The 55,966-nt window shown below is 62.8% G+C and carries 52 protein-coding genes and 1 tRNA gene; 24 read left to right on the top strand and 29 right to left on the bottom strand.

Going from position 1 to position 55,966, the window contains the following annotated elements; all coding sequences use genetic code 11:
- Window positions 1-94: 94 nt before the first annotated feature.
- Window positions 95-751 carry a DUF1120 domain-containing protein gene (locus IFT75_RS09600; RefSeq protein ID WP_122475011.1) on the top strand — a complete coding sequence of 219 codons (657 nt, stop codon included), beginning with the start codon at window positions 95-97 and terminating at the stop codon, window positions 749-751.
- Window positions 752-933: 182 nt separating this feature from the next.
- Window positions 934-1,584 (top strand): DUF1120 domain-containing protein, encoded by a 651-nt coding sequence (locus IFT75_RS09595; protein ID WP_122475009.1) that lies wholly within the window; start codon window positions 934-936, stop codon window positions 1,582-1,584.
- 7 nt (window positions 1,585-1,591) lie between these two features.
- On the opposite strand, the gene IFT75_RS09590 is transcribed toward IFT75_RS09595, so the two are convergent.
- The 5 genes from IFT75_RS09590 to IFT75_RS09570 all read right to left on the bottom strand — a co-directional run bounded on the left by IFT75_RS09590 (window position 1,592) and on the right by IFT75_RS09570 (window position 7,618).
- A complete protein-coding gene (locus IFT75_RS09590; RefSeq protein ID WP_192054578.1) occupies window positions 1,592-2,716 on the bottom strand; it encodes a DUF1120 domain-containing protein in 1,125 nt (374 codons plus the stop codon).
- Window positions 2,713-5,085, bottom strand: coding sequence for a fimbria/pilus outer membrane usher protein (locus IFT75_RS09585; protein WP_192054576.1), 2,373 nt, complete (start codon window positions 5,083-5,085; stop codon window positions 2,713-2,715). Before IFT75_RS09585 ends, IFT75_RS09590 begins: the two co-directional genes overlap by 4 nt.
- The gene (locus tag IFT75_RS09580; protein ID WP_192054574.1) at window positions 5,085-5,807 is read right to left on the bottom strand and encodes a fimbria/pilus chaperone family protein; all 723 of its coding nucleotides are present in this window, start codon (window positions 5,805-5,807) and stop codon (window positions 5,085-5,087) included. The genes IFT75_RS09585 and IFT75_RS09580 overlap by 1 nt, the downstream gene beginning before the upstream one ends.
- Window positions 5,808-6,033: 226 nt before the next feature.
- On the bottom strand, window positions 6,034-6,690 hold the full coding sequence (locus IFT75_RS09575) for a DUF1120 domain-containing protein (RefSeq protein ID WP_122475001.1): 657 nt from the start codon (window positions 6,688-6,690) through the stop codon (window positions 6,034-6,036).
- Between the two features lie 247 nt (window positions 6,691-6,937).
- Window positions 6,938-7,618, bottom strand: coding sequence for a spermidine synthase (locus tag IFT75_RS09570; protein ID WP_122474999.1), 681 nt, complete (start codon window positions 7,616-7,618; stop codon window positions 6,938-6,940).
- Window positions 7,619-7,852: 234 nt separating this feature from the next.
- Here IFT75_RS09570 and IFT75_RS21635 point away from each other — a divergent pair, with 234 nt between their 5' ends.
- On the top strand, window positions 7,853-7,981 hold the full coding sequence (locus tag IFT75_RS21635) for a hypothetical protein (RefSeq protein WP_446731064.1): 129 nt from the start codon (window positions 7,853-7,855) through the stop codon (window positions 7,979-7,981).
- 221 nt (window positions 7,982-8,202) lie between these two features.
- Here IFT75_RS21635 and IFT75_RS09560 read toward each other — a convergent pair whose 3' ends face one another.
- Entirely contained in the window at window positions 8,203-10,257 is a 2,055-nt protein-coding gene (locus IFT75_RS09560; protein WP_192054571.1) for a S9 family peptidase, read from the bottom strand.
- Between the two features lie 33 nt (window positions 10,258-10,290).
- Here IFT75_RS09560 and IFT75_RS09555 point away from each other — a divergent pair, with 33 nt between their 5' ends.
- The 3 genes from IFT75_RS09555 to IFT75_RS09545 are packed head-to-tail and all read left to right on the top strand — an operon-like array spanning window position 10,291 to window position 12,252.
- Window positions 10,291-10,857, top strand: a complete 567-nt coding sequence (locus IFT75_RS09555; RefSeq protein WP_192054569.1) for an MFS transporter — start codon at window positions 10,291-10,293, stop codon at window positions 10,855-10,857.
- A gap of 30 nt (window positions 10,858-10,887) precedes the next feature.
- The gene (locus IFT75_RS09550) at window positions 10,888-11,670 is read left to right on the top strand and encodes a class II glutamine amidotransferase (RefSeq protein ID WP_122474991.1); all 783 of its coding nucleotides are present in this window, start codon (window positions 10,888-10,890) and stop codon (window positions 11,668-11,670) included.
- Between the two features lie 42 nt (window positions 11,671-11,712).
- Window positions 11,713-12,252 carry a DUF2937 family protein gene (locus IFT75_RS09545; protein WP_192054568.1) on the top strand — a complete coding sequence of 180 codons (540 nt, stop codon included), beginning with the start codon at window positions 11,713-11,715 and terminating at the stop codon, window positions 12,250-12,252.
- Window positions 12,253-12,315: 63 nt separating this feature from the next.
- Here IFT75_RS09545 and IFT75_RS09540 read toward each other — a convergent pair whose 3' ends face one another.
- The 3 genes from IFT75_RS09540 to IFT75_RS09530 form a co-directional block, all read right to left on the bottom strand.
- The gene (locus IFT75_RS09540; protein ID WP_192054566.1) at window positions 12,316-13,494 is read right to left on the bottom strand and encodes a vWA domain-containing protein; all 1,179 of its coding nucleotides are present in this window, start codon (window positions 13,492-13,494) and stop codon (window positions 12,316-12,318) included.
- Between the two features lie 31 nt (window positions 13,495-13,525).
- Window positions 13,526-14,371, bottom strand: a complete 846-nt coding sequence (locus IFT75_RS09535) for an AAA family ATPase (protein ID WP_192054564.1) — start codon at window positions 14,369-14,371, stop codon at window positions 13,526-13,528.
- A gap of 236 nt (window positions 14,372-14,607) precedes the next feature.
- The gene (locus IFT75_RS09530) at window positions 14,608-15,684 is read right to left on the bottom strand and encodes a DUF748 domain-containing protein (RefSeq protein ID WP_192054562.1); all 1,077 of its coding nucleotides are present in this window, start codon (window positions 15,682-15,684) and stop codon (window positions 14,608-14,610) included.
- A 123-nt stretch (window positions 15,685-15,807) separates the two neighbouring features.
- Here IFT75_RS09530 and cysK point away from each other — a divergent pair, with 123 nt between their 5' ends.
- From cysK to IFT75_RS09515, 3 genes are all read left to right on the top strand, one after another.
- Window positions 15,808-16,782: a cysteine synthase A gene (gene cysK / locus IFT75_RS09525; RefSeq protein WP_192054560.1), complete on the top strand. Its 975-nt coding sequence runs from the start codon at window positions 15,808-15,810 to the stop codon at window positions 16,780-16,782.
- Window positions 16,783-17,415: 633 nt separating this feature from the next.
- Window positions 17,416-18,354 (top strand): aspartyl/asparaginyl beta-hydroxylase domain-containing protein, encoded by a 939-nt coding sequence (locus tag IFT75_RS09520; RefSeq protein ID WP_122474982.1) that lies wholly within the window; start codon window positions 17,416-17,418, stop codon window positions 18,352-18,354.
- Between the two features lie 111 nt (window positions 18,355-18,465).
- A complete protein-coding gene (locus IFT75_RS09515; protein WP_192054558.1) occupies window positions 18,466-20,415 on the top strand; it encodes a TonB-dependent receptor domain-containing protein in 1,950 nt (649 codons plus the stop codon).
- A gap of 13 nt (window positions 20,416-20,428) precedes the next feature.
- Here the strand turns inward: IFT75_RS09515 and IFT75_RS09510 are convergent, their stop codons facing one another.
- The 7 genes from IFT75_RS09510 to glcD form a co-directional block, all read right to left on the bottom strand.
- On the bottom strand, window positions 20,429-21,757 hold the full coding sequence (locus tag IFT75_RS09510) for an ATP-binding protein (RefSeq protein ID WP_185795095.1): 1,329 nt from the start codon (window positions 21,755-21,757) through the stop codon (window positions 20,429-20,431).
- A 29-nt stretch (window positions 21,758-21,786) separates the two neighbouring features.
- Window positions 21,787-22,533 carry a response regulator transcription factor gene (locus IFT75_RS09505; protein ID WP_192054556.1) on the bottom strand — a complete coding sequence of 249 codons (747 nt, stop codon included), beginning with the start codon at window positions 22,531-22,533 and terminating at the stop codon, window positions 21,787-21,789.
- Between the two features lie 112 nt (window positions 22,534-22,645).
- Window positions 22,646-24,826, bottom strand: coding sequence for a malate synthase G (locus tag IFT75_RS09500; protein WP_192054554.1), 2,181 nt, complete (start codon window positions 24,824-24,826; stop codon window positions 22,646-22,648).
- A gap of 30 nt (window positions 24,827-24,856) precedes the next feature.
- Window positions 24,857-25,258, bottom strand: coding sequence for a heme-binding protein (locus IFT75_RS09495; protein WP_122714292.1), 402 nt, complete (start codon window positions 25,256-25,258; stop codon window positions 24,857-24,859).
- 60 nt (window positions 25,259-25,318) lie between these two features.
- On the bottom strand, window positions 25,319-26,539 hold the full coding sequence (glcF, locus tag IFT75_RS09490; RefSeq protein WP_122474972.1) for a glycolate oxidase subunit GlcF: 1,221 nt from the start codon (window positions 26,537-26,539) through the stop codon (window positions 25,319-25,321).
- Between the two features lie 18 nt (window positions 26,540-26,557).
- The gene (glcE, locus tag IFT75_RS09485; RefSeq protein WP_192054552.1) at window positions 26,558-27,619 is read right to left on the bottom strand and encodes a glycolate oxidase subunit GlcE; all 1,062 of its coding nucleotides are present in this window, start codon (window positions 27,617-27,619) and stop codon (window positions 26,558-26,560) included.
- Entirely contained in the window at window positions 27,619-29,118 is a 1,500-nt protein-coding gene (gene glcD / locus IFT75_RS09480; RefSeq protein ID WP_122474968.1) for a glycolate oxidase subunit GlcD, read from the bottom strand. The genes glcE and glcD overlap by 1 nt, the downstream gene beginning before the upstream one ends.
- Window positions 29,119-29,316: 198 nt before the next feature.
- Here glcD and glcC point away from each other — a divergent pair, with 198 nt between their 5' ends.
- Window positions 29,317-30,069: a transcriptional regulator GlcC gene (gene glcC / locus IFT75_RS09475; RefSeq protein WP_122474967.1), complete on the top strand. Its 753-nt coding sequence runs from the start codon at window positions 29,317-29,319 to the stop codon at window positions 30,067-30,069.
- A gap of 9 nt (window positions 30,070-30,078) precedes the next feature.
- Here the strand turns inward: glcC and IFT75_RS09470 are convergent, their stop codons facing one another.
- The 3 genes from IFT75_RS09470 to IFT75_RS09460 all read right to left on the bottom strand — a co-directional run bounded on the left by IFT75_RS09470 (window position 30,079) and on the right by IFT75_RS09460 (window position 32,075).
- On the bottom strand, window positions 30,079-30,939 hold the full coding sequence (locus tag IFT75_RS09470; protein WP_192054922.1) for a DUF6279 family lipoprotein: 861 nt from the start codon (window positions 30,937-30,939) through the stop codon (window positions 30,079-30,081).
- A 67-nt stretch (window positions 30,940-31,006) separates the two neighbouring features.
- Entirely contained in the window at window positions 31,007-31,726 is a 720-nt protein-coding gene (locus IFT75_RS09465) for a TorF family putative porin (protein ID WP_122474965.1), read from the bottom strand.
- Between the two features lie 160 nt (window positions 31,727-31,886).
- On the bottom strand, window positions 31,887-32,075 hold the full coding sequence (locus IFT75_RS09460; protein WP_177327984.1) for a hypothetical protein: 189 nt from the start codon (window positions 32,073-32,075) through the stop codon (window positions 31,887-31,889).
- 215 nt (window positions 32,076-32,290) lie between these two features.
- On the opposite strand from IFT75_RS09460, the gene IFT75_RS09455 reads away from it, so the two are divergent.
- Window positions 32,291-33,127 carry a CvfB family protein gene (locus IFT75_RS09455; protein ID WP_192054550.1) on the top strand — a complete coding sequence of 279 codons (837 nt, stop codon included), beginning with the start codon at window positions 32,291-32,293 and terminating at the stop codon, window positions 33,125-33,127.
- A gap of 21 nt (window positions 33,128-33,148) precedes the next feature.
- Here the strand turns inward: IFT75_RS09455 and IFT75_RS09450 are convergent, their stop codons facing one another.
- Entirely contained in the window at window positions 33,149-33,529 is a 381-nt protein-coding gene (locus tag IFT75_RS09450; RefSeq protein WP_122474961.1) for a hypothetical protein, read from the bottom strand.
- 217 nt (window positions 33,530-33,746) lie between these two features.
- Between IFT75_RS09450 and IFT75_RS09445 the strand changes: the two genes are divergently transcribed.
- The gene (locus tag IFT75_RS09445; protein ID WP_192054548.1) at window positions 33,747-33,938 is read left to right on the top strand and encodes a CsbD family protein; all 192 of its coding nucleotides are present in this window, start codon (window positions 33,747-33,749) and stop codon (window positions 33,936-33,938) included.
- Between the two features lie 221 nt (window positions 33,939-34,159).
- On the top strand, window positions 34,160-35,137 hold the full coding sequence (locus tag IFT75_RS09440) for a YihY/virulence factor BrkB family protein (RefSeq protein WP_185795101.1): 978 nt from the start codon (window positions 34,160-34,162) through the stop codon (window positions 35,135-35,137).
- Between the two features lie 16 nt (window positions 35,138-35,153).
- Here IFT75_RS09440 and IFT75_RS09435 read toward each other — a convergent pair whose 3' ends face one another.
- Window positions 35,154-35,561 carry a GNAT family N-acetyltransferase gene (locus tag IFT75_RS09435; RefSeq protein WP_342214375.1) on the bottom strand — a complete coding sequence of 136 codons (408 nt, stop codon included), beginning with the start codon at window positions 35,559-35,561 and terminating at the stop codon, window positions 35,154-35,156.
- Between the two features lie 118 nt (window positions 35,562-35,679).
- Between IFT75_RS09435 and IFT75_RS09430 the strand changes: the two genes are divergently transcribed.
- On the top strand, window positions 35,680-36,315 hold the full coding sequence (locus tag IFT75_RS09430; protein WP_192054546.1) for a DUF998 domain-containing protein: 636 nt from the start codon (window positions 35,680-35,682) through the stop codon (window positions 36,313-36,315).
- Window positions 36,316-36,319: 4 nt separating this feature from the next.
- Here the strand turns inward: IFT75_RS09430 and IFT75_RS09425 are convergent, their stop codons facing one another.
- From IFT75_RS09425 to IFT75_RS09410, 4 genes are all read right to left on the bottom strand, one after another.
- The gene (locus tag IFT75_RS09425) at window positions 36,320-36,649 is read right to left on the bottom strand and encodes a DUF202 domain-containing protein (protein WP_192054544.1); all 330 of its coding nucleotides are present in this window, start codon (window positions 36,647-36,649) and stop codon (window positions 36,320-36,322) included.
- The gene (locus IFT75_RS09420; protein WP_122474951.1) at window positions 36,646-37,047 is read right to left on the bottom strand and encodes a YidH family protein; all 402 of its coding nucleotides are present in this window, start codon (window positions 37,045-37,047) and stop codon (window positions 36,646-36,648) included. The genes IFT75_RS09425 and IFT75_RS09420 overlap by 4 nt, the downstream gene beginning before the upstream one ends.
- A gap of 87 nt (window positions 37,048-37,134) precedes the next feature.
- Window positions 37,135-38,325 carry a sensor histidine kinase gene (locus IFT75_RS09415; protein ID WP_192054919.1) on the bottom strand — a complete coding sequence of 397 codons (1,191 nt, stop codon included), beginning with the start codon at window positions 38,323-38,325 and terminating at the stop codon, window positions 37,135-37,137.
- 118 nt (window positions 38,326-38,443) lie between these two features.
- Window positions 38,444-40,576 (bottom strand): putative bifunctional diguanylate cyclase/phosphodiesterase, encoded by a 2,133-nt coding sequence (locus IFT75_RS09410; protein ID WP_192054542.1) that lies wholly within the window; start codon window positions 40,574-40,576, stop codon window positions 38,444-38,446.
- Window positions 40,577-40,797: 221 nt separating this feature from the next.
- Here IFT75_RS09410 and IFT75_RS09405 point away from each other — a divergent pair, with 221 nt between their 5' ends.
- Window positions 40,798-41,841 (top strand): MBL fold metallo-hydrolase, encoded by a 1,044-nt coding sequence (locus tag IFT75_RS09405; protein ID WP_244652737.1) that lies wholly within the window; start codon window positions 40,798-40,800, stop codon window positions 41,839-41,841.
- A gap of 12 nt (window positions 41,842-41,853) precedes the next feature.
- Here the strand turns inward: IFT75_RS09405 and IFT75_RS09400 are convergent, their stop codons facing one another.
- Window positions 41,854-42,765, bottom strand: coding sequence for a formate/nitrite transporter family protein (locus tag IFT75_RS09400; protein ID WP_192054538.1), 912 nt, complete (start codon window positions 42,763-42,765; stop codon window positions 41,854-41,856).
- 104 nt (window positions 42,766-42,869) lie between these two features.
- Window positions 42,870-43,751, bottom strand: a complete 882-nt coding sequence (locus IFT75_RS09395) for an alpha/beta hydrolase (RefSeq protein ID WP_192054536.1) — start codon at window positions 43,749-43,751, stop codon at window positions 42,870-42,872.
- A 219-nt stretch (window positions 43,752-43,970) separates the two neighbouring features.
- Between IFT75_RS09395 and IFT75_RS09390 the strand changes: the two genes are divergently transcribed.
- The 8 genes from IFT75_RS09390 (at window position 43,971) to IFT75_RS09355 (ending at window position 52,693) form a co-directional block, all read left to right on the top strand.
- A complete protein-coding gene (locus IFT75_RS09390; protein WP_192054534.1) occupies window positions 43,971-44,954 on the top strand; it encodes a 2-hydroxyacid dehydrogenase in 984 nt (327 codons plus the stop codon).
- A 206-nt stretch (window positions 44,955-45,160) separates the two neighbouring features.
- The gene (locus IFT75_RS09385) at window positions 45,161-47,098 is read left to right on the top strand and encodes a flavin monoamine oxidase family protein (protein ID WP_192054532.1); all 1,938 of its coding nucleotides are present in this window, start codon (window positions 45,161-45,163) and stop codon (window positions 47,096-47,098) included.
- A 129-nt stretch (window positions 47,099-47,227) separates the two neighbouring features.
- Window positions 47,228-48,121 carry a nitrilase family protein gene (locus IFT75_RS09380; RefSeq protein ID WP_192054530.1) on the top strand — a complete coding sequence of 298 codons (894 nt, stop codon included), beginning with the start codon at window positions 47,228-47,230 and terminating at the stop codon, window positions 48,119-48,121.
- Window positions 48,122-48,133: 12 nt separating this feature from the next.
- Window positions 48,134-49,324 (top strand): hypothetical protein, encoded by a 1,191-nt coding sequence (locus tag IFT75_RS09375; RefSeq protein ID WP_192054528.1) that lies wholly within the window; start codon window positions 48,134-48,136, stop codon window positions 49,322-49,324.
- Between the two features lie 13 nt (window positions 49,325-49,337).
- Window positions 49,338-50,324: an asparaginase gene (locus IFT75_RS09370; RefSeq protein WP_192054526.1), complete on the top strand. Its 987-nt coding sequence runs from the start codon at window positions 49,338-49,340 to the stop codon at window positions 50,322-50,324.
- A gap of 80 nt (window positions 50,325-50,404) precedes the next feature.
- Entirely contained in the window at window positions 50,405-51,073 is a 669-nt protein-coding gene (locus tag IFT75_RS09365; protein ID WP_185795112.1) for a UPF0149 family protein, read from the top strand.
- A gap of 104 nt (window positions 51,074-51,177) precedes the next feature.
- A tRNA-Val gene (locus tag IFT75_RS09360) sits at window positions 51,178-51,254 on the top strand.
- Between the two features lie 146 nt (window positions 51,255-51,400).
- Window positions 51,401-52,693, top strand: a complete 1,293-nt coding sequence (locus IFT75_RS09355) for a sensor histidine kinase (RefSeq protein ID WP_192054524.1) — start codon at window positions 51,401-51,403, stop codon at window positions 52,691-52,693.
- A gap of 250 nt (window positions 52,694-52,943) precedes the next feature.
- Here IFT75_RS09355 and IFT75_RS09350 read toward each other — a convergent pair whose 3' ends face one another.
- Window positions 52,944-53,504: a hypothetical protein gene (locus tag IFT75_RS09350; RefSeq protein ID WP_122474916.1), complete on the bottom strand. Its 561-nt coding sequence runs from the start codon at window positions 53,502-53,504 to the stop codon at window positions 52,944-52,946.
- Window positions 53,505-53,577: 73 nt separating this feature from the next.
- On the bottom strand, window positions 53,578-54,717 hold the full coding sequence (ampC, locus tag IFT75_RS09345; protein ID WP_446731068.1) for a class C beta-lactamase: 1,140 nt from the start codon (window positions 54,715-54,717) through the stop codon (window positions 53,578-53,580).
- Window positions 54,718-54,850: 133 nt separating this feature from the next.
- On the opposite strand from ampC, the gene IFT75_RS09340 reads away from it, so the two are divergent.
- On the top strand, window positions 54,851-55,225 hold the full coding sequence (locus IFT75_RS09340; protein ID WP_185795116.1) for a c-type cytochrome: 375 nt from the start codon (window positions 54,851-54,853) through the stop codon (window positions 55,223-55,225).
- Window positions 55,226-55,966 lie beyond the last annotated feature (741 nt).

Raw genomic sequence — 55,966 nt, 5'->3', positions numbered from 1 at the left:
AGTGGCCGATCTCTCATGTCTTGACCCGCGCGTGGCTATCACCATGCCGCACGCGCCACCTCCTTCACGCGAGCGCATAGCCTGAGACAACGACATGAACGCCGTTACCCGCATTACCCTGCTTGCCACGCTGCTCACCTCCATCGCCACGGCCGTCGCCGCGCCGTCGGTGGACATTACCGTCACCGGTTCGATCGTGCCGGGTGGCTGCACACCTACCCTGAGCAACGCGCTTTTCGATCATGGGCGGTTGTATACCCGCGACCTGCTTGCTTCAGCGCCCACCGTCCTGCTCGATCGTGCCCGTACCTCAACGTTGAACATAAATTGCGAAGCCGCTACCGCTTACGCGCTTCGTGCGGTGGACAATCGCGCCGATTCAGTCCTGGAAAACATCGACGGCAGCCGTTTCGGGCTGGGCTTGACCAGCAAGAACGAGAAAATCGGCTCCTACAGGCTACGCATCGATCCTGAAGGCTCGAGCCTGGATGGCGAACCGCTTCTGCTGCTGATAGGCAGCCCCACGGGCAATGCCTGGTCTGCCGCCGAACGCCGTGCGCGCAGCTTGCGCAACGATGGTCAGCTCATTGGTCTGGCCAGCCGAAAAAACGATGGCGGCGGACCCATGCCGGCAAAGGACGCAGTGCTGACCCTGGTGTCCTACCTGACCATCGCGCCGACCGACAGTTTGACGTTGGACGCTGAAGTGCCCTTGGCCGGTGCCGCTACCCTTGAGTTGTTCTACTTGTAGGAAGAACTACGTGAAGGAAGAACTAGGTGCAGTCAGATCTACCTGTACCAAGATCTTTCGTAGGAACAGATTTACCTTTCTTCAGAAATTTCCTCTTTCAAAGGGGAAACTTCCCCTTCAGCCTGAAGAACGTGACCGGTTTCCCGTGCCGGTCAGCTCATCGGACAGTGAGGGACAACATCATGCATCCTGGCTTTCGGACGCTGACCGCCATGCTGGCGCTCGGCTTCACCACGCCTGCTTTCTGCGCTTCCACTGTGGATATTCAAGTCACCGGAACGCTCGTTCCCAGCGCTTGCACGCCCATCCTGAGTGTCAGCACGCTGCACTTCGGCACCGTGAGTTCGGCCGACCTGCACCCCGAGCGGCCTACCGCGATGATCGAGCACACGCCGAACCTGACGATTCAGTGCGGCACACCGACCTTGTATGGTCTGCGCCTGGTGGACAACCGCGCCGGTTCAGCCTATGACTCCGGCATTGCTGGTCGACTGGGTATGGGCCGCACGGCGGCGGATGAGCAGATTGGCGCGTATCATCTGCAAGTCGATCCAGCACGTTCGACCGTCGATGGCCGTCGTGTATTTCTCAGCCTCGGCGATCGTACCGGCAGCCTGTGGAGCACTTCTACCGCCCAGCCGATGGCGCTGCCTACCGACGGCAGTTTATTGGGGCTGGTCGACCGTGTCGGCGTAGACACCGGTGCCGTAGTGGTACGAATGGCCCAGCTGGGCATCCGCGCCCATGGCGTTATCGCTCCTGCGCGCAGCCTGACCTTGACCGATGCCGTGCCCTTGGACGGACACGTCACCGTGGAGCTGGTCTACCTGTAAGCATGCGCTACAGGTAGATGATCTCCAGTGTGGCCGAGCCGTCGATCGGGGTTTCCTGGCGCACGTCCAGCCCTCGGGCTGGAGCCAGGTGCAGTTCGACGGTCAGCGGCAATGACAGTCCAGACCAGGCGCCGGGGGCGACGCCGGGTGTCGCTTGTCGCCCGAGCGCGGTGGGCGGGCCGTCACTGCGCAGCCATCCATCGGGGTGCGGTCGCCAGGTTTGCGCAGAAGCGTCTCCGAGCAAGGGATAAGCACTGCTGCCGTCACGACCGATCCCCGTGCCCAGCCGAGCAGTGAAACCGCCCAAGGCCTGACCGTCCGCCGTGCGGCCGATTCCGAACAACGTCGGAGCGGCAGCCAGGAGCTGGTCGCTGACGGAGCCGGCCCGGTTATCCAGCGCGCGGATAGCGAAGCGCGTCGGTGCGTCGCAGTCCACTTCCAGCACCGTTTGCCGGCTGAACGTGGTGACCGATTCGCGCCGCAGATCGGCCATGCCAATGCGACCGAAGTTCACGTTCGCGTTGCCCGCCAGCGAGGGCCGACACGCCGCTGGAGCGAACCCGGCCTTCACCAGCAATGGCTTTTGCTGACCGACAATGTCGAAACTGCCGCTGGCCGACAGCTCATGGGCGTCACTGACGGCGAGCACGGTGGGGGCAAGCGTGGCCTGCAGTTCGATCTGCGCCTGCAGGCGTTTGCCCCTGACCGCGTGGCCGGCCCGCAGCGGTTGCAGTGGCTGGTCACCTTCCAGCGCCGCTGCGCCGGTGCGGGTTGCAACCTGTGGCGCAGCGGCCGCCACCTGGCCCCACTGTACGGGCTGATCGTCCACCGATGCCTGCAGCACGCGCAGACGGTAGGCGCCTTGCGAACCCAAGGCATAGCCCTGGTTCGAGAACTGGCCGGCCCGATAGGCAAGCGTCAGATCCTGTTCGGTTTCACACAGTACGCTCAGGCTGAGTCGACGCGGCGGCAAAGGCACCTCGCCGGACGCCAACTGCACGGTCGTGCGATTGAATTGACCCAGGTCGATGTCGGCCGGGCTGAGCGACAGGCTGCATCCCTGCGCAAATGCCTGCAACGGTGTGGCCAATGCGGTGGCCACCAGCGCCGTCAGGAAGGTGCAACGGCTCATGATTCGCTCTCCTCGACCCGGCACTGCGCCGCGGTCTGCTCGTAATACGCCTCGGCATCGGCGCTGGCCGGCAGTTCGAACTGCAATCGGCACGGCTGCTCGTCTACCGTGCGGCTCCACAACTGCGGACTCGCATGGATATTGGGCACGAAGACCGCGCCGTCTTCCTGTACCAATGTCACCAGTTGGCCCTGCGCATCGGTGACGCCCGTGCTACGGTTGAGGCGCCGCCCGGCCTCGTCCTGCACCTGAAGCAGCAAGCGCCGCGTGACCTCCACACCGAACATGATGCGCGGCACTGCGCCACGCGCGGCCTGGAGGGTGGCTGCGCCTTGATGCACGTCGACGTTGCGCGGTAACGATGCAGTGGCCACCTGCACGTTGCTGCGACCGAACGGAGCCAGTTGCGGCAGCACGGCGCGGCCCTTGCGGTCGGTCCACACGCTGCCGCCGGGGGTATCGATCTGCACGTTTGCGACATTTTCCAGGGTCAACAGGCCGAAGGTGTCCTGCAACGGGTAGGGCGACAAGGTGAAGCCATCTTCGTGGAGCACCACGGCGCCTCGTGCAGCGCCACTGTAGCCATGGCTGTCGCTGCCGTAGTTGGCATAGCCGACGTCCAGTTGACTGGCTTGGGTCAGCCGCGATACGCCGCCGTTGTAGCTCACCGCGCCAGTGCGACTGGCGCGCTCGGCGGCGACTCGGTACTGAGTGCGCTCGTCCCAGCGGCCTTGCACACCGCTGCCCAGGCGGATGCCGGTGCTGTCGTTGCGGGCGGTCGAACGCCAGTTCAAACCGTCACCCAGGGGCAGGCTGGCGCTGAAATACAAGGCATTACCCAGGCCACCGTCGCCGGCCAGCTGCCATTGCCCGGTAGCGGTCAGGGACACGGGGCCGAGCCGTCGCCCCCAATTGACCTGGGCTCGACTGGAGCGTTGCCCGTCGAACGCCGTGGCGGTGGACCACGTGCCGCTCAGGCTGCCCGTCCAGGGATGGGTCCAGCCCAGGCCGAAGGCGTACTGATCACGCACTCGGCTTCGCTGGCCAGCGGGCTGATTCCACCCATTGTCGATCAACTCTCGATAGCCGACTGTCTGCCGACCGGCACTGAGCAAGGCTGACCAGCGATCGCCGAGCTGCTGATTGAGACTGATGCTGCCCTGCACCCCCTGGTCGTCCGATTCGCTGGCATGCGCGGCCTGTAACAGGCTCTGCGCTCGCGAGCCGGGCCACGGTTCCAGGTTGAGCCCGGCGCCGCCGGCGTTGTAGCCTTGGCCGATGAGGGCACCGCCACTGATACTGGCGGCCGGCGCCAGTGGGTAGCTGCCTCCGGCGCTCAACACCCAGGGTTCCCGAGCGCTGCGCCCACTGTTGCGCAGCTGTCCGATGCCCACAGCAAAGCCCTGTGAGGGCAACTCCAGGCCCAAGGTGGCGGCCAGGACGGTAAAGGTGCGACGTTCGCCATCGGCCTCGATCACCGTGACCTTCAGGTCTCTGCGCCGGTCAAGTTGGGGAATATCGCTCAACTCGAAAGGTCCGGCCGGCACCACGGTTGAATAGATCAGCACGCCGCTCTGGCGAACGTCCACCCGCGCCTGGGTAGCCGCAATGCCCTGCACCCGAGCGCCACGGCCGCTGCCGCCGAGCGCCGGTTCGCTCATCCACTGCGCGCCGGTGACGCGCGCGCCGGCGAGCACCGGGTTGCTCAGGTTGATCTGGCCCAACTGCAGCATCGCCTGCTGGTCGCTGAAGGTGCGCTGCGCATAGGCTTCCATGTGCTGCAGGCTCGCCTTGCCCTGCACCGAGCTATAGAACTGACGGCTGCGCAGGATCCAATCGCCTGCATTGACGCCAGCCTCGGTGTTGGCCGAAAGAAACCGGCTGCGTTGACCATTGAACTGGTTGTACAGGCCCTGCACGTCATAGTTGAGCAGGCCGGCAACCCCACCTCGGGTAAAGGCCGATTGGTCGGCCGATGCAGTGCGCAAGGCAGGTGCAGGTACCAACAGCCGCACTTCACCGGCTTGGGGTAGCAGTTCGATCAGGGTCTGCGGAAATTGCTCGATGAACTCGCCGCAGCCTGACCCGGTATCGACCAGTTCCCCGGCGTCGCGCACGGCCTGGTCGATACACAGGGCACCTGCGGTGTCGAAGGCGGCTTGGACAACGCCTCTGGGCTGACCGTTGACCCACAGTCGCACAGCGTGCACGCCTTCCGTGAAGCGCGCGGTCTGGCTCAAGTAGGCGGCCAAGTCAGGATCGATACCACGCAGGCGCAGGGTTTCGCTGTCGAAACTTGTTGCGCTTGCAGTCTGGGTGTACAGCGCCAACGTCACTGCGGACAATGTGCTACCAATGAGCGCCTTCATCAAGGCGCGCCCTGATTCAGCGTTGCCTGATGCGTACCTACGGCAAAACCGTACACCGTGGCAGGGGTAAACAGGACCTGCCCATCGGCGACGGCCAGCGCCTTGCCGGGCAGAGTCAGCCGATCACCGGGCAATACGTAGCTGCGGGGCAGCTGCCAAGGGGTCTTGCTTGGCAGGCTGTGCACTTCCTGTGACAGACGCACGACATAGGGAGTGGGGTTGGATACCGTAAGCTGGCTGTCCTGCAGCGACCAGTGCAGGCCCTTCCAAGGCTCGGCGTTCCTCACCAGGCCTTTGGGGTGCAGGATCACCGGCAGATTCTGTCGTACGTTTACCGATACTCGTGCCTCGCCGGGTTTACCTGGCTGGTCGTTCTGCGCCAGTCCCTCGAAGATGACCCTTTTCAAGCGTTGAGTGGTGAGCGGTTCGGAGTTCGACAGGATGAAGCGCACCAGCTGCGATTCACCCGCCTCGACGCGCGCGATGGGGGGTGTGACGAACAACAGCGACGCCTTGTCTTCGGGGATGTGATCCAGCGTGACGTGCAGCAGCGCAGGATGCTGGTCGCTGTTGGTCACTTTTATGGCGGTTTCGGCATCGCCTTCGTAGACGATGACCACCGAGGTTTCCGGGATCATGCCGTCGGCATGGATTTCAGTACTGCAGATCAGCAACGCTGTGATGCCCAGGTACGCATACAAAACGTGGTTGCAGCGGTTCATCGGTTTCTCCAGACAGGGAACGCAACAGGCAGGTACGACCACGCCTTCCTCGACACCGCAGTGCCGGGAAGATCGTGTGAGGGGGAAGGGCAGCAGTACTCTAAAAGCAATCCGCGCGTTCTCGGCTCGGACCCTTCAGCAAGTGCAGGACGAAAAGATTGCAAGCGACGTAGGACGTATCTGCGCCAGGCTTTGCCGACAAAGAAACTACCGCAACGCGGTGTCGTTACAGGTACACGAGTTCGATGGTGGCGGCACCGTCGAGGGCGACTTCGTCGGTCAGGGTCAGCCCTTTGGCCGCAGCGATGACCAGATAGGATTTGAGTGCGAAAGTGGCATCCTTGATCGGCAGCGGTTGCGCCAAAGCCCCTGCTGTATCGGTGAAACCCAACAGCTCGCCGTAGTTGCGAATACCTTTCTCGCCCTGGGTCGCACTGGTCCATACGGTGCCCGCCGCATTACCTACGCCTACGAAAGCAGGTTTGCCGTCAATCAGTGATTCGCGTGGGTAGATTTCCAGAAAATGCGCACCGATTTTCTCTCCTTTGGGCGTCAAGCCCAGCCCGTAGGGTGTCACGTACCAGTTATTTCCGACGGTATCTGCACGATTGTCGATCCCACGGATTCCGTACACCGTAGCAGCCGTGCAATTGACGCTCAGGGTGGCGACCTTCTTGTTCTCGGTGAAACCTGTTGGCCCATCCACGTTGAGGTCGCTCTTCGATATCTTGCCGTGGTGGAAATCGCTGGCAGAGAGCGATGGGGTGCAAGCGGCCGGTACGATCGAGCCGGTGACACTCAAATCAACGGTTGAAGCCGCCATCGCGGTCGGGAGTGCTGCCAGCAGCGTGGTGCCGATAAGCAGACGGGATATAAGGGTCATGTTGATTTCCAGATTGGTTAATGGTGGTTGCACATCGCAACACCGCCAACTCTAGAAGCCGCTGAACAGCCCGTAAGTGAGCCGATTCAGAAGTTTGCCGTGAAACCTCCTAGCCGATTTCCACAGCCGAACAGGAATGCTCCTCACCGTAGGAGCGGTCATTGGCCGCGAAGCAGACGCTGCGGTGCATCTAGCGGACCGTGCTGCGCCCTTCGCGGCCACGGACCGCTCCTGCGGCGCAGTGGGTTCAGATTTTCTGGGCGATCCAGATGGTATGGCGGGTGCCCTTGTTGCCGTGGGCGAACACCTGCACTTCTTCGGCCTTGAAGCCGGCCTTGCGCAGTTTGTCGCTGAACTGGCGGTCGGCGCTGGCCGACCACACGGCGAGTACACCCTTGGACCTCAAGGCTTTCGCGCAGGCCGCCAGGCCACCGCTCGAATACAGCCAGCTATTGGCCTTCTGGGTCAGACCTTCGGGGCCATTGTCCACATCCAGCATGATCGCGTCGAAACCGGCCGGCTCGGCCTGCAGCACCTTGGCCACGTCCTCCAGGCGGATGACGGTGCGCGGATCGGCCAGGGGGTTGCCGGCTTTTTCGCCCAACGGGCCACGGTTCCACTCGACCACGCCGGGCACCAGTTCGGCGACCACCACTTGCGCGGTCTTGCCCAGATGCTTGAGCGCCGAAGCCAGGGTGAAGCCCATGCCCAAACCGCCGATCAGCACCCGCGAGTTCGGTCGCCCGGCCACCTTGCGGCAGGGTATCTCGGCCAGGGCGTCTTCGGAACCGTGCATGCGGGTGTTCATCAGTTGTCCGCCATCGCCTCCCTGGATCTTGATGACGAAGTCTTCGCCGTACTCGAACAGGCAGAGCGCACCGCCGTTGTCGGGGATCGGTGTGGTGTCGAGCAGTACGAAGCGTTTCATCGGTCAATCTCGGAAGGAGGACAAGGTAGTGCCATGGTAGTAGCCTGTGTCATCGGAACAGGCAGTCAGGCCTTGGGGTGTTCAATGAAGTTGCGCAGTGTATCGGTCTTTGCATGTGTTGCCCTGTGTGCCGGTGTCGCATCGGCCTCGTCGCTGCCCCCGGGATCGCCGGGTACACCCACGCCAACCCCCTATCCACAGGTTACCGTGCCCTCGACCCATGGCGGCGAGGGCATGAGCGGTTCACTGCCGCTGCTGCCGCCCATACCGTTGCCTGCGCCACCCAAGGCCGAGAACGTCCCCGAACCGGAGCGTCAGGACACGCCGCCAACCCCGGTCAAGCCCAAATCCCCCGGCGGTTGATCGCGTTTTCCCTGGCATACCGCATTCTCCGCCGACGCGGCTCGCGCCGCTGCTACAGGGGATACAGGTCGCCTGCAACGCCACGCCCCTTGTAGCAGCGGCGCAAGCCGCGTCCAGGTTCACCGCGTTCCTTCAGGCCCACCGCATCCGATGCGCCACGCCCCTTGTAGCAGCGGCGCAAGCCGCGTCCGGGCTCACCGCGTTCCTTCAGGCACGCCACATCAAGATTGTTTGGGTGTGCCCAGGGCCTTGAGCACGAACGCATATTCCAGGGCCACATCGCGCAGGCCCTGGTAACGGCCGCTCATGCCGCCGTGACCGGCACCCAGTTCGGTCTTCAGCAGCAGCAGGTTGTCGTCGGTCTTGCACGCGCGCAGGCGCGCTACCCACTTGGCGGCTTCCCAGTACTGCACACGGCTGTCGTTGTAGCCGGCGACAACCAGCAGGTGCGGATACGCCTGCGCGGTGACGTTCTCGTACGGCGCGTAAGCCTTGAGGCGCGCATGCACCTCGGGGTCCTGAGGGTTGCCCCACTCGTCATATTCGGTCACGGTCAGCGGCAGGTCGGGGTCGAGCATGGTGTTGAGCACATCGACGAACGGCACCTCCGCTACCGCCGCCTGGAACAGCTCCGGACGCTGGTTCAACACTGCGCCGATCAACAAACCGCCCGCGCTGCCGCCACTGATGACCAGCTGCTCGGCGCGCGTCAGCCCTTGCTCGATCAAGTATTCGGCACAGGCGATGAAATCGCTGAAGGTATTGCCTTTGTGTTCCTGCTTGCCAGCCCGATACCACGCCTCGCCCAACTCGCCGCCGCCGCGCACATGGGCGATGGCAAAGGCAATGCCGCGGTCCAGCAAACTCAACCGCGCATGGGAAAACCACGGATCCAGGCTCTCGCCGTAAGCGCCGTAGCCGTACAGGTACAGCGGCGTGGCCTGGTCGGCGAAGGCCTTCTTCACCACCCGGCTGATCGGCACCTGGGTACCGTCTGCGGCGGTGGCCCAGAGGCGCTGGCTGACATAGTCGTCGGCGTCGAACCGACCCAGCACCGGGGTCTGCTTGAGCACCACCTGGGCGCCGTCGCTCAGGTTCAGTTGGCGAACCTGGCCAGGCCGGTTCAAGGCTTCGTAGCGCAAGCGAATCTGCTCGCTGGCAAACTCCAGGCTGTCGGAGACATACAGGCTGTATGCGGCATCCGGCAGTTGCACCGGGTAGGGCGCCAGGCCCTGGGCATGGACTTCGATGATCGGCAGGCCGCGCGCGCGCAGGCTCAAGGTGAAGGCAGCGGCATTGAGGGTCACCCCTTCGAGCATCACATCGTCACGGTGTGTGATCAGCGTTCGCCACTGCTCGCGAGTCGGCGCCGCGCCCGTGTCGGCGGACTGGTACAAGGCGAAGTTGATGCCCGACTGGTTGCTGCGGATGAACCAGGTCCAGGCACCGTCGAGTTGGCCGTGATCCGGATAGTACTCATGGTCCTCGACCCTTGGCGCCAGGCAGGTGAAATCCCCTGCAGGCTGGTCGGCATCCAGCACCCAGGCTTCGCTGGTGGTCTTGCTGTTGAGCAGCAGGATCAGCTGGCGCTCGGAACTGGAACGGTAGCAGTGCAGGAAGAAGCGCCCGTCGTTCTCCTCGAATACCTGCTCGGCGCCGTCGCTGCCCAAGGTGTGGCGGTGCAGCCGGTGAGGGCGGTGGGTTTCGTCCAGTTCACCGAAGAACAGGGTCTGGCTGTCATTGGCCCAGGTCATGCTGCCGTCGCAATCCTCGAAAGGCAGCTCGACCACCGCATCGTTGCCCAGCTCCTTGACGAACAGGCGGTAGATCTCGTCGCCACTGGTGTCCAGGCTGTAGGCCAGGCGCTGGTGGTCAGGGCTGATGTTGAACGCGCCCATCGACAGGAAGCCACCGTCGGCCAGCACGTTAGGGTCCAGCAGCAACTGCTCGGAGTGCTCGTCGACCTGGGTCGAGCCGTCGTCCGGGCGTGCGCAGCGATAGTGCCGCGGGTACTCGTCGCCAGCCGTGGTGCGGGTGTAGTACAACCACGGCCCCCACGGCGAGGCGAGGGACAGGTCGGTTTCGCGGATGCGCCCCTTGATCTCCTCGAACAATTGCTCGCGCAGCTCGGCCTGGTCGGCCAGTTGTGCCTCCTGCCAGGCGTTCTCGGCCTTGAGGTAGTCGAGCACGTCGGCGCGGTCGCGCACCTGCAGCCAGGCGTAGGGGTCGTCACCGGGGGCGACATGGGCGATGGGGGCGACGATAGGCTGGGACATGAGCGGCTCTCTTGGCGCGGGTGCTGGCGGTGCATGCCTCGGGGGCACGACAACAGCAGCGCCGGGCAGGCGAAAAGCCGTTATCATAAGCGCCTATTTGCCTGCCATGCCACGGACACCATGACCGAGAACGACTATTTCCTCGCCTGGGGTATCTACGCCTTCGCCGCCTTGGGCTGCATTCTGGTGTGGTTTCGTATCACCCGCTGGATGTGGCGCTACCTGCGCGAGCCCTTGCGCCTGCTCGGCGTGGTGCTGCTGCTGACGCCCACCGTGGTCGACCCGGCCCGCGACCTGCTGGCCCCGGCCGTGGCGATCAGCGCCCTGGAGCTGTTGTTCAAGATGGGCGGCAGTGCCTGGGGCGCGATTTCCGACCTGACCATGGCCGCAGTGATTGCCCTGGGCGTGTACGTGATTTTCGCGCTGGTGCGCCTGCCGTTCCTGCGCAAGGCCCAGGCCCGGCACCTGGCGCAGGCTGAAGCAGACGCCGCTCGGCACGATGGCGATGCCGCCGCGGCTGCGCGGTCCATCGAGCCGCGCGAAGAGCGTCCGGTGCCCACGCCGCCACGGGACAACCTGCGGGTCGAACCGCGCATCTGAATCCACGTTCCATCGTCTCGAGTACCGTGCATGTGTGAACTTCTGGGCATGAGTGCCAACGTACCGACCGATATCGTTTTCAGCTTCACGGGCCTCATGCAGCGCGGCGGCCGCACCGGTCCGCACCGCGACGGCTGGGGCATCGCTTTCTATGAAGGCCGTGGCCTGCGCCTGTTCCAGGACCCGACCGCGAGCAGCGAGTCGGAAGTGGCGCAGCTGGTGCAGCGCTATCCGATCAAGAGCGAAGTGGTCATCGGCCACATTCGCCAGGCCAACGTCGGCAAGGTCTGCCTGGCCAATACCCATCCCTTCGTGCGTGAGCTGTGGGGACGCAACTGGTGCTTCGCCCACAATGGCCAATTGGCCGAGTTCAACCCGCGCGCCGATTTCTACCGCCCCGTGGGTGATACCGACAGCGAAGCGGCGTTCTGCGACCTGCTCAACCGCGTCCGCGAATGCTTTCCCGAGCCGGTCGAGTTCGAGCGCCTGTTGCCCATCCTCGTGCAGGCCTGCGAGCAGTACCGTGGCCAGGGTGTGTTCAATTGCCTGCTCAGTGACGGCGACTGGCTGTTCTGCTTCTGCTCGACCAAGTTGGTGCACATTACCCGGCGGGCACCTTTCGGTCCGGCCCGGCTCAAAGACGTGGACGTGATCGTGGATTTCCAGGCCGAGACCACGCCCGACGATGTGGTCACGGTGATCGCCACCGAGCCGCTGACCGAGAACGAAACCTGGAACCGCTATGCGCCCGGCAACTGGGGCCTGTGGCGCCAGGGTGAGTGTGTGGCCACCGGACAGGCGCAGCCTGCCTGATACCCCACCGTGGCGCTGCCACCTTTGACTGAGAGGACGTTCATGCTGCGAAGCTACCTGCGACTTGTGCTGTTTGCCGTCGGCTTGCTGGTGGGTGTGCAAGTGCCCGGCGTGATCAACGACTACAGCCAGCGGGTCGAGGCCCATCGGCTCGAAGCGCAGCAGAGCCTGCGTGGTTTCAGCGAGACCGCGCAGCGCTTCTTCAATGGCGACCTGCAGGCGCTGGTGGCGCACTACCGTGCCAGTGAAGACCCGGTGTTCCGCAGCGACGCCGCCAGCATCGGCGCGCTGCTGGCCCGCAACCAGTTGCTGGAACGCGAGTGGCAAGCGCTGCAAGGGCCCTGGTATGCGAAAGCCTGGCATGTGGTGGCCGAGGCCGATCCGCAATTGCGCCAGGAAACCTTGAATGGCTACAGCTATCAGGTGCTGCTGTCGCCTGAGGCAATTGCCTGGGGCATCGCCTGTGCCCTGCTGCTGGCCTGGGTGGTGGAATGCATCATCCTGTTCATCGGCTGGACCCTGTGGTTCGGCCGCCGCCGTGCCAAACCCGTGGCCGAGCCCCTGGTACGCCGCGAACGCTAGAGCGTGCTCCTACCTTCACCGTAGGAGCGGTCAGCGGCCGCGAACAACCTCACGCAATACCTCTCACTTGGCCAGGTAGCGCATCCCGTCTTCCAGGCCACTCAGGGTCAGCGGGTACATTCGCTGCTCCACCAGATCGCGAATGATGTGCGTCGACGCCGTGTACCCCCAGGTGTTCTCGGGGTAGGGATTGATCCAGATCAGCTTGCGGTAGGTCTGCATGAACCGCTGCAACCACACCAGCCCAGCCTCCTCGTTCCAGTGCTCGACGCTGCCGCCCGGATGAGTGATCTCGTAAGGTGCCATCGCCGCATCGCCGATGAACACCACCTTGTAGTCGGAGCCGTACTTGTGCAGCAGGTCGTGGGTGCTGATGCGCTCGGCGTTGCGCCGCTGGTTGTCTTTCCAGACCGTCTCGTAGACACAGTTGTGAAAGTAGAAATACTCGAGGTGCTTGAACTCGGTACGGCAGGCCGAGAACAACTCTTCGCAGACCTTGACGTGGGCGTCCATCGAACCGCCGATATCGAACAGCAACAACAGCTTCACGTTGTTGCGCCGCTCGGGACGCAACTGGATGTTGAGCAGCCCGCCATCGCGTGCGGTGTGATCGATGGTGCCATCGATGTCCAGCTCATCGGCCGCCCCTTGCCGAGCGAACTGGCGCAATCGACGCAGTGCCACCTTGATGTTGCGGGTACCCAGTTCCACGCTGTCGTCCAGGTTGCGGTACTCGCGCTGATCCCAGACCTTCACCGCCTTGCCCTGGCGCTCGCCGGCATCGCCCACGCGAATGCCCTCGGGGTGATAGCCACCCGAGCCGAACGGACTGGTGCCGCCGGTGCCGATCCACTTGCTGCCGCCGGCATGCCGGCCTTTCTGTTCCTCCAGGCGTTGCTTGAAGGCTTCGATCAGCTTGTCCAGCCCGCCCAGGGACTGGATCTGCGCACGTTCTTCGGCGCTCAACGAGCGCTCGAACTCCTTGCGCAGCCATTCCTCCGGGATCAACGCTTCGAGGTGTTGATCGAGGTGCTGCAGGCCATTGAAATAGGCTGAAAACGCCCGGTCGAATTTGTCGAAGTGACGTTCGTCCTTGACCAGTATCGCCCGCGCCAGAAAGTAGAATTCGTCCATGTCGGCGAACGTCACGCGCTGCTCCAGGGCATTGATCAGGTCGAGCAGTTCACGCACCGACACCGGCACTTTGGCCGCGCGCATTTCATTGAACAGGTTGAGCAGCATGGCGCACGCCCTCGCAGTCGAAAAAGGGGGATCAGCGATTGCCGCGCCGGCTCATGAACGCCAGGCGTTCGAGCAATTGCACGTCCTGTTCGTTCTTGACCAGTGCACCGGCCAGCGGTGGGATGGCCTTGGTCGGATCACGCTCGCGCAGCACGGCTTCGCCGATGTTGTCGGCCATCAGCAGTTTGAGCCAGTCGACCAGCTCGGAGGTAGAGGGCTTCTTTTTCAGGCCGGGCACCTTGCGCACGTCGAAGAACACGTCCAGGGCTTCGGCCACCAGGGTTTTCTTGATGTCGGGGTAGTGTACGTCGACGATGCGTTGCAGGGTCGGGCGGTCGGGAAAGGCGATGTAGTGGAAGAAGCAGCGACGCAGGAATGCGTCGGGCAGCTCCTTTTCGTTGTTGGAGGTAATGATGATGATCGGGCGGTGACGGGCCTTGATGGTTTCGTTGGTCTCGTAGACATAGAACTCCATCTTGTCGAGTTCCTGCAGCAGGTCGTTGGGGAACTCGATGTCGGCCTTGTCGATTTCATCGATCAGCAGGATGACCCGCTCGTCCGCCTCGAACGTCTCCCACAGCTTGCCTTTCTTCAGGTAGTTGCGCACATCGTGGACCTTGTCCACGCCCAGTTGCGAGTCGCGCAGGCGGCTGACCGCATCGTACTCGTACAGCCCCTGGTGGGCCTTGGTGGTGGACTTGATGTGCCAGGTGATCAGGCGCGCGCCGAAGGACTCGGCCAGTTGTTCGGCCAGCATGGTTTTGCCAGTGCCCGGCTCGCCCTTGACCAGCAGGGGTCGTTGCAGGGTGATCGCGGCATTGACCGCCAGCTTGAGGTCGTCGGTGGCGACATAGGCGGGAGTGCCTTCGAACTTCATGGGGCTGTCCTTGGTGATCAAATGTGGGGTCGACTATATAGCGCAACGAGCTGCTTGTGGTGTGCCAGAAGGCTTGGCGCAACCCCCGTAGGAGCGGTCAGTGGCCGCGAACGGTGCCACGCGGTGCGCCAGATACACTGCAGCGCCTGGTTCGCGGCCAAAGACCGCTCCTACGAGAAAACCCAAGGAGAGCGGCTGGCCCTCTGCCCGCGAAGGGGCCAGGCCTGTCAATCACCTCATTGCTGCTTGGGCGGCGCCTGTTCGTAGCGTGCATTGAAAGCCTGCACGAACCCGTTGCGCAAGATCTGCCAGAAAGCCTGCAACGGGCTGATGTCCTGACGATGCACATTGCCGCTGAGTTCGACCCGGGTCGCGAACTGGTTCTGCGACTGGTTTTTCAATACCGTCTCGGTCCCGCCTACCACGGCCTCCCAGATGGATCGCAAGATGCCCTTGTCCTTGTTCTCGACGTCCTGTTGCCAGTTGAATACATCGACATTGTGCAACAGCGGTTTGATGTAACCGCTCAGGCGGGCGTTGTCGGCGTCGGCTTCGATCACGATGTCGCCACTGCCGGCGTTGAAATCGAACTTGCCATAGGCACCCGAGAAATCGTTGAGCCGACGCAGCTCGATGCCGGTGGCGCGCAAGCGGAATTCGAAGTCTTCGAAGTTGCTGAACGGATCGAACGTGGCGGTGCTTTCAATGGGGGCCTGGCCGAACAGCTTGGCGTGGCCTTCGAAACGCGCATCGCGCTTGCCTTCGAGGTCCTCGACATTGGTCAGGTTGTACAGGCTGGCGTTGACCTGGGTGGCGCTGAGGTTGACCTGGGGTTTGGACGAGAAATTGCGGAAGCTGATCTTGCCATCGTTGACCCGCACCTCGTTCAAGGTGATCGGCAGCAGCTTGTTCATCTGGTCGCGCCAGTCGGTGCCGGCACCGGTCTGGGTGGCCTGCTTGTTGGCGCCGCCGTCGACGAAGTTCAGCTCAGGGCGCAGGAATTCCACGTGTGCGACCACCGCATGCTTGTTCCACAAGGCGTGCCAGCTCACCGCGATGTCGATCACCGGCGCATCGAGCAGCGGCACGGGCACTTTGCCGGAGGTCTTGACGATCTGCAGGCCGTTGATCTGATAGGCGCCGCGCCACCAGGCCAGGTCCACATCGCTGACACGGCCTTTGTAGTCGCCCATGTCGGCCAGCTTGTCGTTCAGGTAGTCGCGCACCAGATAGGGCAGGGCGATGTGCAGCCCCAGCACCAATACGACCAGGCCGGTCACGGTCCATAGCGGCCAGCTGTAGCGACGTTTCATGGCAGACTCTCCAGAACGATAGTTAGCGATTGACTGTCCACAGTCTCATCCGTTCGCTGGACTCGCCCCCATCGCGGGCTTAACCTTGGATTTTTCCTGCTGCAGCACAAGGACCCTTACGCCATGAGCCGCATTTACGCCGACAACGCCCATTCCATTGGCAACACGCCGTTGGTGCAGATCAACCGCATCGGCCCGCGCGGGGTGACCCTGCTGGCCAAGATCGAGGGGCGCAACCCCGGCTACTCGGTCAAGTGCCGCATTGGCGCGAGCATGATCTGGGACGCTGAAAGCTCGGGCAAGCTCAAGCCGGGCATGACCATCGTCGAGCCGACGTCGGGCAATACCGGCATCGGCCTGGCATTCGTGGCCGCTGCGCGCGGCTACAAGCTCATGCTGACCATGCCCGCGTCCATGAGCCTGGAGCGCCGCAAGGTGCTCAAGGCGCTGGGTGCCGAACTGGTGCTGACCGAGCCGGCCAGGGGCATGAAGGGCGCCATCGAAAAGGCAGGGGAGATCGTCGCCAGTGATCCCGAGCTGTTTTTCATGCCCCAGCAGTTCGACAACCCGGCCAATCCGGCCATTCATGAAAAGACCACCGGGCCGGAGATCTGGAACGACACCGACGGCGCCGTCGATGTGCTGGTGGCAGGTGTGGGCACAGGCGGCACGATTACCGGCATCTCGCGCTACATCAAGCACGTCAAGGGCAAGTCGATTCTCAGCGTCGCGGTCGAACCGCTGGGTTCGCCCATCATCACCCAGGCCATGGCCGGCCAGGAAATCAGCCCGGCACCCCACAAGATTCAGGGCATCGGCGCCGGCTTCATCCCGAAGAACCTCGACCTGTCGCTGGTGGATCGGGTCGAGCTGGTCAGCGACGACGAAGCCAAGGCCATGGCGCGGCGCCTGATGCAGGAGGAGGGCATCCTCTGCGGTATTTCCTGTGGCGCAGCCATGGCGGCCGCGGCCAAGCTGGCGGAAAAGCCGGAAATGCAGGGCAAGACCATCGTGGTGATCCTGCCCGATTCGGGCGAGCGTTACCTGTCGAGCATGCTGTTCAGCGACCTGTTCACCGAAACCGAACTGCAGGCTTGATCGCTGTTGTGTGACGGCTGACGCCTTCGCGGCCGATGACCGCTCCTACGGGTATACGCCACCTCCGTAGGAGCGGCCCGCGGCCGCGAAAGCCACGCCGCGGTATATCTGACACACCGCGCTGGCCTTTTCGCGGCCAATGACCGCTCCTACGGGTATACGCCACCTCCGTAGGAGCCGCCCGCGGCCGCGAAAGCCACGCCGCGGTATATCTGACACACCGCGCTGGCCTATTCGCGGCCGATGACCGCTCCTACGGGTATACACCACCTCCGTAGGAGCGGCCCGCGGCCGCGAAAGCCGCGCCGCGGTATATCTGACACACCGCGCTGGCCTTTTCGCGGCCAATGACCGCTCCTACGGGTATACGCCACCCCCGTAGGAGCGGCCCGCGGCCGCGAAAGCCACACCGCGGTATATCTGACACACCGCGCTGGCCTTTTCGCGGCCAATGACCGCTCCTACGGGTATACGCCACCTCCGTAGGAGCGGCCCGCGGCCGCGAAAGCCGCGCTGCGGTATGCCTGACACACCGCAAGCCTGTCCATGTGCCGACCGCTGCCCGACGCCTTTCATTTCCAGGCGGGCCACCAGGGTTTATCATGGCGCACTGCCCACTCGAGGATCCGCTCCATGACCCTTTCCTTCGCTGCCAAGGCTGCCGTGTTGCTGCTGTTCATCGGCAGCACGCTCTACGTGCACCTGCGGGGCAAGGCGCGTCTGCCGGTGTTGCGCCAGTTCGTCAACCACTCGGCCCTGTTCGCTCCCTACAACGCCTTGATGTACCTGTTCTCCAGCGTGCCGTCCAAGCCCTACCTGGACCGCAGCAAATTCCCGGAGCTGGATGTGCTCAAGGACAACTGGCAGGTCATCCGCGACGAGGCCATGCACCTGTTCGACGAGGGCTACATCCGCGCCGCCGAAAAGAACAACGATGCCGGTTTCGGCTCGTTCTTCAAGAAAGGCTGGAAGCGTTTCTACCTCAAGTGGTACGACAAATCCCTGCCGTCGGCCGACGCGCTGTGCCCGCGCACCGTCGAACTGGTCAACAGCATCCCCAACGTCAAGGGCGCAATGTTCGCGCTATTGCCGGGCGGCAGCCACCTCAACCCGCATCGCGACCCCTTTGCCGGATCGCTGCGCTACCACCTGGGCCTGTCGACGCCAAACTCCGATGCCTGCCGCATTTTCGTGGACGGTGAGGAATACGCCTGGCGCGATGGCGACGACGTGATGTTCGACGAAACCTACGTGCATTGGGTGAAGAACGAGACCGAGCACACCCGGGTCATCCTGTTCTGCGACATCGAACGCCCGCTGAGCAACCGCTTCATGGCGAGCCTGAACAAACGCGTCAGTGCCTTTCTGGGGCGTGCCACCGCACCGCAGAATCTGGACGACGAACGCGTGGGCGGCATCAACCAGGCCTATGCCTGGAGCAAGACCTTCAGCGATCGCTTCAGTGGCAAGGTCAAGCAGTTCAAGCGCGCCAATCCCAAGGCCTACCGAGTGTTGCGCCCGGTGCTGGCAGTGGTCGTGCTGACGGCGCTGGGTTACTGGCTGTTCGGCTGACCGCTCGGCCAGCCCTGACACCGCAAATCCTGCCCCTGTCACACCTTGTCCAACCTTCGTGCCTGAGGATGCATACGATTCGCTTTTACAACAGAATCGTAGGGAAGTTCCATGCATCCTCCACTTTCCTTGCGGCCCTTGGCCGCAATGATCGCCCTGGCCGCTGCCGGGCTGGCGCAAGCCGAACCGATCGAACTGGCCGCACCGACCGTCCTCGACGAGGTCGTGGTCACGGCGTCGGGCTTCGAGCAAAGCGTGGAGGATGCCCCGGCCTCCGTCACCATCATCACCGGCGATGAGCTGCGCAAAAAATCCTACAACGACCTCGGTGACGCCGTACGCAACATCGAGGGGGTCGTCGTCAACGGCAGCGCCAACGAAACCGATATCTCCATCCGCGGCATGCCACCGGACTACACCCTGATTCTGGTCGACGGCAAACGCCAGAGCAGCCGTGAAACCCGAGTCAACGGCAACCGTGGCTACGAGCAGAGTTTCGTCCCACCGGCCGAAGCCATCGAGCGCATCGAAGTGGTCCGCGGACCGATGTCTTCGCTGTACGGCTCGGACGCCATCGGTGGCGTGATCAACATCATCACCCGCAAGGTCTCCACGCAATGGGGTGGCTCGGTTTCCTACGATTACGCCGCGCGTCAGCACAGCGACCAGGGCAATTCGCGGCAGACCCAGTTCTACCTCAACGGCCCGCTGGTGGAAAAATACCTGGGGGTGCAGGTCTGGGGCCGCTACCTCGACCGCCAGGCCGATGACGACGTGGAACTCACCAACGGTTTCACCAAGGCCGACCACAAGGACCTCACCGCACGCCTGGCCTTCACGCCCACCGAGGATCACGACATCCTCCTGGAAGGCGGCGCCACGCGCCTGAAGAACGGCGACGGTACCAGCGTCAACTGGGCCACCCGCGAGCAGGAAAACAACCGCGATCATTATTCCATCTCGCATCAGGGTCGCTGGGGCTGGGCCACCTCGGACGTGTCCCTGGCTTACGAGAAAGCCAGCCGCGAAGGCAAGGCGGCCAACCAGCCGGAGATTCTCGGACGCAAGCCGGTGGTGGAAAACACCGTGCTCGATGCCAAGCTGGTCATCCCCACGGCCTACAACATCACCACCACCGGGTTGCAATGGAACCGCGCCAAGCTGACCGACTGGAACCAAGGCTTGATGGACGGCCGCGACTATGAATTTTCGGTGACCCAGAAAGCGCTGTTCGCCGAGAACGAATGGTCGGTGACCGACGATTTCGCCCTGACCACCGGTGCCCGGGTGGACGAGCACGAGCAATACGGCACCCACGTCAGCCCACGGATCTACGGAGTATGGCGCGCCACCCCGGACTGGACTTTCAAGGGCGGCGTGGCGCGCGGCTTCAAGGCGCCGGAGATTCGCGCAGTGGTGCCCGGCTACGCCACCATTCGCCGCAACACCTACGTCAACCTCGGCAACCCGGACCTCAAGCCCGAAACCAGCACCAACTACGAGCTGTCGGCGCTGTGGTCCAATCGCAACGACCTGTCGGCCGGGGCCACGGTGTTCCACAACGTCTTCAAGGACAAACTGTCCACGGAAAACACCGCGCGGCGCTGGAACGGCTACATCGTCCAGGACCGCATCAACGTCGATGAAGCGACGATCACCGGTGCCGAGCTCAACGGACGCTGGGACATCACCCGCGCGGTGGCGCTGAAGGGCAACTACACCTACACCGACTCGGAGCAGAAGAGCGGCAGCAATGCCGGCGCACCACTGTCGTTGACACCCGAGCACAAGGCCAATATCAGCGCCGACTGGACCCTGTCTGACCGCGCCCAGGCCTGGGCGTCAGTCAACTACTACGGCCAGGAATACGGCACCACCTTGAGCGGCGAACCAGCACCGGCCTATACCACCGCCGACGTTGGCGGCTCGTACGAGCTGACCCGCGACATCACCCTAAAGGCCGCGGTGTACAACGTCGCCGACAAGCGCCTGGACGACGACACCTACGGCACGGTCAATTACGGCCGTACCTTCTGGATGGGTACCACGCTGCGCTTCTGATACCCGCCGACGTTCAGCCTGGCAGGCGCACCAGGGCTGCCAGCCCCGGTGCGCGGTTTTCCAGCAGCAGTTCGCCGCCGTGGGCCTGTACGCAGGCGCGGGCAATCGCCAGGCCCAGGCCCAACCCGCCTCCCTGGCTGGGGTCGGCCCCGCCCTTGCCCAGTTGCACGAACGGCTCGAACACCTGTTGCAACCAGCCAGCGTCGATGCCCGGGCCGTGGTCGCGGATCTCGATGCACAGCCCACCCGAATCTTCGCGGTACAGGCGCAATCGCGCATCGCCGCCATGGCGCAAGGCGTTGTCGATCAGGTTGGTCAGGGCGCGCTTGAGCGCCAGTGGTCGGCAGCGACACGTCACGGGGGGCGAGCCCGCCCACTCGACGGGCGTGCCCAGGGTCTGGTAGCGCCGCGCCAGGTCTTCCAGCAGATCACTCAGTGACACCTCGGTAGTCGCTTCCTGCACCGCATCGCCGCGCACGAAATTCAGCGTTTCACTGACCATTGCCCGCAACTCGTCGAGGCTATCGAGCATGTCCCCGCGCAGGGTCGGGTCCTCCAGCAGCTCGACCTGCAGGCGCAACTCGGTGATGGGTGTGTTGAGGTCGTGGCTGAGGGCGGCCAGCATGCGCGTGCGGCCTTCGACATGCCGGGCGATCCGCGCCTGCATCACATTGAACGCCAGCGTCAGTTCCCGGGCTTCGCGCGGGCCGGACAGCAGCAGCGGCGCGATCCATTCGCCACGGCTGACCCGTTCGGTGGCCAGGGCCAGGCGCTTCACGGGCGCGACCACCCGGCGCATGAAGAAAGCCACGATCAACAATACCGGAATGGTGCTGACCGGCACGCTGTAGGCCAGCAGTCGGCCCCATTCATAGGCACCGGCCGGTGCCTGCTCGGCATTGAGCTGTGCGCCGTTGGGCAGGCTTATCGAGCTGCGCAGGCGCAGCGCTTCCCAACCGGCGCGCTTGAACAGGTGCTCACGGGCCGGGCCGCCATTGCGTCGCTCCAGTTGCAGGACGACCACGGTGTCGTGCTGCAACCCCAGCCGCTGGCGCACGGCCGTGGCCAGGCGCTGTTCTTCGCTGTGCATGACGAACGGTTGGACTTCGGCGTCGGGGGCGATCCAGAAACGTGTATCGGCAGTGGTCATGGCCTCGAGCAGGTGCTGCGCAGCGGCCGGGGGCAGATCGCGGGCGGCATGGTAGGCGCTGGCCAGCCGCTCGACCACCAGCGTGCGCGACAGCGGGTGCACCAGCGAGCCGGTGCGTTGCAGCAGCAGCACGGCAATCAGGTTGGACGCCAGCAGTGCCAGCAGCAGCAGTACCGCCAGTTGGCGAGCCATGGTCTGGGGCCATGCTTTGCGCAGGCGCTTCATCCGGGCTGTTGGGCGACGTTGGCCGCCAGGCGATAGCCGCCACCCCACACCGTTTGCAGCAACAGGGGCTGCAGGGCGCTGTCGTCCAGCTTGCGACGCAGGCGGCTGATCTGCCGGTCGATGGCGCGATCGAACAGATCGCTGCCGGGCCGCGAGGTCAGTTCGATCAAGCGTTCGCGACCCAGCACGGTATTGGGATGATCCAGGAAGACTTCCAGCAAACGGCCTTCCACGGTGCTCAAGCGTACCTGGCTTCGATCTCGGCGGGTCAGCGTGTTACAGCCGCTGCGAAAGCTCAGGTCGGCGAACTGGTAGCAGCGCAAGGGCGCTGGCAGGGCTGGCGGCACGGCCGTCACCGTTGGGCCCAAGGTGCCACGCCGGCGCAGCACGCTGTGGATGCGCGCCACCAGTTCACGCGGCTCGAAGGGTTTGACCACGTAGTCGTCGGCTCCGGCATCCAGGCCCTGAACGCGGTCGGCGCAGGCATCGCGCGCGGTCAACAGGATGACCGCCGCCGTGGACTTGTGCGCCAGCGTGCGACACAGCTCGAACCCATCGCCGTCGGGCAGCATCACATCGAGGATCAGTACGTCGAACACGTCCTGCTTGAGCAGCGCCCACATGCCAGCTGCGTCTTCGGTGGTGCGCACGTCGAAACCGAAGCGGCGCAGGTAGATGGCCAGCGGCTCGCGGATCTTGCGGTGGTCATCGACCACCAGCAAACGAGGAGAGGAAGGATTCATGATGATTGCGTTCGCGGATGATTCTCATTCGGAACGCGATACTACAGCAAGCGGGAAACCGCCGCAGCAGTGCCGGGACAGGTCGGCGACAACCTTCCTATCCCGGCCGATGTCACGCCTGGGCGTGCTTGAATGCCAGGCGGAACCGGTGCAGCAACGGCTCGGTGTAGCCACTGGGCTGCTCGCAACCCTGGAACACCAGCGCACTGGCCGCCGTGAAGGCCACCGAGCTCTGGAAGTCGGCCGCCATGGGGCGGTACGACGGGTCTCCGGCATTCTGCTGGTCGACCACCTTGGCCATGCGCTCCAGGGTTTCGACGATCTGCTCGCGGCTGACCACGCCGTGGAGCAGCCAGTTGGCCAGGTGCTGGCTGGAAATACGCAGGGTCGCGCGGTCTTCCATCAGCCCGACGTCGTGGATGTCCGGCACCTTGGAGCAACCGATGCCCTGTTCGACCCAGCGCACCACATAGCCCAGCAAGCCTTGGGCATTGTTGTCCAGTTCCTGACGGATCTCGTCCGCACTCCATTGCGCATTGGCTACCACCGGGATGGTCAGCAGGTTGTCCAGCAGGGCATCGTGCTCGCCTGCTGCGTCGATCTGCTCCAGGGTCTGCTGCACCTCACTGACGTTCACCTGATGATAGTGCAGGGCGTGCAACGTGGCCGCAGTGGGCGAGGGCACCCAGGCGGTGTTCGCGCCGGCCTTGGGGTGGCCGATCTTCTGCACCAGCATGTCGGCCATCAGGTCGGGCATCGCCCACATGCCCTTGCCGATCTGAGCCTTGCCGCGCAAGCCGCAGGCCAGTCCGGTGAGCATGTTGTTGCGCTCGTACGCGGCAATCCAGGCACTGCCCTTCATGTCACCCTTGCGCATCATCGGCCCAGCCTGCATGGCGCTGTGGATCTCGTCGCCGGTGCGGTCGAGGAAGCCGGTGTTGATGAACGCCACGCGGGTCGAGGCTGCGCCAATGCAGGCCTTGAGGTTCACCGAGGTGCGGCGTTCCTCGTCCATGATGCCGATCTTCAGGGTATTGCGCGAAAGCTGGAGCAGGTCTTCGATGGCAGCGAACAGCTTGTCCGCGAAGGCCACCTCGGCCGGGCCGTGCATCTTCGGCTTGACGATATAAAGGCTGCCGGTGCGCGAGTTGCCCTTGCGCTCCAGGTCGTAGCGTCCGATCAGGCTGGTGATCACGCCGTCCAGGATACCCTCGGGGATCTCCCGGCCTTCATCGTCGAGAATCGCCGGATTGGTCATCAGGTGCCCGACGTTGCGGATCAACAACAGCGAACGGCCGTGCAGGGTCAACTCGCCGCCTGCCGGCGTGTGGTACTGACGGTCCGGATTGAGCCGGCGGGTGATGCGCTGGCCGCCTTTTTCCAGCTCCTCGGTCAGATCGCCGCGCATCAGGCCCAGCCAGTTGCGATAGATCGCCACCTTGTCGCTGGCATCCACCGCCGCCACCGAGTCCTCGCAGTCGATGATGGTCGAAAGGGCCGCTTCGAGCAGCAGGTCCTTCACGCCTGCCGCGTCGGTACGTCCGATCGGTGAGGTCGGGTCGATCTGGATTTCGATGTGCAGGCCATGATGCTTGAGCAGCACGGCAACCGGTTGCTGCGCATCGCCCTGGAAGCCGACGAACTGGCTCGGCTCGGCCAGCGCGCTGACGCTGCCGTCGGCCAGGCTCACCTGCAACTGGCCACCCTCGATCCGGTAGCCGTTGGCGTCGCGGTGCGATCCGTTGGCCAGCGGGGTGCTCTGGTCGAGCAAGGCGCGGGCGAAGGCAATCACGCGGTCGCCGCGAACCTGGTTGTAGCCTTGGCCTTTGCTTGCGCCATCGCTTTCCGGGATGGCGTCGGTGCCATACAGCGCGTCGTACAGCGAGCCCCAGCGGGCATTGGCCGCGTTCAGGGCGTAGCGGGCATTGGTCGACGGCACCACCAGTTGCGGGCCGGCCACACGGGCGATCTCGTCATCGACATCGCAGGTGCTGATCTCGACGCGGTCGGGCTGTGGCAGCAGGTAGCCGATGGACTGCAGGAAGCTGCGGTAGGCAGCCGGGTCCTGGATCGGTCCGGGGTGGGCGCGGTGCCAGTTGTCCAGTTCGGTCTGCAAGCGATCGCGCTCGGCCAGCAGCAGGCGGTTCTGCGGCGCGAATTCATGGACCAAGGCGTCGAAGCCGGTCCAGAACCCTTCGGATTCCAGCCCGCTGCCAGGCAATACTTCGTTCTCGATGAAATCGTACAGGGTGGCGTCGACCTGCAGACGCTGGGCTCTCATGCGGTGCTTCATTGCAGTCTCCTCGAATACGGGGGCGGTAATTCAGACCAGGGCAGCGGCGCCGGCCTTGGCGACCTGCGCATCCTCACCGGGCTTGACCCCGGATACGCCGACCGCGCCGATGACCTGGCCTTCGTGGATCAGTGGCACGGCACCTTCGAGGCAGGTCATGAGGTTACCCGACAGGAACGCGGTACGTCCGTTATTGACCATCTCTTCGAACACCACCGATTCCTTGCGCCCCAGGGCCGAGGTGCGCGCCTTGCCCGGCGCGATGTAGGCCGTGCTGGCGGCGGCGCCGTCCAGGCGTTCGAACGCCAGCAGATGGCCACCGTCGTCGACCACGGCAATGCCCACTGCCCAGTTGTTCTTCTGTGCTTCGGCGCGTGCTGCGGCAAGGATGCGGGTGACGTCTTCGTGGCCAAGAATCGCTTTGCTTTGCATGGGCTTCTCCAGTTCTATTGTCGAGAGGTTCAAAGTGCGGTGCATTCAAAAATATGGGGGTCAGTCGGCCATGGCCTGTTCGACCAGTTCGATCCAGTGCCGTACCGGAGTACGCGCGGCCCCGTCCAGATGGTTCTGGCAACCGATGTTGGCAGTGGCGATCACCTGGGGTGCACCACTTTCCAGGGCATTGAGGCGATTGTCGCGCAACTGCCGCGACAACACCGGCTGAGTCACCGAGTAGGTACCCGCGGACCCGCAGCACAGGTGCCCGTCCGGTACGTCGGTCAAATGAAAGCCCAGCCGACGCAGCAGGTGTTCGGTCACGCCACCCAGCTTCTGCGCATGTTGCAATGTACACGGGCAGTGAAAGGCCAGGCGCAGGTCGGTATGAACGGCCAGTTGCTCCACCGGCTCGTCGCGCAACACTTCGACCAGGTCCTTGGCCAGGCGGCTGACCGTCTGGGCCTTCGCTGCGTAGGCCGGATCCTGTTCCAGCAGGTGGCCATAATCCTTGATGAAAGCACCACAGCCACTGGCTGTCTGCACGATGGCTTCGGCGCCTGCTTCGATTGCAGGCCACCAGGCGTCGATGTTGTGTCGGGCGCGCTGCAGGCCACGGGCCTGGTCGTCCAGATGGTAATCCACCGCGCCGCAGCAAGCGGCCTGGCGAACCGCCGTGACGCTGATGCCCAGGCGGTCCAGCACTCGCGCGGCGGCGGCATTGGTGTTGGGCGACAGCCCGGGCTGCACACAGCCTTCGAGCATCAGCACCCTACGCGCGTGCCGCGTGGCAGGCCGCGGCACGGCAGCATGCACCTGACGCGGCAGCTTGTCCTTTAGGCGTTGCGGCAGCAGTGGACGAAAGGTCTGGCCGAGCTGGATCAGCGCCTTGAAAGCGGTCGGGTGCGGGGCCAACGCGCGCAGACCGCCGCGCAGCCAGCGTTGCTCGACCGGCCGCGGCACCGCCTGATCCACCACAGCACGGCCAATGTCCAGCAGGTTGTGGTAGTCCACTCCCGAAGGGCAGGTGGTCTCGCAGTTGCGGCAGCTCAGGCAGCGATCGAGGTGCTGCTGCGTGTGCGCCGTCACCTCGTGGCCTTCGAGCACCTGCTTGATCAGGTAGATGCGCCCGCGCGGGCCGTCCAGTTCGTCGCCCAGCAGTTGATAGGTGGGGCAGGTGGCATTGCAGAAGCCGCAGTGCACGCAGCTGCGCAGAATACGCTCGGCTTCCTCGGCACGCGGCAGCAGGCGGGCCTGATCACTCAATTGGGTCTGCATGGGTTCACGGCTCCTGGTTCACAGCTGCGCGTAGAGGCGGCCGGGGTTGAAGATGCCCTGTGGGTCCAACTGAGTCTTGAGCTGGCGGTGGTAGCGCAGCAGCAGCTCGGGCAAGGGTTGAAACGGCTCGGGGGTGACGCCTGTGGTGTAGCAGGTGGCATGCCCGCCGACTCCCTCGACCACCTGGCGAATCGACGCGGCGCTGGCGTTGGATTTCAGCCAGCGCTGGGCACCGCCCCAGTCGATCAGTTGTTCGCCCGGTAGCTGCAAGGCAGCGGTGTTGTTGGGCAGCGACAATCGCCAGAGCGCTTCGGGCTGCGCGAAGAAGGGCAGCCGATGCTCATTCAAGTCATCCCAGAACGCCGAGTCGATGGGCTCGCCGCCGATGCGCTGGTGGGCTGCAGCCACCGAGCCTTCGCCGCCCTCCAGGCGCAGATAGAGAACGCCATCGCTGTGGCAGGCGGCACTGATCGGCATCGGCTGCTGGCCCCATTCGGCGAGCTTGAGCAAGGCGCGCTCGGCTTCGCAGGTCAACTTGATGCTGAAGCAGGCACGCGGCTTGGGCAGTACCTTGAGCGACACCTCGGTCAGCACGCCCAGCGTGCCGAAACTGCCGGTCAGCAACCGGGACAGGTCGTAGCCGGCGACGTTCTTCATCACCTCGCCGCCGAAGCGCAGGTGCTTGCCCAACCCGGTGATGACCCGCGTGCCCAGTACATAGTCGCGGGCGGAACCGGCCCAGGGGCGACGTGGCCCCGACAGTCCGGCCGCAACCGTGCCGCCCAGGGTGGCCTGCTCGCCATAGGCCGGTGGCTCGAAAGGCAACATCTGCCCGGCCTGCTCAACGGCGGCGCGCAGGGCCTGCAAGGGCGTGCCGGCCCGTGCGGTGATCACCAGTTCCGTAGGGTCGTAGCTGACGATGCCGCAGTGCGCGCGCGTATCGAGGCGCTCGCCGGCACCGATGCAGCCCAGGAAGGCCTTGCTGTTGCCGCCCTGGATGCACAAGGGGCGGTCGTCGGCCAGCGCCTGCCGAACCTGATCCAGCAGTTGCCCGCTGGCGTCCAAATCGCTGCCGGTCATCAGAAGCGCTCCAGTTCAGGGAATGGCAGTTGCCCATGGTGGATATGCATGCCGCCGAATTCGGCACAGCGCTGCAGGGTCGGAATGTTCTTGCCGGGATTGAGCAGCCGATCGGGGTCGAACGCGGCCTTCACCGCATGGAACAGCGTCAGCTCGTCACTGTTGAACTGGGCGCACATCTGATTGATCTTCTCCCGCCCCACACCGTGTTCGCCGGTGATGCTGCCGCCCACCGCCACGCACAGCTCCAGGATCTGCCCGCCGAGCGCTTCGGCGCGTTCGAGCTCACCGGCCTGGTTGGCATCGAACAGAATCAGCGGGTGCATGTTGCCGTCCCCGGCATGAAACACGTTGGCCACGCGCAGGCTGTATTGTTCGGAAAGCTCGGCGATGCCCTTGAGCACGCCCGGCAGGGCGCGACGCGGAATGGTGCCGTCCATGCAGTAGTAGTCAGGCGAGAGTCGGCCCACGGCAGGAAACGCATTCTTGCGCCCGGCCCAGAAACGCAGGCGTTCGGCCTCGTCGCGGGCCTGGCGGACCTCGGTCGCGCCGGCCTCCGTCAGCACCTGGTAGACGCGCTGGCAGTCGTCGTGCACATCGGCTTCCACACCATCGAGCTCGCACAGCAGGATCGCTTCGGCGTCCACTGGGTAGCCGGCATGGATGAAGTCTTCGGCGGCGCGAATGGCCAGGTTGTCCATCATTTCCAGGCCGCCGGGAATTATTCCAGCGGCGATTATGTCGGCCACGGCGGCGCCGGCTTTTTCCACCGAGTCGAAGCTGGCCAGCAGCACCTTGGCCACCTGCGGCTTGGGTAGCAGCTTGACGGTCACCTCGGTGATGATGCCCAGCATGCCTTCGGACCCAGTGAACAGCGCCAGCAGATCGAAACCGGGCGAGTCGAGGGCATCGCTGCCCAGGGTCAGGCGTTCACCCTCGATGGTCAGCATCTGCACCTTGAGCAGGTTGTGCACGGTCAAACCGTACTTGAGGCAGTGCACGCCACCAGCGTTTTCCGCAACGTTGCCGCCAATCGAGCACGCGATCTGTGACGATGGGTCGGGGGCGTAGTACAGGCCGAAGGGCGCCGCCGCCTGGGAGATCGCCAGGTTGCGCACGCCAGGCTGCACGCGCGCCCAGCGCCCAGCGGGGTCGATCTCGAGAATCTGCTTGAAGCGCGCCATCACCAGCAGCACGCCCTGTTCGAGGGGCAGGGCACCCCCCGACAGTCCGGTACCTGCCCCGCGTGCGACGACGGGCACCTTTTGCGCGTGGCACAACCTGAGCAGAGCCTCGACCTGCTCGATACGCTCGGGCAACACCACCAGCAGCGGTACGGTGCGATAGGCACTGAGCCCGTCGCACTCGTAAGGGCGCAGGTCTTCGGCGCGATGCAGTACGGTAAGGTCGGGGATGCGGGAGTGCAGTGCCTGCACCAGCGCGGCCTTGTCGACCTTGGGCAGGACGCCGTCGATGCGTTCGTCGTAGAGAATGTTCATGGGCGCAGGCCACCGGCTTGTCGTTCTTATGCGCTCAACAGTGGTCGCAAACACCAGGCCTGTCTACGGGCTGAACCACTGGTAGGACCAGTTCTTTTGGTCGGGGGGCTTCTATCGAAGCGTCTACTGGCTTATTTTCGGAGGGTCGTCGAATGTTTGACGACAGTCTCGGCCGATGGTCCTACCAGCAGGCATGGCATGCACAACAAACCTCAAGTCGCCGATGTAGTGTGCGAGCGCATCGAGCGGCTCATCGTCGATGGCATTCTCAAGACCGGACAACCGCTGCCGTCGGAACGGCGTCTGGTGGAAAAGCTCGGTGTGTCGCGCAACGCGCTGCGCGAGGGCCTGAAGCTGTTGCGCGCCCGTGGCATCATCGCCACCGAGCAGGGCCGCGGCTCGTTCGTCGCGTCGCTGTCGCCTGCCAACGATGCCACGCCCCTGATGCACCTGTTCAGTTCCCAGCCGCGTACGCTCTATGACCTGTTCGAAGTGCGTTCGCTGCTCGAAGGCGAGTCGGCACGGCTGGCCGCACTGCGCGGTACCCAGGCTGATTTCGTGTTGATCGAGCGCAGCTACCAGGCGCTGCTGGCGGCCCATGACCAGCCGCTGGACGCCACTCGGCATGCGCACCTGGACCACGCTTTTCACCTGGCCATCTGCGATGCCTCGCACAATCCGGTGCTGGTACAGACCCTGCGCTCGTTGACCGACCTGCTGCTCAACTCGGTGTTTGCCTGCGTGAACAACCTGTACCACCGCCAGCCGCAGAAACAACAGATCGACAAGCAACACGCCAGGCTTTACACCGCAGTGATCAACCGCCAGCCCGAGCAGGCACGCAAGGCAGCCGTAGCGCATATCGAGAGCATCTGCGCCAACCTGCGGGAAATCGAAGGGGAAGAGCAGCGTCTGGTACGTGCCACGCTGCGTCTGGAAGGCTGGGCCTGAAGCAGCGGATCAGCCGTTCTTCAGGCACTTGAGGTTGGCGAAGTCTTCGCGTAGTTCACCCAGCCTGCGCTCGATACGCTCGCGTTGTTCAGGCGTACTGTCGGCCGCGAGGCCGCTCATCAGGTCGATGGCTGCCTGCTCGGTACGGGCATAGGCCAGCTGGTATTGCGGGGTCCACACCGCTTCGCGCTGTTGCAGCAATTGCGCGATCCGCGCCGGGAATTCCGCCGACTGGCGCTGCTGCAAGGCGGCAATGAACTGCGCCTGCCAATGCTCACGGTTGTCGATCCATTCACGATTCTGCTCGCCCAGGCTCTGCGACCAGGCCTGCACCCGCTGCTGCTGTGTATCGGTGAGCTTGCCGAACCAAGGTGTCAGACGCTTGCTCATGCGCTTGGCGCGTTCGTCGATCTGCGCCTGCAGTGGCGGCTCCACGTATTCTTTGCGGCGCTTGACCAGATCCTCGTTGAGCGCCTGCTGCAGGGCGCGCACTTGGTTGTCGTCCAGGCCCTGCAGCAACTCGACCGCCGAGGGCGTAACCTGCACCGCAATGGCCGAGATCGCCTGTTTGGCCTCGGCGGTGCGTTCGCGCAGCGCCGGCGCAGTCACTTGCTGCTCGGCGACCATGCGCTGGACCTTGTCCAGCCACTGAAGGTTGTCGGCCAGTTGCGTGGTGCAGTGCCAGCGCAGATGCTCCTTGAGGCGTTCGTCGAACCAGTTCTTCTGTTCGCGATTCATGTCCAGGTAGTCGTTCATCGACCAGGGAATGATCACGTCCAGATTGCGATAGGCCAGGTCCACTCGCGTGCAGCCACTGAACACCAGGCACAGGCCCATGAGCAGCACACAATGCGACAAGCGACGAAACAGAGGATTCATGGCAGCGGTCCGTGCGATGGCGTTGTTGTGGTTATAGAGCCATGCCGGTGCGTGCGGTTCAGAAAAACGCGTGTTGGGCCTTGAGCATGAACATGCTGTCACACTGGCCATTCTGGCCTGAATAGGCAGCGCAATTGGCGCCACTCAGGTCCGAGCCACTGTAGATGAAATCCAGATCGAAGCTGCCGATCGGCCGTGACATCTGCAGCGACCAGTCGTTGAATGCGCGCACTTCCTGCCCCTCGCCAATGGTGAACGGGGTGGTGAGCTGATGGTTGCTGACCTTCATGGTAAAGCCCACATCCAACAGGGGCAGGCCGCCCAGGTCGGCGAACAGCGTGCTGTTCTGGCCGTCGGGGGTATTGTTGAACGCGGCTCCGAAGCGCCGATCCAGTACGCGCAGGCCGGCGTAGAACGCATGCGTCGAAGGGGCATCCAGCTCGGGGTAGCTGTACTGGATCACGCCCACTTCATAGCCCAGCGAATTATCGAACGGATGCTTGTAGCCCATATAGGAATCCACCTCCAGATTACTGGAGGAGGTGAGGCCCATGTTGGGCGACCATTGGCCGAAATACAGACCGCTGTCGTGGGTCAGGTCCAGCCCGCCATGGAAGGAACTGCCGGCGCTTGGCTGCACCAGGCCCACGGCCATGCTGCGCGACGGTGTGGTGCCGAGCTTGAGGTTGAAGTCGCCGATGTCACGTTGAATGACCTGGGCGCATAGGGAAGGGGGGACCACGAGTCCGGCTATCAATAACCAGCTGGGTCTGAGCATACCTACCTCCAGTAAGCCTGGACGGCCCGATCTAGAAGGGTGCAAGCATACCGCTCATGGGCGGCGTCACGCTGCCATTCGTCGATTCAGGGGGATGAGGGTGATGCGAGGAGTTACATGACGCTGAAGTTTTGCCCGGCGCCACGGCCGGGCCGCAAACTTACTTCTTGCCCAGGCTGATGTGCTTGGACGGGGTGAAGGTCTGGCCGCTCACGCCCTTGGCAATCTGCTGGATCTCGCCACCGGATTTGAGAAACGCAGCAATCTGTTCGTTGATCGACTCGCTGGTTTCTACGGCTGGAGCGGGTTTGACTTTGCTGTTGGATGCTTTAACGCGCATGGCTGCCATTAACCTGTCAAAAATTAATATGGCCAGGCATTGTACATGATTTATCCCCTCCCGGCTGGGCTATATGGACCAGCGGTGGCAGTGGGATTCCCTGTGATCAAGGTTTTGCCCAGCAAGGTTCAGGCGTACCAATACCTGTCGCGCAAGGCGCCTTGCGCAGCGAACCGAAGGGTTCTCGGGTAGAATGCCGAGCCAGGTGACGAGGAAAATTCGAAATGGCTTTAGTCGGGCGCTACAACGCATTGCAAGTGGTAAAACATACGGACTTCGGGCTGTATCTGGATGGCGGCGCAGACGGCGAGATCCTGCTGCCCAATCGCTACATCCCTAAAGATACGCCCAGCGAAGACGAAGACTGGCTGAACGTCTTCGTGTATCTGGACAGCGAAGACAAACTGCTGGCCACCACTGAAAAGCCCAAGGTTCAGGTGGGTGAGTTCGCCAGCCTCAAGGTCGTCGAGATCAACAGCATCGGCGTCTTCCTCGACTGGGGGCTGCCCAAGGACCTGCTGCTGCCGTTCTCCGAAGAAAAACGCCAGATGAAAGCGGGCGAGTACTGCGTGGTACACGTGTACCTGGACAAGCGTACGCGCCGCATTACGGCCACCGCCCGCCTGGATCGCTACCTCGACAAGCTGCCGCCGGCCTATCAGGTAGGCCAGGAAGTCGATCTGCTGGTGGCCGAAGAAACCGACATGGGCTTCAAGGCCATCATCAACAACGCCCATTGGGGCTTGATCCACAAGAACGAAGTGTTCAAGTTCCTGCGCTCCGGCAAGCAGGAGAAGGGCTACATCAAGGAGCTGCGCAGCGACGGCAAGATTGCCCTGAGCCTGCAGCCCATCGGCGCGCAGCTCACCACCAGCCTCAATGCCCAGATCCTCGACAAGCTGCGCGCCAACCAGGGCACCCTGGCGGTCAGCGACAAGAGCGATCCGCAGGTGATCAGCGACCTGTTCGGTGTCAGCAAGGGCAACTTCAAGAAAGCCATCGGCGCCCTGTACAAGGACGGCCAGATCGTCATCCACGCCGACCGCATCGAACTGGTCTGAAGCCCGTCACGCAGGCCGCTTTCAGGCCTGCAGGAACGGCGCGAAGCCGACGCCGCTGCCGGTGGGGCGCACATCCTTGAGGAACGAATCCTTGTCGGCGCTCAGCTCGAGGCTGACCGTCGACTTGCGTTTGCCGGCGTTGCGCACCACCAGCCCTTCCATGTGTTCACGTAAAAACGCCGTGGTCACTTTCAGGTGCAGTAGCTGATCACTGGAAGGGGTATGCAGCAGCAGGTGAATCCATTCGTACTGGCCGATCTGCAGGCGTGCCACAGGGATGTCGAACCACCAGATGTTGCGTTTGGCGTCCAGCACGGTGAAATGGCAGTTGTTGACGCCGAGCACCGCGCCACCCAGTTCCTTGTTGCGACGGGCGATGGCTTGGGGTTTGTCGAGTTTCATGAAAATTCCTACAGGTATGACGCTTCGGCGCACTGGCCGAATCCGACCGGCATTCTGCGGGCAAATCGGTCGAACATAAAGCGCTGGCAAAACCCATGTGCCTGCCGCACCACCACGGCACCTTTTGCCACGCAAAATAATTTGAAACTCTGGCCGTCCGGCGTCGGTCAATTCCTGTGTCGAGACAAGACATTCCTATATGACCAGGAGACACACCATGAGCGGCACTTCAGACAAGATCAAAGGCATGGCCAACGAAGCAGTCGGCAACCTCAAGCAAGGCGTGGGCAAAGTCACCGGTAGCGACAAACTGCAGGTTGAAGGTGCAGTGCAAGAGAAGAAAGGCGAAGCCCAGCAAGTAGAAGGCGAAGTCAAGAACACTGTGAAAGACGCTGTAAATAAACACTGAGGCAGCGTGTTTCCTGCCTGAGTGAAGTTCGCCAACGGTCATCAAACGATGGCCGTTGTGCTATTGGGCGGACACGGACGTACATACTCTGATTGTCGTTTTTCCTGCAGCTTTACGGTAGAAAGCGTGCCGCTACAAGCCTGCCGCGGCTGCCTGACTCAGTTGAGCTGCGCATCCACTCAGGCAGGGTATTCGAAAGTCGAGTGGCGCAAGGAGACGCTATGCTATTTCCCCACATGAACAACCTGCCTTTCATGAAGGTCATGGTTCGCACGGTCAAGGAATTCGTCGACGACGAAATGCCTACTTATGCTTCGGCATTGGCCTACCAGATGTTGTTCTCGCTATTCCCTTTTCTGCTTTTCCTGATTGCCTTGATCGGCTTCCTGCATCTGCCGGATTTCTTCTCGTGGATGCGTCTGCAATCCGAGTTGGTGCTGCCGCCACAGGCGTTGGAACAAGTCAATCCGGTGATCGACCAGTTGCAGCAGTCCAAAGGTGGTTTGCTCTCCATCGGTATCGTGGTTGCGCTGTGGACTGCCTCGGCAGGCGTGCGACTGACCATGAGCGCAATGAACGCTGCCTATGATGTAGTCGAAGAGCGTCCGGCCTGGAAGCGCATTCCCCTGTCGATTCTGTACACCATCGGCCTTGCCGGCATGCTGTTGTGCGTAGCGGCCTTGATGGTCACCGGTCCCCAGGTCATGCAGTGGCTGGCCGGGCAGATCGGCATGGAAGATTTCATCGTCACGCTGTGGACCATCCTGCGCTGGCCACTGATCGTCATCCTGCTGATGATCGCCGTTGCGGTGATCTACTACGTCATGCCTGACGTGAAGCAGGAATTCCGCTTCATCACGCCTGGCTCGATGCTCGCCGTGGTGGTGTGGATCGTCGCGTCGCTGGGCTTTGCCTACTACGTGAAGACGTTCGCCGACTACAACGCCATGTACGGCAGCATTGGCGCGATCATCGTGTTGCTGTTGTATTTCTACATCTCTTCTGCGGTGCTGTTGCTCGGTGCCGAGATGAATGCGGTGATCGAGCACATGTCGGCCGAGGGCAAGGACAAGGGTGCCAAAGACCCTGAAGATACCACCCCCGCTGTGGACCAGACCGGGACCGTGCCCACGGGCGAAAAGGACCTGCGTGCAAGTCCTGCCACGCCGTCATCGGTTGCAGCGCGCCCGCAGCCTTGAGCCGAGGCTATGCAGATCAAGCGGCAGTCGGACGCACCAGGGCCAGCAAGTTCTTGCTGGCTTGGTAGCGCTGCAGGCGCTGGGTCAGCTCGGCAGGCAGAGTGGTTGCATCCTCGAAGCCGGCGCTCAGGTAGAAACCACGCAACGGCGGTTCGCAAAACAACCATACCGACCCGCCCAGCGTAGCCTGGGCGGTGCTGAGCAAGCGTCGGCCCAAGCCCTTGTTGCGCTGATCGACAGCCACGTGCAGGCCGGTTAACCAGTGCCCCCCGGCCACCGGCAGGAAGTTCGAACCTGCAACGATTCCGTCGCTCCTTGCTACCCACCAGCGGGCGTTGCCCACGCTGCGCATCCGACTGTTCTGCGACTTGTAGAACTTGTCCAGCAGCGGTCGCGCACAGGTCGGTAGTTCGATGAATTCCACGTAAATGTGTCCTGTTATTGCCAAAGCGCCAGGTTTGCCCAATGGCGGGAGAAATTGCTTCGTGACCGCACCGGCGCTGTAGTAAGGTCCGGGCCTCTTTTTATGACGGAGATGCGCTGTGCAGCAGCCGATTCGCAAATTACTCTATCTGGCTGGCCTGATCAGCCCGCTATGGCTGGCCGCCAGCCTCATCGTGACCGGCAGCTTGTACGCTGGGTACAGCCACATCGATCAGGCGATGGGTCTGTTGGGCGCCATCGATGCACCCACCCACGCCCTCTGGGCCTGGCTCGGTCCTTACCCGCTGGGCCTGTTGTCGATAGCGTTCGGTATTGGCCTGTACGCGGGCCATGCTCATCTGCGCCTTGCGCGGCTGAGCGCCTCGCTGATCATCGTGCACGGTGTGGCGAGCCTGGCCGCTGGGTATTTCACCTGCGACGCCGGCTGTTCCCTGCAATACCCCTCGACACAGCAGAACCTGCATACCATCGCCAGCGTGATCATGTCGGCAAGCCTGTTGCTCGCCAGTGCGCTGTGGATTGTCGTGGCACGCCGCGAGGGCCGCAAGGGCTTGGTCTGGTTATCCCTGATCTGTAGCCTGTTTGCGCTGGGCTGCCTTCCGTGGATGGCAGCAGCGATGGACGTTGGCCGTGGCTTCGGCCTGTTCCAGCGAGTCAACTACTTCGCTTCACTGGTGTGGGTCGCCGGGCTGGCGTGGGCATTGCTCAAGGCCGAGCGCAACGAATACGCCTGAGGCTTCAGGTCATCAAGGTGATCCAGATCGCCGCGCCGCCGATCAGGGTGACCATGCTGCCCAGGCCAAGCACGCCCGTCACGTCGGCCGGGAAGCGCGCGCGGCTGATCCCTTCCACCCTGCAGCGGTATCGACGCCGTTGGCTCAGCCAGATCAGCAGCGCTCCCAGCAAAGTGAATGCGATCAGGCCACCGGCGAAGCGCCCGTGGTAGGGCATCCAGCGCAGAAAGAACAGACTCGCCACCAGCATCGCCAACAGGGTCCGTCCCCACGCCAGCAACGTCCGTTCAGGCTGCAGGCCTTCGTCCTGATGTCCCGCTTGCAGCAGGCTCATCGCAATACGACGAAGGCTATCAGCGCTGCCGTGACCAACGCACCGCCGATGGACAGCAGCGGCACCAGCAACGGAATGGGCAAGGGCTGCTTGTGACGCATCGCCCGCTCCACGTTCAGCCAGCGCAGGCTCGCACTGGCACTGAGCAGCATGCCCAGCAGCAGCAGGATGACCGCCAGGCTCTTGCGAAACTCGGGTGCGAACACGTCTGCAGTGAATGCTTCGACAGCGATGCCGCCAGCCATCAAGGCCAGGGCTGTACGAATCCAGGCCAGAAACGTGCGTTCGTTGGCCAACGTGAAGCGTGGGTCGGGCTCGCTGCCGCCCGTGAGCAGCTTCAGCTGTCGCGCGCTGCGTTGGCCATGAGTGGGGGGGATCCCGGGGTCAGGTCTCGCCATGTGGGTGCCAGGCAGGGTGTGGAGGTAGGGCGATGCTACCATCGCCAGCCGTCGTGCCGGCCACTTTCCGCGTAGCAGGCCCAGGCCTCAGTCGCGGTCGGTGTTCACGGGCAGGTGGAAGCTGAACTGCGTACCGTTTTCATCGCTCGACGCGACTTCCAGTCGACCGGCGTGGGCCAGGGCGATCTGATAGGCAATGTACAAACCCAGTCCAAGGCCCCCGCGCGGGCTGCGCACACTGGGCCGGGCAAAGGGTTTGAACAACTGCGAGCGCACGTTTTCAGCGATCGCCGGCCCCTGATTATGCACCGACAAGGTGAATGCCTGATTGGACAGTCGGCCGCACACGCGCACCTCGCTGTCCGGAGCACCGTGGATGATCGCGTTGGACACCAGGTTGGAAAGCAGTTGGCCAATACGCTCCTTGTCGCACAGCACGCCTTGCAGATCATCGACATCCATCGTGATGACCCGGTCGGGGTGAATGCGCTGCAGCTCGGAGACCACGTGCTCCAGGCTCCGCGTCAGGTCGGCGTCGGGCTGCAGGTCCACCACGATGCCAGCACCGAGTCGTCCACGGGCAAAATCCAGCACATCTTCGATCAGCTGCGAGGCGCGACGTGCACTGGTCTGGATATGCTTGACGATACCCAGGCTGCGCTCATCGGTGACGCGTCGCTGCAACAGCTCCGAGCCGGCGTTGATGGCAAACAGCGGATTGCGCAAGTCATGGCCGAGCACCGCAATGAACTGATCACGCAGATCGGCCATTTCACGCTCTTCCAGTAACGCGGTAGCCGTGCGCTGGTGCTGTTCTTCATTCTCCATCTGCAGCGACAGCAATCGCGAGAACGATTCCATCATGGGTTCGATGGTGCTGCCTTTGAGGCAGGTAGGCCGTGGATCGAGCGCACAGATGGTGCCGAAAAAGCTGCCATCGGCGCGGAATATAGGCGTCGATATATAGCTTTCGAACTTGTAGATGCGCGGAGCGTGATGGTTGCAGTACACCTCGTCTTCGCTGACCTTGTCGATGATGACGGTCTGCTGACTGACGCGTATCTCGTGACACAGGGTAGTGGTCACGTCCAGTTCGTCGCCGACCCCCAGGCCAAAGCCGATGCTGTCGAGCACCGCGCACGTGGTCCACGAATCTTCGGTAACTCTGGCTACCGCTGCAAAACGCATCCCGGTGGTTTCGCAGATGACCTGCAGGATTGCCGGGACCGCGTCGATACGCGCGAGGGTGGCTATGTCGGCTGCTGCAGTCGTGCCCATGGAGTGTCCACTGTGGTTGCGCATGCCGGAACCATTGGCTGGTCGTGTCCGGACGGTGCACCGATTCTAGCGATGCCGCTCGAGCCTGTAAAAAAATCTTGAGTCCGCACGGCTTATATCAGCTGTAATCACGTGCCTGCGGTACCTCACGAACCCTGCGCGAGGCGCTCTGCTGCTTGAGCAATGGCTCCAGCGCCAGGTGATCCAGAACGGTGCTCAAATGATCACCCTGTACCTCTGCGCATCCTTCTTGCTGCAGGCAGAGTAGCCGTTGCGCGGTATCGACACCGGCGCCGATCACACGAACACCCATGGCCTTGCCCAGGTCGATCATGCCGCGCACCATGGCGCGGTCATTCGGGTTGTCGCTCATGCCGGCCACGAAACGTCGTTCGATCTTCAACCCATCGAAGGGATACAGACGCAGGTATCCCAGGGAGCAGTAGCCACTGCCGAACTCATCGAGAATCAGCCCGGTACCCAGTTCCTTCAGTGCGGTCAGTGCACCTACGGCACCGTCGGCACAGCCCAGCATGACCTGCTCGGCAACCTGCACCTGCAGACGGCTGGCAGGCAAGCGGGCTTCTGCCAGCGCGTCCCGAACATCGCGAGAAACATCGCCGCGGCTGAATTGCGCCGGTGCCAGGCTCAGCGACACGGCAATCGACTGTGGCCAATGGCGCGCTGCCTTGCAGGCCTCGCCCAACATCCAGCGGCCGATCGCTACGATCAAGTCGCTGCGCTCGGCCAAAGGCAGGAAAACGTCCGAGGTGAGCAAACCTTCGACCGGGTGCTGCCAGCGCAGCAGTGCCTCGACCGCGACCACTCGGTCGGCCTCGGCGCCATACCTGGGCTGAAACTGCAGCAGCAATTGTTCATGGCGTATGGCTGATGCCAGATCGGTTTCCAGTTGCCTGAGCTGGTTCTGTCGGTCCAGCGCCGGGGCAAAATGCTGCCAGCTGCCGGCGCCTTGAGCCTTGGCCTGACGCAGGGCGACGTCCGCGCAGCGCTTCCACTCGCTGGCATCGCCACGTGCGGGCCGGTCGTGAACCACGCCGATATTCACACCCACCTGCAGCTGTCTGATGCCATGCGCGATCGGGCGCTGGATGTTGTCGATCAGGCGCTGACAGAAATGCTCGATCTCGATCATCTCGTCGATGCTGGCCAGCACGAGCATGAACTGCCCGGCGTGCAGGCGTGTCACCAGATCATTGCTGCGCGTGCTGTCGCGCAGGCGACTGGCGACTGTGCGCAGAACACATTCGCGTGCGGGCTTGTCCAGGCTTTGCTGCGCTGCGTCAAACCCTTCCAGGTCCAGCAGCAGCACGGTCAATGGCAGCGGACGCAGGCGATCGGCCAGGGTCTGGTCGAGGAACCGCGTCAGGGCATGCTCATCACCCAGGCCCGTCACGGCATCGTGGGTGGAGCGGTGGGCCAGCTGGGTCTGGGCGCTGACATGGTCGGTGACGTCGACCACCGTACCGCGGTAACCGACCACACGTGATTCATGCACGATGGGTCGTGCTGCAATGCGACTCTGGCGGGTCTGTCCCGCGCTGTCGCGGTAGCTGCAGCGCAACTGACCAGTCCCTGCTGCTGCGGCGGTGCTTCCCAACTGTTGCAGCCATTGGCCCGGAGGGAGGGTTTCGCACTGCAGCAGCAGTTCAATGGGCTGGCCCAGCCAGGCATCACCTGCCAAACCGGTGGAAGCGGTGAATTCCGATGACAGATAACTGACCCGCAGGAACTCGTCGGTTTCCCATATCCAGTCGGAACTGGCACGGGTCAGGTCATACAGGCGCTCTTCGCTCGATTGCAGGGCTCGATGCCTGTCCTGCAACCGCGCATGATCCCGGTCGATGTCACGCAAGCTGCGCAAGGTCCTGAGCAGCAGCCCGCCGGAGGCGATCAGCACGACGAGCAACAGTGTGGCAATCGTCGCCGGCGACATCGCCCAGAGCGGCTCGCTGCCCGGTGGCGGCGTCTGCACGGGCAGTCCCGAGCCGGCTTCTTCGAGGGAAATCAGCGGCCGGCCACTGTTATCCCCCATATCGCGTTCGCCGCTCAAGCTGTTCGCGGCGACCGTCTCTGCCGAAGGATCGCTGGCATGATCCGTCGCGGCGGGAACGCCGAGCACGGCACTGCCGGCAATCAACACACTGGCAAGGATGGGCAGCACGAACGCCAGCACCAGAAGCCGTGCATGGCGTAAGTAGCGGGAGGGGTTGGCGGCATCAACAGCATTCATGAGCAGCGGTCCTTGCGAACAGACGTTTCCTGATCCCATTCGGACGGCTGCGGCGGCGACATGGTTCCCGCCGGGCGACCAAGCGCCGATGCAGGCACCTTCTCGGCGCTCCGGGCCGACCACGGGCTTTTCACGCCAGGCCGAAAGCGTATGCTGTAGCACGCATCTTCCAGCCAGAGGGCTGCATGAATATTCCACTGCTTTTCGGAGTGCTTGCGCTTATGACGTCGTTCTCACCTAATGCCGAAGAACTGCCAGGCTCGTTGCGCGAGGACGGCCAGTACCGCAATCAGGTGGTCCTGCCCAAGGACGGCTTCATGAAGAAGCTGCGCATCGGCATCAAGTACCTGCTGTTGAGCAAGCCGCCAGGCACCCGCCCGCAGGCGGCATTGCCGGTCGAACGCCTGTCTCGCCAGCAACTGCTGGCGGCGCCGGACCACAGCCTGTGGCGGTTGGGGCACTCGACCGTGCTGCTGAAGATGAATGGCCAGTTCCTGGTGACCGACCCGGTCTTTTCCGAGCGCGCCTCGCCTGTGCAGTGGGCAGGCCCATTGCGCTTCCATCAGCCACCGATCAGCATCGCCGACCTGCCGCCGATCAAGGCCGTCATCCTCTCCCACGACCACTACGACCATCTGGACGAGCAGGCGATCAAGGCGCTGGCAGACAAGACCGAATACTTCCTGACCACCCTGGGCGTGGGCGACCGCCTGGTCGACTGGGGCGTGCCCGCCAGCAAGGTGCGTCAGCTGGACTGGTGGCAGGAAACCGAAGTGGGCGGGTTGCGTCTGGTGGCGACCCCATCGCAGCATTTCTCCGGGCGCAGCCTGTTCGACAGCAACAGCACGCTATGGGCATCGTGGGTGATCATCGACAAGGACTTCCGGCTGTTCTTCAGCGGCGATACCGGTTACTTCCCGGGCTTCAAGCAGATCGGCGAACGGTTCGGGCCCTTCGACCTTACCCTGATGGAAACCGGTGCCTACAACGTCGCCTGGCCGAACGTGCACATGCAGCCCGAAGAATCCCTGCAGGCGCACCTGGACCTGCGCGGCAAGACGCTGCTGCCGATCCACAATGGGACCTTCGACCTTTCCATACACGATTGGCACGAACCTTTCGATCGCATCAGCGCACTTGCGCAGGCCAAGAGCGTGCCGTTGAGCACGCCGCGCATGGGGGAGCGGGTCGACATGCGCAATCCCCAGGCCGGTGTGCACTGGTGGGAGCAGGTCGACTCACCGGCCCCCTTGGCTACGCCCTGATGCAGCCCCGGCTCAGGCGTCGGCGTTGGGTTCCTTGCGCGCCTTGCCCTGCCCATCGTCCTTGGGCGGCAGGCCACTTTCGCTTCTGATCTGGGCATGGCTGATCAAGGCGAAAATGAAGCTGCCGCCAATGATGTTGCCGGCCAGCGTCGGTGCGGCAAAGTCGAGCCAGAAGGCTTTCCAGTCCAGCTCGCCGGCCCATACCAGGTAGGAAACCTCTGCCGAACCCACGACGATGTGGGTGAAATCGCCCAATGCCATCAGGTAGGTGACCAGGATGATGATCCACATCTTGGCGCTTTCCTGCGAAGGAATCATCCAGACCATGGTGGCGATCATCCAGCCCGAAATGATGCCTTTGGAAAACATCTGCGACAGGTCGTTTTCCATCACCTTGCGGCCGATGTCGAGAAAGGCGACATCGGTCTTGGCATCGAAGATCGGCAAATGAAGCATGACGTAGGACACCAGCAAGGTCCCCGCCAGGTTACCCGCCAGGACCACGCCCCATAGTTTGAACAGCCGGCCGAAATTGCTCAGGCTCGGCTTGCTCATGATCGGCAATACGGCCGTCAGGGTGTTTTCGGTGAACAGTTGCTGGCGCGCCAGGATCACTGCAAGAAAACCGGCCGAGTAGCCCAGGCTGGCAATGACCTTGCTGGTTTCGCCATCGGGCAGGCGCGAATTGAACAGCCCCATGGCCATCAGCGACAGGCCCATGGTCAGTCCGGCGGCCAGGGCCGACCACCACAGGGCGGCTACCGTACGTTCGAGTTCGTGGTCGCCTTGTATACGAATGGTTTCATGCAGCACCGCCGCACGGGGCGGTTGATTCTCATGGACCTCGGCTTTTTCGTCGGCCGACAGGCCAGGGGTCTTGCCGTCTTCTTCAGAGGCATCAAGGCTGGGTTCGTGCTTTTCCATGGAGGTTCCTGCGAATGCGCTGGCGCGCGTGCCCGGTGCACGGCTGCCACAGCACAGACCTTCAGGGCGCTGAATAAGTTGCGTCACCCCACGCTTTGCCTCCACTACAGACCGAACACCTCGCGCAGCGCCTCGGCATAGGCCTGGCTACCCAACGTCATGCTGTTGTTGTGCGTGCCACCTGGTACCAGCAGCAAGCGTTTGGGCTGGGCAGCGGCATCGAACAGTTCCTGGCTGAAACGCGGCGGTACATAGCGGTCGTCCAGGCCATGAACGATAAGCACCGGTATCCCGATGTCGCCGATCTTGTCGATGGAGTCGAATTTCTCCGACATGATCCAGCGCACGGGCAGCGACGTATTGGCCACGGCCGCTGCGGCAGCGGCCAGATCGGTAAAGGTGGACTCCACGATCAGCCCGGCCGCCTTGGGCTCGTCACCCTCGGCCAGATGCTCGGCCAGATCCACGGCGATCGCACCGCCCAGCGAATGACCATAGATGAATCGGCGCTCGGCGTTGGGCTGAAACTGCACCAGCCGTGCCCAGGCAGCCTGGGCGTCCTGGTACACGGTGCGCTCCGACGGCAACTCGCCGGGGCTTTCGCCGAAACCGCGGTAGTCGATGGCCAGCACCGAGAAGCCCAGCTCGCGCAGCTGACTGATGCGCCGCACTTGTGCCGTCAGGTTCCAGCGGGTGCCATGCAGATACAGCACCGCCGGCGCATCGGCGCGCGGCGCCGGCCACCACCAGGCGTGCAGGTACTGGGTGCTGCTCAAGGCTTTCTCGACCGGAATCTGCAGCTCGGTCACCCCGGAAGGCAGTCCCGAGTACCAGCTCGCCGTGCCTGGTTCGATGTTGAACAGCAATTGCCGCTCCTTATAGGCCAGTTGCGAGCAGCCATACGGCAAGCCGATACCTATCGCCAGAGCCAGCAGCAGAAAGGGAAGCCAGCGCCGACGACGGGGCGCGGTGGTAGGTGTTGCCATGCATGCACACTCCAGACGGGTCTCTTCACTGGACCGGAACGCACTGCAGGCTGTTCATTGCAAATTGATTTCAAGCGGTGTCAGGTACCGTTCGGGACGGTTGCCCGGTGCCCAATGCGCACGCTCTATTGCCATGACCGAGCCGATATTCTACTGTCCGCCGACTACCGATGTTTGCGCTACCATTGCGGGCAGCGTTTCAACACAAGAGGGCGACACATGAAAATCGTGATGGTGGGAGAGGCCGCGACACACCGCGAGATGCTTGCCGCAGGCTTGGACTGCCCGGCGCAGTTCGTTGCGCTGCCCCGTGAGGCCCATGAATCGGCTGCCTGGGACGCGCAGATCGAAGGCGCCGACGTGCTGGTCTCGATGCGTTTCCAGCGTACTGGCCCCGCGCCGGCGTTCCGTCTGTTGCAGGTACCCGGCGCCGGCCTGGATGGCATCGACTTCGCAGCGCTGCCGCTCGGTGCCACTGTCTGCAATGTGTTCGAACATGAAATCCCCATGGCTGAATACGCCCTGGCCTGCATGCTCGAACACCAGATCGAGCTGGCGGTTCTTCGTGCGCGCTTCAGTACCGAACACTGGACGGGTGCCTACCTGAAGCGTCAGCCGCGCGGCGAGCTGTTCGGCAAGACGGTCGTCATCGTCGGCTTTGGCCGAATCGGCCAGGCTGTTGCCACCCGTGCCCAGGCTTTCGGCCTGCGCATCATCGCCATTTCCGCTCGCGCCGAAGGCGGACGGGTCGACGGCCCTATGGATGAGGCGTACACACCCGGCGAACTCGACCAGGCGCTCTCGCGTGCCGATTTCGTCATCCTCACCTGCCCGTTGAACGAGCGCACCCGCGGTTCATTCGGCGCTGCGCAGTTTGCCGCGATGCGCCATGATGCCGTATTGATCAACATTGCCCGCGCCGCCGTGGTCGATGAGGATGCGTTGTACCACGCCCTGCGCGACCACCTCATCGCCAAGGCCTACCTGGATGTCTGGTACCACTACCCCAGCGGCGACACCGACCCGGTCGCACCCGCTCACCACCGCTTCGAAGACCTGTCCAATGCCTACTGCACGCCCCACGCCTCCGGCTGGACCCAGGGCCTGTTCGAACGCCGCTACGCCTTCATAGCCGCCAACATCAACCGGCTGCACCAAGGCCAGCCCCTCCAGAACGTCGTTACAAACCCCCGTCCCGTCTAACACCCGACGCGGCGACACACCCGGCCCCCTGTAGCAGCGGCGCGAGCCGCGTCCGGCCACACCGCAACTTCCCTGAACCACCGCACCTGCTTCCCACATACGCCCCAAATCCTTCCTACACCGCAGCCCCCCAATCCCTCTGCCTGGACGCACCACGGCTTCGCACACTGACGCCTCCTCAATCCGACCGACAAGGACTGTCATTCATGACCATCGGCTCATCCCACAACCATCCCGCCGACATCGCAGCCGCCGTGCAAAACCCCGCCAGCCTGCCGTGGGCCGCCCGCTTTCCCAACCCTCCGGATCTATGCTTCGACTACCGCCGCCTGCTCGAACAAACCGGGGGCATTGCTCACGCAGGTAACGCACAACACCGCATCTGCATCATTGGCGCGGGCGTCGCAGGGTTGGTGGCAGCTCGCGAACTGCTGCGCTGTGGCTTCGAACGCATCACCTTGATCGAGCAGTCGCGCCGCCTCGGCGGACGTCACCTCACCGTGCAGGTCGACAGCCCTCAATCCACGCCCTCGACGCCTTTCGAAATGGGCGCCATGCGCATGCCCTTTTTCAATCGCACCGGCGAGGCGCCTGTAGACGGCCGCTCATTGATGGCCTACTACGCAGGCCTGTACGATCTCAAGACCTCAGACTTCCCGAATCCCGGCACGCCCTTCGTACACTCCACCGGCATCTATCTGCGCGAAGGTCGCCTGGCAGGGGGAACCGAACCCCAACTGCTGATCTGGAACAATCCCGACGGCAGCACACCGCCACCTACCGCCGTGCTGCAAGCCGTCTACCAGAAATGGAAGCTGTTCGCCGAGCGAATGGCGATGCAGGTCGCCGCCGTGTTCGGCAGTCAACAGTGGCCCGCCTTGTGGTCTGCGATTGTCACGCGCTACCAACATGTAGCGTTCCGCGAGCTGGTTCGCGCTCCTTGCATACCCACTTGGGATCCCAGCCGGCCGGGCGACTTCGGTGGTCTGGGTATGTCGGCCGCCGAATCGTCGATCTTCTACGCCATCGGCATAGGCGATGGCAGTTGGGGCGCTTTCTACGACGTGTGCAGTCTTTATCCACTGCGCACCGCGATATTCGGCTTCAGCAGCCATTTGCAATTGGTACACGGCCGTGTCGATGGCCAGGGTATGCCGCTACCTGCCCCGTTCCTCACCGAGCACGCCGTGACTGACTCCAAAGGTGTGGCGTTCGCCACACCTCGCTACCTGGGTCTGGCTGCATTGGATGAGTGTCTGATGTTCATGCCGCTGGGGGAGGGGGCTCGCTCGCCTTACGAACGATTGCGCGAGCAGCCTGCTGGCCTGATCACCGACAGCCCGGTGAACAGCCTTACGCGACTGGCCGACGGCAGCATAGAAGTGGGTTACCGCTGGCACCAAAGCGACGCGCTGGCCAGCTGGCAGGTGAAACAGAGCTTCGACTCGGTGATCGTCACGGTGCCCTCCTGGATCCTCGAAACGCGAATCCAGGTGGCTGGTTTCACCTCGGCCATGCTGCCTCAGGCCACCATCGATGCCTACAAGACCGCGCACTGGGAAACCAGCTGCAAAGTCTACGCGCCGCTGAAGAAAACCTTTCTCTCGGCCAGGCGTGACATACCGCAGATACTCGTCACCGACAGTTTCGTGCACGACGTCTATGCCTACCGCTACAACGACAACTATGCCTATGACTGTATCCTGCTCAGCTACACCTGGGAGGACGATGCGACCAAGCTGGCGGCGTTCAGCGACGCCGAGCTGGTCGACAACTGTGTGCGCGAGCTGGACCGCATCTTGATGCGCTGCAGCAACGTCGGCACGCGCATTTCCCCATTCATCGACACGGCCAACGCACGCGTGCAGCGCTGGGTCACGGACCGTAATGCGCTGGGCTGCGCCAAGCTTTACCGGGCAGGCGCGTATCAGGATGCGGTCGGGCTCATGAGCTACAACCGCGATTACAGCCGCCTATCCGGGCTGTACCTCGCAGGTGAATCGTTTTCCGTCGACGCCGGCTGGACCGAACCGGCCATGCGCGGCGCCGTGGACGCGGTGATCAACCTCTGCGCCAACCAGGGCGCAGTGTTCAACGGCGGGTTCGACCTGTCTCATTACCCTCGGTATGGCACCGAGTCCTGAACGACTTTGTACCCTCTTGTCCTACCTGCCGGATTAATCCTACAGATGCTTGGGAAGCGTCCGGTTCTATGATCTTAACGAATGCGTTTCTATGCGGAGGCAATCCAAAAACAACAAGAAGGTGCCTCCATGTCCTCTGTTTCCGCTATCAGCCCCGTGCGGGTCGCTGTCGTTCAGTTCGATCCACAATGCGGTCTCGAGCATCGCTCGTTCAACCTCTCCCATAGCCTTCACCTGGCCCAGCGCGCGGTCGCGGGAGGCGCCCAACTGATCGTGCTGCCGGAGCTGGCCAACACCGGCTACGCCTACCGCAACCGCGAAGAAGCGTTCGCGTTGGCCGAGGCCGTGCCCGAGGGCCCCAGCGCGCAGGCCTGGATCGAGTTCGCCCGCGAACATAAGGTCTATCTCGCCGCCGGCCTGGCGGAGCGCGACGGGCACCAGCTTTACGACTGCGCAATGCTGGTGGGGCCCGACGGCTTCATAGGCAAGTACCGCAAGGCTCATCTGTGGAATCTCGAAAAGCTCTGGTTCAGTCCCGGCGACCTTGGTTTTCCGGTGTTCGAAACGCCCATCGGGCGCATCGGGCTGATGATCTGCTGGGACGTCTGGTTTCCGGAAGTGCCACGCCTGCTGAGCCTGCAGGGTGCCGACATCATCTGCAGCCTGAACAACTGGGTCTGGACGCCGCCGCCGCTGTTCGACGAAACCGGCAAATGCATGGCGTCTTACCTGACCATCACTGCAGCGCACGTCAACAACACGTTCATCGCTGCAGCCAATCGCATCGGTACCGATCGCGGCGATCGCTTCCTGGGCTGCTCATTGATCGCCGGTACCAACGGTTGGCCGCTCAGCGAGGTGGCCGGAGCCGAAGAGGAAACCATCCTCTATGCCGACGTCGACCTCGTGTCCGCACGCAGCGCGCCGATCTGGAACAGCCTCAACGATCTGCCGCGCGACCGTCGGGTCGACCTCTATGGCTCGATGCTGGGCTATGACCGTCACGCCGCGCTGCCGCGCTGAGGAGGGCTGGCCATGCAATCCTCTCTGGAAGACACACCAACCCGCGCATCCAGCGGGACTTTAACTGGCCTGTTGATGCTGTCGCTGGCCATTACCCTGACCGTCATCAGCGGCAAGCTGCTGGCCATCGACGCACTGTGGCCCAGCTATGGCGACATGATGGCTAACTTGCACCACCCAGCAGCCTGGTGGCGCTGGGTAGTGGGTGATATCAGCGAAGTCGCGTTCTACAAGCATGAGTTTGCCTCCATCGGCCTGCTGGCAGGTGCCGGACTGGGCTGGTGGGCCAATCACACCGGCAAGCGCTGGCAAGGCTTCGCGATCTGCTACGGCACCGGGCTCTGGCCATGGGTGGTGACCAGCTCTCTGCTCGGCCTGGGTCTGGGCAATCTGCTCTGGGGATGGACACTTTCGGCCGATACCTGGCAGCCGACTTTCGTCGCGTTCGTGTCCATGCCGGCTGCCACGGTGCTGCTGTTTGGGCGTGGCTGGCGCGTGGCGCTTACCGGGGCCGTGATGGGCGCCGTGCTGATCACCCCGGCCTGCCTGCTGATCGTCAAGTACGTGTGTACCCCGCTGGCATTGCCAGTGGTGATCGGCAATGTTACCGGCATGGCAGTGGGCAGCGTAATCGGCTTCCTGCTGTGCAAGCGCTTCCCGGTTCTGGTCAGGCCCGACGCGACGCCTGCGCAAGCGCCACCGGTGGTTGCTTCTCCGGCCAACTACGGCCTGCGCTGGACCTTGCGCCGTATCCTTGCGGATTTCTCCGAGGCCCCGTTCTTCGGCAACGAATGGGCCAGCCTGGGGTTGGTGCTGGGGGCGCTGCTGGCGCTGATGCTCAATCCGGCCAGTCCGTTCTACGGTTCCGGTTGGCTGTTGCAGCTGTTGGCGGCGCAAACCCTGGCCTCGGCGCTGGGTGTGCTGATCTGGCGCCGTCAATGGATTGCTCGCGGCTGGTATCCGACCTACATTCCCGTCGTCTCGGTAGCCCCCGCCGCGATTCTGGTCCATGGTGGCAGCCTGCCGGTGATCATCCTCAGTGCCGCATTGGGCGCACTGCTGGCGCCGCCCCTGGCCGTCGCCATCAGCCAGCGGCTGCCGTCCTACATGCATGGCTACATCGGCAACGTGCTGTCCATGGCAATCAGCACCGTGCTCATCCTTCCGCTGATCGGTCTGATCATCGGCAGCCCAAACCTCTGACGGAGTACCGCCCATGGCTCTACCCAGACTATCCGTAGGTGCCCTGGGCGGCACCATCAGCATGCAGACCCAGGCCACTGGGGCAGGTGTTCAACCCAGTTTGAGCGGGCAGGGCATGGTGGACCTGCTGCCCGAGTTGACGTCGCTGGCCGAGGTTCAGGTGCACACACTGAATCTGCTGCCCAGCGCCTCCTTGAGTTTCCAGGCCTTGCTCGAGGCCCTGGAGTGGGCCCGTAGCTGCATCGCGGCTGGAGCCGTCGGGGTGGTCTTGAGCCAAGGCACCGATACCCTGGAAGAAGCCGCCTTTTTCCTCGACCTGCTGTGGGATCTCGATGAGCCTCTGGTGCTGACAGGCGCCATGCGTGCGGCATCGCATTGCGGTGCCGATGGCCCGGCTAACCTGCTGGCTGCAAGTCAGGTGGCGCTGGCCGAACATAGTCGCAGGCGTGGCGTGTTGGTAGTGATCAACGATCAGGTGCACGCGGCGTCCCGGGTGCGCAAGGTCGCGGCATTGGCCATGGATGCCTTCGCCTCGGCACCCTACGGGCCGATTGGCCTGATGATCGAAGGTCGGGTGCACTACGCCGCCGCGCCTGCAGCGCGCTGCTGCCTGCCGTATCCCACCCGAATCGATCACACCGTGTTGCTACTCGAAGCCACACTGGATGCAGACACCCTGCTGCTCGACAGGGTCGTCGACGCCGGGTATCGGGGCGTGGTCATTGCCGGTTTCGGCGCCGGGCATGTATCGCAGTGCTGGGCCGCCAGCCTGCACGTCATTGCCCAGCATATGCCAGTCATAGTGGCCACTCGCACGGGCAGTGGGCCAACGGCCAGCTGCAGTTACGGTTTTGTAGGCGGCGAGGTGGATCTGCAGGCGAAAGGCGCCGTGATGGGCGGCTTTCTCTGCCCGCGCAAATGCAGGATTCTGCTGTGGATCTTGGTTGGTAGCGGCCAAGAGCAAGACATCAGGCGTTACCTGAGCCCGTCGGACAACTGATCAGCAGCAGATCCGGGGACATCGTCCACGCTGGCGGCTACAATGCGGGCATTCTTTTTGATGACCCGACCGAGCAGACCATGGCCTACAACATCAGCAATGACGCGCTGACCGACGCACAACTGGATTACGTGGAAGACGTACTGGGGCAATACGCCAGCGAGAAATCGGTCGGCAGCATCTCCGAGCTCGATGGCTTTTTCACAGCCATCGTTTCGTGCCCTCAGGCAATCGCTTTCGACGACTGGTACGCAGCGCTGTGGGGTGGGCCTGATCACTTGCCGGTCTTCAAGGACGACAAGCAGTTCGAGAAATTCTTCGACCTCCTCATCCAGCACATGAATCAGTTGGCCATGTTGCTGGAGGAAGACTTCGAAAACTTCGCGCCAATCTTCAATCTGTTCGACGACGAAGACGTCGTCAGTGTCGAGGACTGGTGCTATGGCTATGAGCGTGGGGTCGTGGTGGGTGGCAGCTGGCTCGACATGCCTGATCAGGAACAGGACCTGCTGGCGTTGATCACGCTGCACACCCAAGGTGTCGACCTCTTGAAACATGACGCATCAGGCGAGCAACTGGACGCCGAGGAGGCCATGGAGATGATCCAGATGGCCGCCATTCGTCTGCACCAGTACTGGTTCGAGCGTCGTCCGGGCAAGACGCCCATCACCGGCGAAACCAAGACGGGCCGCAACGATCCCTGCCCCTGCGGCAGCGGTAAGAAATTCAAGCAATGCTGTCTGCATTGACCTGCGCATCGAGTGCGTCCGTTGCAAGTGAGTGATTTTTTTACGATTGGCGGCAAATTGCCGTTGACAGTGGCGCCTCAATCCGTAAAATTGCGCGCCACAGCAGGCACGTAGCTCAGTTGGTTAGAGCACCACCTTGACATGGTGGGGGTCGTTGGTTCGAGTCCAATCGCGCCTACCAAACAAAATCCGCTCTGCTGGGCGGTGCAGAAGGGCGATCCGGAAGGGTCGCCCTTTTTCGTTCATGCGCAATATGCTTGCACATGCTTGCCGCCTTGGCTCGCCGCGCGCATTATCGCCAATCAATTCCTCAACCTGGCCCTTTGCATGTCCCACAGCCCGGCCCCATCGCCTATCGACGAGTCCGAACGCCTGGCTGCGCTCGAACATCTGGGTGTGCTCGACAGTGTCCCGGAGCCGGGTTTTGACGATATCGTCCAGTTGGCAACTCAGCTCTGCGGGACACCCATCGGCCTGGTTTCTCTGGTGGACCGCGAGCGTCAATGGTTCAAGGCGTGTGTCGGGCTCGACGTTTCCGAGACCCATCGCGACCTGGCGTTCTGCGCCCATGCCATCCTCGCGCCCGATACCGTGATGATCGTCCAGGACACTCATCTTGACCTGCGCTTCAAGGGCAGTCCGCTCGTGTTGGGCCCTCCCTATATTCGCTTTTATGCGGGCGCGCCGATCATCTCGCGCCAGGGCTTGGCACTGGGCACGGTATGCGTCATCGACACCGTGCCGCGCACGCTGGATGCGGCGCAGTGCAGCGCTCTGCAGGCTCTGGCACGGCAAACGGCTGCGCAATTGGAGTTGCGCCTGCTCAACGCCGAGCGCGAGCAACAGACCCTTGCCTTGTCCCGGCAGCTCGACAACGTGCTGGGCGAGCACCAGCAAACCCTGCAGACCCTGCGCCACGCCCAACGGGTTTCCTCGCTGGGCCAACTGACCGCGGGTATCGCCCACGATTTCAACAACCTGTTGCAGGCCGTCAGTGCCAGCTTGCAGATGACTCGCCTCAAGGCACGCAAGCCCCTGGAAGTCGAACGCCTCACCGAAATCGGCCTGCAGGCGGTACGGCAGGGCGCGCAATTGATTCATCACCTGCTCGCCTTTGCCCGCCGCGAAGAACCCAGCGTGCAGGCGGTCGTACTCGACGAGCGGATCGAGCACAACAGTGACCTGTTCGGTCGCGCGCTCGGTACGGCGACGAAGGTGCAGCTGGATCTGCAAGCGCCAGCGCAGGCGGTGATGTGCGACGCCCATCAATTGGATGCTGCGTTGCTCAACCTGCTGGTCAATGCGCGCGATGCGCTGCGCGGTGCCGGGCAGATCCGCGTGGCCACCTGTGAACGTGTCGTCTGCGGCGACGCGCAACTGGCCGACGGTACCTACCTTTGCCTGAGCGTTGCCGACGATGGGCCGGGCATCCCGGAAGACGTATTGGTACAGGTCTTCGAACCGTTCTATACCACCAAGACTGCCGGGCAGGGCACCGGGTTGGGGTTGTCGCAGGTGTACGGTTTCGCGTCAAGCGCAGAGGGTATCGCACGTATCGAGAGCCGGCTGGGCGAGGGCACAACCGTTACCCTCTGGCTACGACGCGCAGCAGCGGTATAGCGAATCACTTACACGCGGTGGCTCCAATCGCCTCTACTGCGATCACCGTCATCCCAGTAATCTAGCCTCACTAACTGAGACGAAGGATGCGACTCAGGGTCAGGGACGACCGGCCATTGCAAGGAAGCTGCTGACAGGATGTTGGAATGGCTAGACAAAAAACCCGCTTCGGCGGGTTTTTTGTTGGGCGCTGTTTTGTCCTGCGTACAGCAAACCCCCTGCCACAGCCGGGCAGGGTGGGCCGATTCCGTTACTTGCCAGTCACGATACGCTTGACCATGGCCGCATGACCCGTCTGGTCGCTGGCGCGAGAGATGACCTGGACAACCGACATGGTCGGTCCCGAGCCGGCCACGAAGGTGGTCGTCATGGTTGCGCCGCCGCCCATGGTCGCGGTGCTGTCGATTTGTTCCACGCCCAGCTTTCGCAAGGTGATACGTTTTTCCGCAGTCTTCTTGAAGTCAGGCAGCGCAGTCGCCTGTTGCTTGATGAAGCCTGCAGTAGCACCCGTCAGGAACTCATCATCGTTGTCGGCGGCATGCCCACCCTTGGGAATGGGCAGTTCAGTGGTCACCACCACGCGTCTTTCGCTTTCATTCATGTACATCATGCCCTTGGCACCTGCAGCTTCGCTTTTCGGATCGGCAGGTGGCAGCGGGTTGGCGGTGTACCCCGCAGGCAGGGTGAACATGAACTTGCCGTCGAGCGTCTTGACGGTCTGCGCTTTCGGGGCGCTCGGTGCTGGCTTGGCAGCCCAGGCCACGTTGACCAGGCCCAGCGTGAAAGCGAGAAACAGGCAAGTGCGGCGCATCGACGAAACTCCTATAAGGTCAGGAGTCGGATCCTACTCCAGACCCATGGGCTTGAGAACGTGCGTGAACCCCCTACTTATCCAGTCGCTGGTCCAGTGCCTGGACAAGCTCATGAGCGAACCTGACCCGCGCTTCGTTCGGATAGTTCTTGTTCGCCAGCACCACGACGCCGATCCCCCGTGATGGGACAAACGCCACATACCCGCCAAATCCATTGGTCGACCCGGTTTTGTTGACCCATACCTTGTCCAGATGCCGCAGCGGGCTTGTGGGTTGGGAAGTCAGGGCTACTGCATTGGAGTTGCCTTGCGCCAGGGTGTCGAGCGCTACGGGATAGGCGTATTGCTCCCAGATCAGGGCTTGCGTCATGCCACCTACCCTGAAGTAGCCCCGTTGCGTGGCATCCAATGCCTCACGCAGCTTCGCAGGCAAGGCCACCGCGCCCATCTGTGCCTGAACATAATGAAGCATGTCCCGCGCACTGGACTTGAAGCCATAGGCTTCCTCGGCCAGTACCGCCGGGTTCAGCCGCACCGGCTTGTCGTTCTTGTCGTAGCCCTGCGCATACAACGGCAACTGCGCAGTCGGGACATCCAGGTAAGTGTGGGCAAGGCCCAGGCCTGGGAGCAGCCTGTCGTGCATGGCCTGGCCGAACGACATTTTCATGCTCGTGGCCGCGATCATCCCGAGCAACCCAATGCTGGGGTTCGCATAGCTGCGCTGGGTGCCCGGTGCATAGGTGGGCTGCCAGTCGCGAAAGTACGTCATCAGTTGTGCAGCGTTCTGGATGTCGTCCGGCAACTGCAGAGGAAATCCGCCGGCGCTGTGGGTGCCCAGGTCGGCGAGTGACGCCTGGTCCAGCGGTGTGCCGCGCAATGTGGGCAGATACTGGCCGGGATGATCGCTCAGAGACAGCTGCCTATTGGCTTGCGCATAGGTAGCGAGGGTGGCGGTGAAGGTCTTGCTGATCGAGCCAAGCTCGAACAGTGTGTCTGCGGTAACAGGCGCCTTCGTTTCGCGCGACGCCAGCCCATAGGTGAAGAACAGCTGTTGGCGACCGTCAGTGATAGCGATCGCCATGCCTGGAATGTTGTATTGCGCCATCAACGATGCGGCCCGGGCCTTCACGAGGCTTTCGACTGCAGGCTCCTCGGCATGGGCGCTATCGCCCGCCCATACGGTCGTGAATGCCAGAAAACCCGCAATGACCATGGCTGTGCCGGACCTGCGCATGAGTGACTCCTCTTCCATTTTTATTGGCTGTGATCACTCTGCATTATCCCGGCATCTCTCTTTGTTGTGTCAGCCGTTATGATGAGCATCTGTAACAACACTCCGAGGAAACATGAAATCAGTAACCTGCGCGCTTTTCACGCTACTGGTCGCGGTGCACGCCAACGCCATGGCCGCGGGAGACGCCGTAGCCGGCCAGGCGACATTCGACAAGAATTGCGGTGGTTGCCACAAGGTAGGCCGCGGTGCCCAGGCCGCATTCGGCCCGCAGCTCAATGGCGTGATCGGCCGTGCGGCGGGAAGCACCAGTGACTACAGCTATTCAGCAGAGATGAAGAACTCGGGCATCGTCTGGACCACCGAGAAGATCGCCGCCTTCGTCGAGGCACCCAGCGATGTGGTGCCTGGTACCAAGATGCGCCTGTGGTGGTTCGGCAACGATCAAAAGATGGCCGACCTTCTCGAGTACCTCAAAAGCAACCCTTAAGGCAGGTACGATACGGTGGAGGCGCGGCGCGGCCCAGGTCACAAGGCAGCATCCTACAACAGCGTGGGAAACGACCTCTTTGATTGGCGGATGTGGCTTCGTATTCTCCAAACCCTTTGATGAGGGCATTGGATGTCGAAGGTGATACTGGCATTAGTGATGTGTCTGACGGGTTGCGCATCGAGCGGGGTCTATCTGGCCGACCCCATGAACCCACCCGATCCCTGGCGAAAGGGACCAGCTTCGCACCGTGAACTGCCCATGGGCGATCCCAAGCGGCAGCACGTATGCCAGGTCGAACCGAATCGGTCTGAATGCGCGCCCCTTGGTTCCTGACGTCAAACGAACGATGTCGTGAAAAGTTTTGCGAACAGGTGTTGACTCACCGGCAAAATCTAGTAATATTCGCCTCCCGCTGACGAGCAATCGAAAGCGCAAGCGGTTGAAGTTGTTAGAGATTAACTAAATACTTCAAAATAAACGCTTGACAGGATGTGAGGCTAGCGTAGAATGCGCGCCTCGGTTGAGACGAAAGAATCAACCCACCGCTCTTTAACAATTGAATCAAGCAATTCGTGTGGGTGCTTGTGAGTTAAGACTGTTAGTCAACAAGATTATCAGCATCACAACAACTCCACGAGAAATCAAAGAGTTACCTCGATCCTTAGGGTTCGAGTTTGCGATTGCTGAGCCAAGTTTATAAGGTTTTCTCAAAACCTGATTGCAGTATTGAACTGAAGA

This window comes from Pseudomonas sp. CFBP 8758 (genome assembly GCF_014841725.1).
GTDB classification, from domain to species: Bacteria; Pseudomonadota; Gammaproteobacteria; order Pseudomonadales; family Pseudomonadaceae; genus Aquipseudomonas; species Aquipseudomonas baltica.
Note: the sequence above shows the minus strand (reverse complement) of the source record. Positions and strands in the feature narration are given on the sequence as shown.

Excerpts from the sequence above, each read along its gene's own strand:
- IFT75_RS09600 (WP_122475011.1), top strand. The coding sequence starts at position 95 with ATGAACGCCGTTACCCGCATTACCCTGCTTGCCACGCTGCTCACCTCC.
- IFT75_RS09595 (WP_122475009.1), top strand. The coding sequence starts at position 934 with ATGCATCCTGGCTTTCGGACGCTGACCGCCATGCTGGCGCTCGGCTTC.
- IFT75_RS09590 (WP_192054578.1), bottom strand. The coding sequence starts at position 2,716 with ATGAGCCGTTGCACCTTCCTGACGGCGCTGGTGGCCACCGCATTGGCC.
- IFT75_RS09585 (WP_192054576.1), bottom strand. The coding sequence starts at position 5,085 with ATGAAGGCGCTCATTGGTAGCACATTGTCCGCAGTGACGTTGGCGCTG.
- IFT75_RS09580 (WP_192054574.1), bottom strand. The coding sequence starts at position 5,807 with ATGAACCGCTGCAACCACGTTTTGTATGCGTACCTGGGCATCACAGCG.
- IFT75_RS09575 (WP_122475001.1), bottom strand. The coding sequence starts at position 6,690 with ATGACCCTTATATCCCGTCTGCTTATCGGCACCACGCTGCTGGCAGCA.
- IFT75_RS09570 (WP_122474999.1), bottom strand. The coding sequence starts at position 7,618 with ATGAAACGCTTCGTACTGCTCGACACCACACCGATCCCCGACAACGGC.
- IFT75_RS21635 (WP_446731064.1), top strand. The coding sequence starts at position 7,853 with ATGAGCGGTTCACTGCCGCTGCTGCCGCCCATACCGTTGCCTGCGCCA.
- IFT75_RS09560 (WP_192054571.1), bottom strand. The coding sequence starts at position 10,257 with ATGTCCCAGCCTATCGTCGCCCCCATCGCCCATGTCGCCCCCGGTGAC.
- IFT75_RS09555 (WP_192054569.1), top strand. The coding sequence starts at position 10,291 with ATGCCTCGGGGGCACGACAACAGCAGCGCCGGGCAGGCGAAAAGCCGT.
- IFT75_RS09550 (WP_122474991.1), top strand. The coding sequence starts at position 10,888 with ATGTGTGAACTTCTGGGCATGAGTGCCAACGTACCGACCGATATCGTT.
- IFT75_RS09545 (WP_192054568.1), top strand. The coding sequence starts at position 11,713 with ATGCTGCGAAGCTACCTGCGACTTGTGCTGTTTGCCGTCGGCTTGCTG.
- IFT75_RS09540 (WP_192054566.1), bottom strand. The coding sequence starts at position 13,494 with ATGCTGCTCAACCTGTTCAATGAAATGCGCGCGGCCAAAGTGCCGGTG.
- IFT75_RS09535 (WP_192054564.1), bottom strand. The coding sequence starts at position 14,371 with ATGAAGTTCGAAGGCACTCCCGCCTATGTCGCCACCGACGACCTCAAG.
- IFT75_RS09530 (WP_192054562.1), bottom strand. The coding sequence starts at position 15,684 with ATGAAACGTCGCTACAGCTGGCCGCTATGGACCGTGACCGGCCTGGTC.
- cysK (WP_192054560.1), top strand. The coding sequence starts at position 15,808 with ATGAGCCGCATTTACGCCGACAACGCCCATTCCATTGGCAACACGCCG.
- IFT75_RS09520 (WP_122474982.1), top strand. The coding sequence starts at position 17,416 with ATGACCCTTTCCTTCGCTGCCAAGGCTGCCGTGTTGCTGCTGTTCATC.
- IFT75_RS09515 (WP_192054558.1), top strand. The coding sequence starts at position 18,466 with ATGCATCCTCCACTTTCCTTGCGGCCCTTGGCCGCAATGATCGCCCTG.
- IFT75_RS09510 (WP_185795095.1), bottom strand. The coding sequence starts at position 21,757 with ATGGCTCGCCAACTGGCGGTACTGCTGCTGCTGGCACTGCTGGCGTCC.
- IFT75_RS09505 (WP_192054556.1), bottom strand. The coding sequence starts at position 22,533 with ATGAATCCTTCCTCTCCTCGTTTGCTGGTGGTCGATGACCACCGCAAG.
- IFT75_RS09500 (WP_192054554.1), bottom strand. The coding sequence starts at position 24,826 with ATGAAGCACCGCATGAGAGCCCAGCGTCTGCAGGTCGACGCCACCCTG.
- IFT75_RS09495 (WP_122714292.1), bottom strand. The coding sequence starts at position 25,258 with ATGCAAAGCAAAGCGATTCTTGGCCACGAAGACGTCACCCGCATCCTT.
- glcF (WP_122474972.1), bottom strand. The coding sequence starts at position 26,539 with ATGCAGACCCAATTGAGTGATCAGGCCCGCCTGCTGCCGCGTGCCGAG.
- glcE (WP_192054552.1), bottom strand. The coding sequence starts at position 27,619 with ATGACCGGCAGCGATTTGGACGCCAGCGGGCAACTGCTGGATCAGGTT.
- glcD (WP_122474968.1), bottom strand. The coding sequence starts at position 29,118 with ATGAACATTCTCTACGACGAACGCATCGACGGCGTCCTGCCCAAGGTC.
- glcC (WP_122474967.1), top strand. The coding sequence starts at position 29,317 with ATGCACAACAAACCTCAAGTCGCCGATGTAGTGTGCGAGCGCATCGAG.
- IFT75_RS09465 (WP_122474965.1), bottom strand. The coding sequence starts at position 31,726 with ATGCTCAGACCCAGCTGGTTATTGATAGCCGGACTCGTGGTCCCCCCT.
- IFT75_RS09460 (WP_177327984.1), bottom strand. The coding sequence starts at position 32,075 with ATGGCAGCCATGCGCGTTAAAGCATCCAACAGCAAAGTCAAACCCGCT.
- IFT75_RS09455 (WP_192054550.1), top strand. The coding sequence starts at position 32,291 with ATGGCTTTAGTCGGGCGCTACAACGCATTGCAAGTGGTAAAACATACG.
- IFT75_RS09450 (WP_122474961.1), bottom strand. The coding sequence starts at position 33,529 with ATGAAACTCGACAAACCCCAAGCCATCGCCCGTCGCAACAAGGAACTG.
- IFT75_RS09445 (WP_192054548.1), top strand. The coding sequence starts at position 33,747 with ATGAGCGGCACTTCAGACAAGATCAAAGGCATGGCCAACGAAGCAGTC.
- IFT75_RS09440 (WP_185795101.1), top strand. The coding sequence starts at position 34,160 with ATGCTATTTCCCCACATGAACAACCTGCCTTTCATGAAGGTCATGGTT.
- IFT75_RS09425 (WP_192054544.1), bottom strand. The coding sequence starts at position 36,649 with ATGAGCCTGCTGCAAGCGGGACATCAGGACGAAGGCCTGCAGCCTGAA.
- IFT75_RS09420 (WP_122474951.1), bottom strand. The coding sequence starts at position 37,047 with ATGGCGAGACCTGACCCCGGGATCCCCCCCACTCATGGCCAACGCAGC.
- IFT75_RS09415 (WP_192054919.1), bottom strand. The coding sequence starts at position 38,325 with ATGGGCACGACTGCAGCAGCCGACATAGCCACCCTCGCGCGTATCGAC.
- IFT75_RS09410 (WP_192054542.1), bottom strand. The coding sequence starts at position 40,576 with ATGAATGCTGTTGATGCCGCCAACCCCTCCCGCTACTTACGCCATGCA.
- IFT75_RS09405 (WP_244652737.1), top strand. The coding sequence starts at position 40,798 with ATGACGTCGTTCTCACCTAATGCCGAAGAACTGCCAGGCTCGTTGCGC.
- IFT75_RS09400 (WP_192054538.1), bottom strand. The coding sequence starts at position 42,765 with ATGGAAAAGCACGAACCCAGCCTTGATGCCTCTGAAGAAGACGGCAAG.
- IFT75_RS09395 (WP_192054536.1), bottom strand. The coding sequence starts at position 43,751 with ATGGCAACACCTACCACCGCGCCCCGTCGTCGGCGCTGGCTTCCCTTT.
- IFT75_RS09390 (WP_192054534.1), top strand. The coding sequence starts at position 43,971 with ATGAAAATCGTGATGGTGGGAGAGGCCGCGACACACCGCGAGATGCTT.
- IFT75_RS09385 (WP_192054532.1), top strand. The coding sequence starts at position 45,161 with ATGACCATCGGCTCATCCCACAACCATCCCGCCGACATCGCAGCCGCC.
- IFT75_RS09380 (WP_192054530.1), top strand. The coding sequence starts at position 47,228 with ATGTCCTCTGTTTCCGCTATCAGCCCCGTGCGGGTCGCTGTCGTTCAG.
- IFT75_RS09375 (WP_192054528.1), top strand. The coding sequence starts at position 48,134 with ATGCAATCCTCTCTGGAAGACACACCAACCCGCGCATCCAGCGGGACT.
- IFT75_RS09370 (WP_192054526.1), top strand. The coding sequence starts at position 49,338 with ATGGCTCTACCCAGACTATCCGTAGGTGCCCTGGGCGGCACCATCAGC.
- IFT75_RS09365 (WP_185795112.1), top strand. The coding sequence starts at position 50,405 with ATGGCCTACAACATCAGCAATGACGCGCTGACCGACGCACAACTGGAT.
- IFT75_RS09355 (WP_192054524.1), top strand. The coding sequence starts at position 51,401 with ATGTCCCACAGCCCGGCCCCATCGCCTATCGACGAGTCCGAACGCCTG.
- IFT75_RS09350 (WP_122474916.1), bottom strand. The coding sequence starts at position 53,504 with ATGCGCCGCACTTGCCTGTTTCTCGCTTTCACGCTGGGCCTGGTCAAC.
- ampC (WP_446731068.1), bottom strand. The coding sequence starts at position 54,717 with ATGGTCATTGCGGGTTTTCTGGCATTCACGACCGTATGGGCGGGCGAT.
- IFT75_RS09340 (WP_185795116.1), top strand. The coding sequence starts at position 54,851 with ATGAAATCAGTAACCTGCGCGCTTTTCACGCTACTGGTCGCGGTGCAC.